Source organism: Microbacterium sp. NPDC064942 (assembly GCF_049545525.1).
In the GTDB taxonomy this organism is placed as follows: domain Bacteria; phylum Actinomycetota; class Actinomycetes; order Actinomycetales; family Microbacteriaceae; genus Microbacterium; species Microbacterium gawkjiense.
Window position 1 is genome coordinate 1 of record NZ_JBMWDR010000009.1, and the last position, 52551, is coordinate 52551.

The following is a 52551-nucleotide window of genomic DNA, read 5'->3' on the forward strand; positions in this document are numbered from 1 at the left end:
AAGGCATCCGCCTCACTGCGAACCTCTTCCGCAACGAACTCCCCACTTCCTGCTGCGCCTGACAACAGACAGCCACCCACATCGACCCGCCGCCAGGACGGGGGCACTTCAAACCGTCACCCCGGGGCCAAATCAGGTTGACAAAGTCACTTGTTGCCGCGATCACGCAGGACTGGCTGCAGGTAGGTGTCGCGGTCTGAACCGAGAGGGGTGCGCCCGGTCGGGGCCGTTTGGATCGCTGCCGCTACGTCAGAGTCCGAAGGCTCCGCCGCTGACGAGGATCACGATGCCGAGGCCGATGAGAACGATGGGGAAGAGGATGTGCTCCCAGCGTTCGAGCACTTCGGCGATCGGGGGGCGGGTGGCGACGAACTTTGCCAGGGCCCCCAGGACCGCGACGAGCGCGAGGAAGACGATGCAGTAGGCGACTACTGCGAGAGGTTCCACGCTGAGGAAGACAGGGGTGTAGACGCCGATGTTGTCGCCGCCGTTGGCAAGGGTGACGCCTGCGACTGTCCACACGCCGACCTTCTTGCCGGCAACCTTGGCCTCGTCGTCATCGTCATCATCGTCTCCGCGCCAGGCCTGCCATGCGGCCCAGAGGCCGAGGCCCAGAGGGATGAGACCGAAGTACGGGATGGCTGCCGAGGGCAGGAATGCTCCGGCACCGATGGTCACCAGGACCGCGGCACCGAGGATGCCGGCGAATCCGAGGTACTGGCCGGCCAGAATGCGGGCGGTAGTGCCGCGCTGGCCTGCCCCTCGCGCGAAGAAGAGGGAGAGCACGATGATGTCGTCGATGTTGGTCGCTGCGAACAGGCCCATCGCCTGCAAGACCGAGGTGAGGATCATGCGCCCTCCCCAGCTGCGTCGCATCCGGGAAGCGAGCAGGCGGGATCGATGCACGGGGCGTCTTCGTCCACTGCCAGGGTGGCATCGACCAGTGCCGTCAGCGCCTGCGCCAGGTGCGAATCGGCGATCTCATATCGTGTCCGACGACCCTCGGGCTCGGAGACGACGATCCCGCAATCGCGCAGGCATGCCAGGTGGTTGGACACGTTCGGGCGTGTCAGGTCCAGATCTCGGGCCAGTTCCGCCGGGTAAGCGGGATGGTCGAGCAGGGTCAAGATGATCCGGGATCGAGTGGGGTCGGCCAGTGCACGACCCAGGCGGTTCATCACGTCGAGACGCGAAGCAATAGTCAGCATGGACTGAACTATACAGCGCGCACTGAACACTCGGTCACAGGCGTCAGCCCAGATCGCATGCCCGTAAGGGGATCCTCATACGGGCGGTGCTCGCTCACGGCTCCGCATCGTGCATGAGCGCTGCGTTGAGGGCGCAGTCCATCGGGAGGAGACGTTGGCGTGTCGACACATCATGGGCGCCATACTCCACGCCGCCGGGGATAAAGGCGAGTTGCGAGTGCACTGCACGTACGAGTGTCACGGTCCTTGGATCCAAAGAGAGCCATGAGTGTGTGCGCGGCCGGCATGGTCGCGCGCCGAGGTCGTGGTCTCCGCCAGGTTGGCTAATGCCGCACCATGGCACTGATCGCGCGCACTGGGGTGCGCTTGACGGGGGATCGCATGCGACGTATCGCTCTGCCTGTTCTCGGGCTGTCTACACTGCTTCTTGTCCCTGGCTGTGCCACGAGTGCTACGCCTGATGTAGCTTCGGATGCCATCCAGGAGCCGGCTGCGGCGCCCGTTGAAGAGGCGCCGGTCGCCGCGACGCCGGTGAACGTCACCGGCACCATGTCGATCCCCGACCGGGTCGGCGACTTCGTGCTCGTCACCACTGCGATGGCCGACGAGCTGGAAACGGCGGGTCTGGACTGCCTGAGCCTCGGTGGCCCCTGGTGGAAGGAAGGTGACTACGCTTACAACCCGCCACGGCGCGCGTTCCTCGAGTCTTCCTACGTCGCGGACTGGGACTCCACACTCTCATCGTCATCATGCACGGATGCCGAAAAGACGACTATCTCGGTATACGTCACGGACTATCAAACGGATGCGGAAGCCGCCGCGGATCTCTCCCGTGCTCAGACGAACTACACGGATGGTGCTGTGCAGTGTACGACCGGTGGGGTGAACCCGCTGTGCGCCATCCAGAACGGCAAGTGGGTCGTCTCAGCCGTGGCACCCAAGAGCGCGGACCTGTTCGGGGACCCAAGCGCCGCAGCCGCCCGGACCGCACAGCTTCTGAAGGAGTTGAACGCCAGCATCACCTTCTGATCTTTGGCAAGGTCTGGTCGGTGATGGAGCCGTTGATGCCAATGTCAACTGCTCGTGGTCTTGAACGGATCACCGGCTCGCTGTGGAGGGATCCCGCTACGGGAGCTGCGCGTATGGCGGGGGTAGAGCGTGCACCGAGGTCACGGCGCAGACGACCGGCACAAGCCCTCCACCGCAGCCGAGTCCGGCTGTTCGCGTGTCTGCTGTAGCTTTTTGCCATGCGTGGGAGGAGCGTGAATGGGCGAGCTTGACGACATCATCAGAGAACGCAAGACCGCAAGCGCCGAGCGGGAACGGCTGGAGATCCACGGACACGCTTGGGCGATAGCCACACCCCATGGCGCCTATGACGGGCTCCTCGCTGAGTTCGTCCCGCGTATCCCTGTGAGTGCCGGGCTACCGGGCTACCAGCTATCCGCCGGGCGCACGACGATCCACACGGAGATAGAACGTCCTCGCGGTCTGGCGCTGCTTGAAAAGAAGGACTCGCCACAGCAGTGGCGCCGACGCGCCTACCAAGCGATGCTTGCCGAGCGCAGCGGGTTCGCTCGCATCCTCGAGATCGGAGGCGACTGGGAGGACCCATACTTCCCGTTCGTCTACATCGGCGGTCGCTGGCATCCGGCAGAGACGGTCGCCGGCTATGGCAAATCTGACGCCTGGCAGAGCGAGCACAGCCGACAGCAGGCCGCGCAGTACTTCGCCGAGTTCGTATCGCACGGAACCCACACCACCACTCAGCGATGACGGTATGACGGAGGGTCGCTCGGTGCGGCTATGGCGCTATCGGCCAGAGTCGCCTCGAGCACCGATCCCGTTGCGGGGCACTGCGCTAGAGGTATAAGGACGGGCTTTTGCGCTCGGTCCGCGTCGCTCTCAATACTGTCTCTCGGATCGGGCGTGTCCACGACTGTCTGAAGAGCGAAAGGGGAACTGCGATGGCGATACTGATCAGGCGGTCGAGTTCGTCGTGCAGGACCTCGACGCCGGCATCGAAATCGACGCGCTTGCGCCAACCCTGGGACGGATCATCACCCGCCGGGGAGTCGCCGGTTCCGGACATACAGCAGGCCGGAGTGTAAAGGTCACGAGCGGCGATCGAGCTCATAAGGCGATCTCGCCCGTGAGCACCATCACGGCACCGCCCTTGGGCACACTGATGGTGGCAATACGGTTGGCGTCGACTGTGAGCGTGTAGCCGTCGACGACGGCGCGGCGGAGGCCGTCCTCGAGCAGCTCGATTGGTGCCGCTCCCGTGCGCACGATCTCGGTGTCGATGTATCGGGTGGGGCGCGCTTGTCCGCGCTTCCATGCCGGCACCGGGCTCGGCTGGCCGATGAGGTGCTCGAACTCGGGCGATTCGATTCCCTCGAACACGACGCGACCCTCGTCGTCGCGCGAGTGACTGGTGACGTTATAAGCCGAGACGACCTTGTCCTGGTAGACCCCGAGAATCACGTCGCCGAAGCGGTCAATCGCCTCTTCAGTCACTCCGGCCCAGGCACTGAGTGTTACGGCATCGAGATCCGCCTGTCCGAGTTGGACGCGCGGGTAGCTGCGCTTGAGATTCACAACGATCATGATGGATCCTACTTTCAAGAATGTATCTGCTTCATAGAAGCATGCGACAGGCCGATCGCTCGCGTCAAGTAGAATCTTCAATCGAATTAGAAGCTGTATTTTCCTGTCACCGAGATGTGACGAGACTCCCCCCTCCGCGCGGCCGCATGCTCAATCGGGACACCCTCTCAACTGCACACGCGGCATCCTCTTGCGGGCAATGCGCGATCCAGGGAGGTCGCGTACGCGCGGAGACGCGCGCGATTAGGGCCCCGTTGCTACCTGCGCCGATCCATTCGGCGAGCTGATGGCTGACGAGGAGACGCGTGCGACAGCGGGGAACTGGAAGCCCGTTCGGAGGGAGCGTTGACGTGCCAGGGCCCGGGACCTTGGTCCCGCATCCCCGCCACAGCGAGACGTAGCTTGGAATTGTAGATACCCGCCGGGGGTATAGGTGGTGATCATGCAGGGGAGGGGCACGGTCCCCGTGAGGAAGAAGTGGTGTGCTGATGATGTGGGATGACGGTGATGGCGGCTACGACATGGGCTTCGGAATGGGCTGGGGTTGGGGTTGGCTGTGGGCTGTTCTCATCCTGATCGGGATCGGGCTGCTGGTGTACGTGGCGGTCCGGCTGAGCACTCGCAGTACGACATCGCCTGCAGCTTCCGCCCCTCCGACGACCGGTGAGGCGTCGCCTGGTCCTGCGGTGTCGTCGGCTCAGCGGATCCTCGAAGAGCGCTACGCGCGCGGCGAGATCGACACGGACGAGTTCAACGAGCGCTCGCGTGTTCTCAGAGGCGGATGAGACGCGCTGCCCGGTCATCACCGGGTCCACGGCGTTCTGAGACCCGCCGGATCATGCGTTGGCCGTGGGCCAGCGGTTGGTCGGCCGAGCGAGGCTATGATGACGACATGCCGAACGGGCAGCAGATGAGCGCGACGTCGAACGCGGCGGGGGCCGGCCAGTCCTGGTCACCCATCGCGTACACGAGCGAGAAGGACTTCCACGCCCTGACCGCCGGACCCGACGGCACCCTGTACGGGCTCTCCACAGATGAGCCTGCTGTGCTGACCAGCACCGACGGCGGTTCGACCTGGACGGCAGCGGGCGCGAACATCTCCGCGTACGCGCTCACTGTCGACGACACCGGCACCGTCTACGCCACCACCCCCGGCGGGGTTCTGTTCAGCGTGGACGGGGCGGCCACCTTCGCGCCCGTGACCGATGCGCCGGCGCTGTATCTGCTGTCGGCATCCCCCGACCACTCGACCCTGGTCGGAGTCGACGCCGAGGGCACCATCTGGACGAGCGCGGACGCCGCCGTATCGTGGACCGAAGTCGGCAGTGCGGACGGCCAGGCGCAGGCGGTCGCTCTCACCTCGTCGGGAGAGATCGCCGTGGCCGACGACAGCGGGCTCCGGCTCCTCGGCGGCGACCAGTGACCCGGGACCTGCGAGTCGGGAGGCGCACGTGAGCGAGCAGTCCGCGAAGATCAGCCTCGTCGGCTCGGTGGCGCTGGGCACCGGGGTGATGATCGGCGCGGGGATCTTCGCACTCGTCGGGCAGGTCGCCGGACTCGCCGGCGACTGGTTCCCGGTCGCGTTCATCGCCGGCGCCGCCGTCGCAGGTGTCAGCTCCTACGCCTACGCACGGTACTCGAGCGTGAACCCGTCGGCGGGCGGCATCGCGATGCTGCTGAAGGACGCGTATGGCCCGGGCGTGGTCGCTGGGTCGTTCTCGCTGTTCATGTACGTGTCGATGGTGGTCGCCGAGAGCCTCCTCGCCCGCACGTTCGGCACCTACCTGCTGCGACCCTTCGGGCTCCAGGACTCCGCCGTGCTGGTGCCGCTGCTGGGCATCATCGCGATCGCGGCCGCGGCTGTAGTGAACCTCGTCGGCAACCAGCTCGTGGAACGCTCCGCGCTGGTCACCGCGGTCCTGAAGATCGTCGGGATCGCGGTCCTCGCAGCGGCCGGTCTCATCGGTGCGGCCGCCACCGGCGCCGGGTTCTTCTCACACAGCTCCGACAGCGGCGACGGCATCCTCGGCGCCATCGCCGCTGTCGCGCTGTGCGTGCTCGCGTACAAGGGCTTCACGACGATCACAAACCAGGGCGATGACCTGGCACACCCCAAGCGGAACATCGCCCGGTCCATCACGATCTCGATCGTGATCTGCGCGGTGCTGTATCTGCTGATCACTCTGTCGGTGGGTGCGAGCATCGGGGCGTCCGGCGCGATCGATGCCCGCGACTACGCCCTCGCTGAAGCAGCAGACCCGGTGTTCGGCGCGTGGGGCGTGGGCATCACTGTCGCGATCGCGGTGATCGCGACCCTCTCCGGACTGCTCGCCAGCCTGTTCTCGGTGTCGCGCCTGTACGGGATGCTGCAGGAGATGAAGCAAGCCCCCTCCCTGCCGGCGCGGGTGCCGCACCAGCCGCTGCTGATCACTGCCGGGGCCGCGATCATCCTCACCGCGGTACTCGACCTGAGCCGCATCGCGGCACTGGGGGTCTTCCTCTATCTCACGATGGACATCGCCGTGCAGTGGGGAGTGCTTCGCCGGCTGCGCGACAAGATCAACGCGCAGCGCTGGCTACCCATCGCCACGATCGTGCTGGACGTCGCGATCCTCGCCGCGTTCACGATCAGCAAGGCGCAATCCGATCTGCCCACCGTTGCCGTCGCAGCAGGTCTCCCAGCAGTGATCTTCGCCGCGCAGGCCTGGGTCGTAGCCCGCCGAACTCGAAGGGAGACCAGCGATCGCTGACCCCGCACCCGATTAGACCGAGCCGATCGGCACGCGAGAAGGCCCGGATCCCGTGGACGAGTCTGGGACCGTGGATTCGAGGTCGGATGGCCGCCGTTGCGCCGCGTATCGAGATCCTCGCCGACACGCGCGGTCGCGCGTACACTGACGGCGCGCGGCACCCGAGCCCCAGCATCCCCCCATCTGGGGGCCATACACCTCGACTGCTGGTGTGATGTCGCGTGGTGGTACCTTCGCCGACCGGATCCCTGACCCGCGAGACGAGGGGACCGCCTCACCCTGCCAACACCCCCGGGATACGCGCGGGGACAGAGTCACGTCCCGATCCTTCAGCGAACGGCTTGACGGGCTGGCGCCGTCCGTGGCGCCCCATTGGGGTCACATCATGGGCCGCCCAATTCTCCGAACCACGGTGATCGCGGTTGTCGTGTTCGGCTTCCTGTTGCTGTGGGCGTCGGTCGCGTTCAACTGGCCGGCGGCGCAGTGGATCGTGCTGATCGGGTATGTGTTGCTCGCGATCCTCATCACTATTGGGTTCATCCGCCGGAGGCGGCGGCCGCGCCATGCTGCTTCCGAGCTTTCGGCATCCGACGCATACTCGGATATCCAACTCGGGCGAAGCCCGATCACGCACTATCCGCGCGATGAAGCCAGCACCTCCCAGATCGGCGATCCTCCAGGAGATCGCTAGTCACCCGAGCGCGCAGTAGCCGGTCGTCATGCGTGCCAGTCCCGCTTCACGCGCCCGCGCCCGTCGCCCGCGGACGCGGTGTTTTCAGATAGCCCGCCCGATGCGATGCACGGGCAAGGTCCGCCGCGCGGGCCAAGCGACTGTCGGCGTGAGCATCACCCAGTCGAGCAGATTCGGTGCGTGGCGCGGCTCGCAGGGACCAAACTCCGACGCTGCCATAGAGGTGGGCCCCGTGGGGCTCGAACCCACGACCCGCGGATTAAAAGTCCGATGCTCTACCGACTGAGCTAGAGGCCCTCAGCGTCCCAGCCTAATGGGGGAGCGGCGCGGCATCCGTCACTCGGTGCTCTTCGAACTGCCGAAGATGATCCCGAGCATGATGCCGAACGACAGGCCGAAGCCGACACCCAGTCCGATGTTGTCGAGGAACAGTAGCCCCACCATCATCCCGCCGAGACTCCCGATCGCGATCCAGAGGCCGAACGACATCCCGTTCATGTTCTTGTTCGCCATACTTCGACGCTACGGACGGCGGCGACCTGCGGCATCCCCCACACGAGGGAAAAAGAGGCGGCGCCGCCGAAGCCCGCAGAGCTTCGACGACGCCGCCGGTCGAGAAGACCGTGATCACATCGGGGGCATCAGCACCGTGTCGATGAGGTAGACGGTCGCGTTCGCGGTCTGGACGCCACCGCAGATGACGTTGGCGTCGTTGACCATCAGCTCGTCGCCCGAGCCGGTGACCTCGAGGTCAGCGCCCTGAACGGTCGCGTGCGTGCCGACGATTTCATCGGGTGCGATCTGGCCGGGGACCACGTGGTAGGTGAGGATCGACGTCAGCGTCTCGGAGTCCGTCTTCAGACCCTCGATGGTCTCGGCGGGGATCTTGGCGAACGCCTCGTCGACCGGGGCGAAGACGGTGAACTCGTCACCGTTCAGCGTGTCGACCAGGTTGACGTCGGGGTTCAGCTGGCCGCTGACGGCAGCGGTCAGCGTCTTGAGCAGCGGGTTGTTGGATGCCGCGGTGGCCACCGGGTCCTGCGCCATGCCGGAGACCGATCCGGCGCCGTCCGGAACGGCCTCGGCGTAGTCCGCGCAGCCCGGGCCGACGAGGTTGGCGGCGGGGTCCATCGTGTCCTCGGTCATCTCGGGCGAGGGCGACTCCATCGGCTCCTGCGACTCCATGCCCTCGCTGCTGGTGCCACCCTCGGGGGCGGTGCTCGACGAGCAGCCGGCGAGAACGAACGCACCGACCAGCGTCAGAGAGAGTGCTGCGGTCATCTTCTTCTTCGTGCTGAACATGTTGTCCTCCATGTGTTGGGACCGCCCTCTGCGGCGGCGATGTCTGGTCTTCGGAACCACGAGGCAAACGGATTGCACATTTCCCGAGATTCTTTTTCGCGGGTTCTCGCTGGCCCGATGCCGACGGTCACGAAACGCTCTCGATCCCACGTGTCGCCGGGGTTTCAAGCCCCGGCATCCGAGTTCCTCGTCTCCGGGGTGGCATGCTGAGAGGCGATGGTTATCGACGGTGTTGACGTTCCCGACGACGGGCAGGCGGCAGATCACGCCGGCGACCTCCTCGTCCGCATCGCCGACGGCGACCAGGCGGCCTTCGCAAAGCTCTACGACATGCTCTCCTCACGGGTGTTCGGACTGATCCGACGCGTCCTCGTCGACCCGTCGCAGAGCGAAGAGGTGCTGCAGGAGGTTTTCCTCGAGGTCTGGCAATCCGCTTCCTCGTTCGCTCCGAACAAAGGGCAAGGAAGAAGCTGGATCCTGACGATGGCCCATCGTCGGGCCGTCGACCGGGTGCGCTCGTCACAATCGAGCGTGGACCGGGATATGCGTGTCGGAGCCCGGGACGCGTACACACAAGAAGAAGGCATCGCCGAACAGGTCGAGATGAAGATCGAAGGACGTCGCGTCGTCCGCGCACTCCGGTCTCTGCCCGACCCGCAACGCGAAGCCCTGACCCTCGCGTACTTCGGGGGATACAGCCAAAGTGAGATTGCGACGCTCCTCGGAGCACCGCTGGGAACGATCAAGACACGGATGCGCGACGGACTGAACCGCCTACGACAGGAGATGGGGGTGACACTGTGAACGAGAAGGATTTCGCCGAACTCTCCGCAGGGCACGCGCTCGACGCGCTGTCGCCGGAGGACGAACGCGCCTACCAGGACGCACTGGCCGCCCACCCCGAGTGGCAGGACCAGGTCGACGCCGACGCACAGGTCGCCGGATTCCTCGCCGAAGGCGCGGGCGAAGAAGCCCCTCCCGCCGATCTGCGGGCCCGGTTGCTCGAGCAGATCAGTGGGATGCCGCAGGCCCCGGCGCGTGCTGCTGCCGCTGAGCCTGTCGCCGCGGAGCCTGCGGCCGAGTCCGCTCCGGCGGACGAGCCCGTCGTCGCCGGACCGCCGACCGAAGCGATCCAGGCCGTGCAGCGACGCAACTGGACCCGCGGACTCTTCGCGCTCGTCGCATCCGCCGCACTTCTCGTCGGCATCGGCTGGGGCGTCGGATCCCTCGTCGAACAGGCCCGCACGCCCCTCGAGGTGCAGGCGCTGGAGCAGATCGAGGCCGCGCCCGACGCGCAGACCGTGACCGGTCAGTTCACCGACGGCGGCGAGGCCGTGCTGCACTGGTCGGACGAGCTCGACAAGGTCGTGCTGACGACGGATGACGCACCCGAGATCCCCTCGGACCGTTCCTTCGAGCTGTGGTTCATCCGCGGCGACCAGCCGATCTCGGCCGGCGTGTTCGACCCGTCCGACGAGGTCACGGCGCTGCTGTCCGGCGAGTTCGAGCCCGGCGACATCGTGGCGGTCACGGTCGAGCAGAAGGGCGGATCGCCCGACGGCTCGCCCACGACCGACCCGATCATCACGATCCCCACGGCCTGAGCCTCTCGGGTCTCGTCCCCGCCCTGCGGGGTAGCCTGGAGCGATGTTTGACGCGTCCCGCGACTTCCACAAGCCGGTCCGCCGTTCCCCCGACTCGTTCGATCGCAACTTCGCCGCCGACGATCCCGCTGAAGCCAGCCGCGTGGCGCACGCCACGGCATCCGCTCTGCTCTCGCGGGTGCGCGAGGCGCCGCACGACGAGGTCATCGACCGGCTCGTGACCTTCACCGACGCGCACGGCATCGCGACCATCGCCGAGCTGTGGGCGCAGTCGCCCGCCCGGTCGCTGCCGGGCGCGCTGTGGCGGCTGTACCTGCTGCAGCTGATGATCCACGACGACTCGGCGACGTCCGCGCTGCTCTACGAGCGGGGACGCACGCGGCTCGCATCGGCCGATGTCGTCATCGCGGGGGCGCCGACACCGGCAAGCCCCGACGAGCTCGTCTCGCTCATCGACCTCATCATGCGTGGGGTGTTCGCAGGCGACTTCGCGCTCGCCCTCGAGCGGGCGGCGGCGTTCTCGCGCGTCGTCTCGGCCGGCGCGACCGACCTCGCCGACGACTACGACGCGAGCGAACCCGGCCGGGCGTCGCAGTTCACGACCCGCGCGCTGCGCCTCGACACCTACGCCGGCGACCTCACGGCGGCCGCGGCCCTGTGGCGCCGCGACGGCCTCACCTGAGTCGGGGGCCGCGTCGCGGTCGCGGGGAGGAAAGTGCCGGGCCGCAGAACGCCTCTCGGCGCGTGGCCGCTCGCAGCGGCTGAAGATGGAGCCCGGGGTTACTGCGGCCCGGCTAGAAAAGTGTAACGGAGGGGCTCCGCGGGTATTCCAGCCCGCGGGGGATTTCGTTCGGGCCGGGCGTGTCGCGGCGCGGGCGTCGTGCGCGTTCACGGGTGCAACGGATGCCGGGTGACACGCGGCATCCCGTCGCTCTTCAGCGGCGTGTCGCGCACGATCCGTGGCATCCGTCGACACCGCCGCGGACGGATGCCGCCGCGTAGGCTCGTCGCATGGCTTGGCGCTTCGCTCTCATGATCGACCCCGCGGCATCCGACGATGCGCGCACCGACTTCGCCGACACGCTCACCGAGGTGGACCCGTCGGCCCCCGCGCTCACCGTGGGCGAGCTGAGCACGCAGCGCGGCGACGGGATCTTCGAGTCGATCGGCGTCGTCGACGGGCACGCGCAGGAGGTCGAGCCGCACCTCGAGCGACTCGCGCACTCCGCTGAGATCTGCGAGCTGCCGGCGCCGCACCTGGGGCAGTGGCGCGAGGCGATCCGGCGGGCGCAGGCCGCGTCGGGGGAGGGCGAGGCGGTCATCAAACTGATCCTGAGCCGCGGTGTCGAGCACGGTCCGACGCCGACCGCGTGGGTCACGGTGGCGCCGGCCGCGGACTTCACGAAGGCGCGCACCGAGGGCATCGCGGTGGCGGTGCTCGACCGCGGGTACAGCATCGATCTGCCGGGGCGCGCGCCGTGGCTGCTGCTGGGCGCGAAGACGCTGTCGTACGCGGTGAACATGGCGGCGATCCGCGAGGCGAAGCGCCGCGGAGCCGACGACGCCGTGTTCGTGAGCTCCGACGGATTCGTGCTCGAGGCGCCGACCGCGTCGCTGATCATCCGCCGCGGCGACGCGTTCGTGACGCCGGCGCCGAACGGCGGCATCCTGCACGGCACGACTCAGCTGAGCCTGTTCGAGCACCTCGCCGCGCAGGGCTTCGAGACCGCGTACGAGACGCTGCCCGTCTCGGCCCTGCACGAAGCGGATGCCGCCTGGCTTGTCTCGAGCGTACGCCTGGCCGCCCCGATCACCGCCGTCGACGGTCGCCCGCTGGCCGTGGACGCCGAGCTCACCGCATCCTTCAACCGCTACCTCCTCAGCCCCCGCGACTGATCCGGTCGCGCACGATGTCGGATCCCGCGCGCGACACGCCGAGCGGATGCCGCGACGCGCCGCAACCGGCCCATTCCCGTCCGACGACGTGTCAGGGCATTTCGGCGACGGCGGCGAGGATGGCCCGCTCCACGAGGTCCCAGTCGTGGATGACCATTGCATAGTCGAAGCGCAGTGTGCGATGACCCCACAGGGCGGCGTTGGCGTCGCGGACGAGGTCTTTGTGCCGCTGGGAGGGCCCGTCGTGGTTCTCGCGCCCGTCGACCTCCACGATCAGGCGGTCGCCGATGAGCAGATCGACCCGGCCGACGGCGACCACCGACACCTGGGTGCGGATCCGAAGTCCACGTCCTCGCAGGCGGAACCGCACGAGCGATTCCAACCCGCTGTCGGCATCGCTCTGGGCGAAGGCGACGACATCGCGTGCCTCCTGGTCGAGGAGGTCGACGAGCTCGGCGCGATCGCGCGCACGCAGCAAACCCTTCCTGAGCGCGGACTCCAGTGCGACGAAGAACGACTCGAGTCCACGACAGCGCCGGATCTGCCACAGCACGATCGCAAGGGGCGGGATGCCGAAGCCCCGGCGGCGGCCGCCGTCCCAGTGCACGACGCATCCACAGTCCGCGCCGTGGTGCGCACGCCCGTCGCGGCCCATCCACACGTGCGTGGTGCGGTCGTCCTCCAGCACCCACAGGCCCAGGTGGCGCGCGGCCGTGATGCAGGCCAGTGCCCCGCCGTGCTGCGCAGCGACGACGGCCCCGGTGTAGGCGTCGCGGGTCGCGTAGACACCGTTGCGCACGCGGTGCAGCACACCGCGCGTCACCGAGCGATCGATCGCCGATCTGGGAACGCCCGCGGTGCGAAGAGCGGCGAAGGTCACGATCGAGGCGTCCCCACACATGACCTCAGGCTGGGCCCGTCTGCCGTCCCCCGAGCACCCTCCTCACCATTCTTCGCATAGTCGGTCAGGTCGGCCGGATGAGGAGGAGGCTGCGATCCGAGCAGGATGTCGGATGCCGGGCCGCAACACGCCATGCGGCGCGGCGACACGCCGCACGGCGCGGTCCGACGTCCGACCTGGTTCCACACACAAAAGAACGCGCCGGCACGGAACCCGAATCCGTGCCGGCGCGTGGCCTCAGGGAGGAGGACTCACCCGAAGCGACCCGAGACGTAGTCCTCGGTGGCCTGGACGGACGGCTTGGTGAAGATCGTGCCGGTCTCGTCGTACTCGATGAGCTTGCCGGGCTTGCCGGTGCCGGCGATGTTGAAGAACGCGGTCTTGTCCGAGACGCGCGAGGCCTGCTGCATGTTGTGCGTCACGATCACGATCGTGTACTCGCTCTTGAGCTCCTGGATGAGCTCCTCGATCGCGAACGTCGAGATCGGGTCGAGGGCCGAGCACGGCTCGTCCATGAGCAGCACGTCGGGCGAGACGGCGATCGCGCGGGCGATGCACAGGCGCTGCTGCTGACCACCCGACAGGCCCGATCCGGGCTTCTCGAGACGGTCCTTGACCTCGTTCCAGAGGTTCGCACCGCGCAGCGACTTCTCGACGAGGGCGTCGGCGTCGGACTTCGAGATGCGCGAGTTGTTGAGCTTCACACCGGCCAGCACGTTGTCGCGGATCGACATCGTGGGGAACGGGTTCGGCCGCTGGAAGACCATGCCGATCTGACGGCGCACCAGCACCGGGTCGACGCCGGGGCCGTAGAGGTCCTCGCCGTCGAGCAGGACCTCGCCCTCGACGCGCGCGCCGGGAATGACCTCGTGCATGCGGTTGAGTGTGCGCAGGAAGGTGGACTTGCCGCATCCGGACGGGCCGATGAAGGCCGTCACGCTGCGGGGCTCGATGCCGAGGGACACGCCCTCCACGGCGAGGAAGTCGCTGTAGTAGACGTTGAGGTCGTTGACTTCAATGCTCTTGGACACTTCGGGTGCTTTCTGTCGGATGCCGCGGGTCAGCGGCCGAACTTGGGGGCGAACTTCTTCGCGACGAAGCGTGCGATGAGGTTCAGCGCCATGACGATGATGATGAGGGTGAGCGCGCCGGCCCAGGCCCGCTCGAGGGCAGCGGGGACATTCGTGCCCGGGTTCTGGAACTGGTCGTAGACGAACACCGGGAGTGTCATCATCGGGTTGTCGAACGCGTCGGTGTTGAGCGACTGGGTGAAGCCGGCCGTCAGCAGCAGCGGCGCGGTCTCGCCGATGACGCGGGAGATCGACAGCATGATGCCCGTCGTGATGCCCGCGACGGATGTCGGGAGCACGACCTTGACGATCGTCAGCCACTTCGGCACACCGAGCGCGTAGCTCGCCTCGCGCAGCTCATTCGGCACGAGCCGCAGCATCTCCTCGCTCGACCGCACGACGACGGGGATCATCAGCACGCTGAGCGCGAGCGAACCCATGAAGCCGGTGTTGAGACCGGGCCCGTAGATGAGCGCGCAGACGGCGACGATGAACAGACCCGCCACGATCGAGGGGATGCCGGTCATGACATCGACGAAGAACGTGATCGCCTTCGCGAGACGGCCGCGTCCGTACTCGACGAGGTAGATCGAGGTCATGAGGCCGATCGGCACGGAGATGAGCGTCGCCCACCCGGTGACGATGAGCGTGCCGTAGATGGCGTGGATCGCTCCACCGCCCTCGCCGACGATGTTCCGCATCGAGTACGAGAAGAACATCGGGTCGAATCGTGCGATGCCGTTGACGACGACCGTGAACAGCAGCGAGATCAGCGGCAGCAGCGCGATCGTGAAGGCGATCGACACGAGCACGGTCGCCAGTCGGTCGGCGGCGCGGCGCCGGGTCTCGACGACGCTCGAGAGGATGACGAGGACGATCGCGAACAGCACCACCCCGACGAAGACCGCCGCGGCGATGTTGAAGTCCGCGACGTCACCGCCGCCGTTCATGATGGCGAACACGATGCTCGAGAGGGCGAGGGCACCGGCCAGCAGCACCCAGGGCATCCACTTCGGCAGCTGACCCGCGGTGAGCGAGTTGCCGACGGGCGTCCGGGCCGTGGAGCGGGTGAGGGTCGTCGTCATCAGTTCGCTCCAGAGAACTCGGCGCGACGGCTCACGATCCACCGCGCGAGCGCGTTGACGGCGAAGGTCACGAGGAAGAGGATGAGGCCGGTCGCGATGAGGACGTTGACGCCGTCCCCGTACGCCTCACCGAAGTTGAGGGCGATGTTCGCCGGGATCGGCGTCGGGTTGTTCGAGTTGAGCACCTGGAAGGTGACCGCACCCGTGGCCGAGAGCACCATCGTGACGGCCATCGTTTCGCCGAGGGCGCGACCCAGCCCGAGCATCGCACCCGAGACCATGCCGCCCCGGGCGAAGGGGAACACGGCCATGCGGATCATCTCCCAGCGCGTCGCGCCGAGGGCCAGTGCCGCCTCCTCGTGGAGGACGGGCGTCTGCAGGAACACCTCGCGCGTGATCGCGGTCATGATCGGCAGGATCATCACCGCGAGGACGAGGGATGCCGTGAGGATCGTGCGTCCGGTCTGCGAGACGGCACCGGCGAAGAAGGGGATCCAGCCGAGGTTCTCGTTCAGCCACACGTAGAAGGGCTGCAGGATCTGCGAGAAGACGAGCGCGCCCCACAGGCCGTAGACGACCGAGGGGATCGCGGCGAGCAGGTCGATGATGTAGCCAAGGGCGGAGGTGAGCCGGCGCGGGGCGTAGTGCGAGATGAAGAGCGCGATGCCGATGGCGAGCGGGGTCGCCACGACCAGGGCGATGATCGACGCCCAGAGTGTGCCGAAGACGAAGGGCCAGACGTACTGCCAGAACGGCTCGCCGCTCAGGAACTGCGTCTCGTCGGGGTTCGCGGTGAAGGCGGGGACGCTCTCGACGATGAGGAACAGCGTCACCGCGGCGAGCACGATGAGGATGATGATGCCCGCGCCGAGCGCGGTGCTGGAGAAGACGAGGTCGCCGCGGCGACGCATCGGTCGTCTCGTGGGCGCCTGGTCGGTGGCCAGGTCGGAGGTGGGGGGCATCGCAGTCCTCGGGTCGGAAGCGGGCGGACGTGGGGCTGCGGGTGACCCTCCGTGGAGGGCCACCCGCAGCAGGGGTGTTACTGCTTGGCGCCGATCAGGTCGATGGCGGCCTGGGCCTCGCTGGCGACCTCGGTCGACAGCGGCGCGGAGCCGGCGGCCTCGTTGGCGACCTTCTGGCCCTCTTCGCTGACGATGTACGAGAAGTACGCCTTCACGATGGCGGCGGTGTCGGCATCCTCGTACTGCTGGCAGCCGATGAGGTAGCTCACGAGGGCGATCGGGTACGAGCCGGCGGGAGCCTTGGCGGGGTCGACGTCGTAGACGAGGTCACCGTCGGCACGGCCCTCCTCGAGCGGCGACGACGCGACGAGCTCCGCGGCGGCCTCGGAGGAGAACGGCACGAACTCGTCGCCGACCTTGACGGCGGCCGAGCCCAGGTCACCGACGCGCGAGGCGTCGATGTAGCCGATGGTGCCGTTGCCGGCCTTGACGGCGGCCTCGACGCCGGAGGTCTGCTGGGCAGCCTCGGAGCGCGTGGTCTTGACGGGCCAGGCGTCGTCGTCCTCGTACGGCCATGCGTCGGGCGCGACGGAGGCGAGGTAGGCGGTGAAGGTGCCGGTCGTGCCGGACTCGTCGCCGCGGAAGACGGGCGTGATCGCCAGGTCGGGCAGCTCGACGCCCTCGTTGATCTCCGCGATCTTCGGGTCGTTCCACTTCTCGATCTTCTCGTTGAAGATCTCGCCGATGACCTCGGGCGTGAGGTTCAGCTCGGTGATGCCCTCGAGGTTGAAGACGACGGCGACGGGCGAGATGTAGGCGGGGACCTCGACGATGTCGGGCGTCGCACAGGCGCCGAACTTCCCGGCGGCGATCTCGTCGGTCTTGTAGGCGCGGTCCGAGCCGATGAAGTTGCTGGAGCCGGCGATGAAGTTGTCGCGGCCGGTGCCCGAGCCGGTCGGCTGGTAGTTGACCGTGACGTCCGGGTTGGCGGTCTGGAAGGCCGCGGTCCACGCCTGCTGGGCGGCGCCCTGCGAGGAGGCGCCGGTCGCCTTGACGGTGCCCGACAGCGAGCTGCCGCCGTCGGAGGGCTGGCCGCTGCCAGCAGGGGTGCCCTCGTTGGCGGCGCAAGCCGACAGGGAGAGGACGGCGACGGCGGCGACAGCGCCCACGCGGGCGATGCGGTTGAGCTTCACGTGTGAATTCCTTCGGGTGATCGGGACACCCCGGTGCGGGGCTGGCTCGACGCTAAGAGTCGCCGGTGACCAGGTTCCGCTCCGCAGATGAACGACAGGTGAACGGGTCGGGTCCGAACGCCTCTCGCTCAGCCGATTCACACCTTCGGGGGATGCGTCTCGATCGCCACGATGCCCGAGCCGGGGTTCGTCGCCGACAGGTGCGCGACGGAGAACCCGCCGACTTCGAGGTCGGCGGCGCTCTCGATGTACGAGCCCTTCAGGCTCCCGGTCGCCAGCGCCAGCTCGCTCATGATCGTGGGGATCACCGGTCGGTGCGAGCACAGCACAGCGGCCTTCCGCGACCTCACGCGTTTGCCGACGACGGCGCGCACATCCGCGCGCCCTTCCTCCCAGGCATCCTGCGAGATCAGCTCGGTCCGACGGATGTCGCGGCCCAGCGCCTTCGCGAGCGGTGCCACGGTGTCGACGCAGCGGACTGCGTCGCTCGAGACGACCCGACGGATGCCGAACGCCCGCAACGGCCCGACGGCCGCCTTCGCCTGGCGCTTGCCGCGGTCGGTGAGGGGGCGGGCGGAATCCTTCCCCTTCCAGTCCTCGCGGGGAGTCGCCTTGCCGTGACGCAGCACGACGACGGGGAAGGTCGCGAGCACGCCGTCGTCGACGAGGCGCAGGAAGTTCTCGAGGATCTCGACGTCGACCGGATAGCTCAGCCGTTCGAGCGCCTTCTTCGGGGTGAGCCATTCGATCGCGGCGATCTCGCGGTTCGGCACGAAAAACGATCCGCGGATCGCCTCCTCGGTCGCCTCGGTGCTCCAGTAGTGGACGATCTTCGTCCGCTTGCTCGGCAGGCGGTACTTCGAGATCCCGACGGGCACCCCGAGGTGGACACGGATGCCGGTCTCCTCGAAGATCTCGCGCACGGCCGTCTCGGCGAGGGACTCACCGGGATCGACCTTGCCCTTGGGCAGGGTGATGTCGCGGTACTTCGTGCGGTGGATCGCCAGCACCAGCAGCTTGCCGTCCACCATCCGCCAGACGACGCCGCCCGCGGCGTAAACCGCGGTCTCCGTCATCGCACCGCCCGCGCCCGCCGGCGGCGGAGCACCTGCGACATCGTCTTCTCCTGCAGATCGACGAGCGGGTTGCCCTCGGCATCCAGATGGTGCCGCGTCCACTCGCCCTCGGCGCCGAGGTGCCACGAGCTCGTGGTGTCGGACATCGCCAGCTCGAACAGCGAGATCAACTCGTTCACGTGCGCGGGCTCGGTCACCCGCACGAGCGCCTCGACGCGGCGGTCGAGGTTGCGGTGCATCATGTCGGCACTGCCGATGAAGACCTGCGGGTCGCCGTTGTTGTGGAACGTGAAGATGCGGGAGTGCTCGAGGTAGCGCCCCAGGATCGAGCGCACCGTGATGTTGTCGCTGACCCCCGGCAGGTCCGAGCGCAGCGAGCAGATGCCACGCACCCACACGTCGACCTTCACCCCGGCCTGGCTGGCGCGGTAGAGGGCGTCGATGATCTGCTCGTCGACCATCGAGTTGACCTTGATGCGCACGTGGGCGGGCTTGCCGGCCAGCGCGTTGCGGCGCTCGCCGTCGATGTGACGGAGGAGGCCCTTGCGCAGGTGGAGCGGGGCCACGAGAAGCCGCTTGAACTTCTTCTCGATCGCGTAGCCGCTCAGCTCGTTGAAGAGGCGGGTCAGGTCGCGACCGACCTGCTCGTTCGCGGTGAACAGGCCGTAGTCCTCGTAGATGCGGCTCGTCTTCGGGTTGTAGTTGCCCGTCCCGATGTGGCTGTAGCTGCGGAGGACGCCGTCCTCCTCGCGGATCACGTGAAGGAGCTTGCAGTGGGTCTTCAGGCCCACGAGCCCGTAGACGACGTGCACGCCGGCCTTCTCGAGCTTGCGCGCCCACACGATGTTGGCCGCCTCGTCGAAGCGGGCCTTCACCTCGACGAGCGCGAGGACCTGCTTGCCGTTCTCGGCCGCGTCGATGAGCGCCTCGACGATGGGGCTGTCGCCCGAGGTGCGGTACAGCGTCTGCTTGATCGCGAGCACGTGCGGGTCGCGCGCGGCCTGCTGCAGGAACGACACGACGCTCGTGGTGAACGATTCGTACGGGTGGTGGACGAGGACGTCCTCCTTGCGGATGGCCGCGAAGATGTCGGCGCGCCCGTTCTGCTCCGCCGGCTGGAACGGCGTCGAGGTCTTCGGCACGTGCGCGGGGTAGCGCAGGTCGGGGCGCTCGATCTGCGACAGCGAGAAGAGCCCGCGCAGGTCGAGGGGAGCCGGCAGCCGGTAGACGTCGTTCTCGGTGATGTCGAGCTCGTCGAGCAGCAGCGAGAGGGTCACCTCGTCCATGTCCTCGGTGATCTCGAGGCGGATCGGCGGGCCGAAGCGGCGGCGCAGGAGCTCGGCCTCCAGCGCTTGGATGAGGTTCTCGGTCTCGTCCTCCTCGATCACGACGTCCTCGTTGCGCGTGAGGCGGAACGTGTGATGCTCGAGGATCTCCATCCCCGGGAACAGGTCGGCGAGGTTTTCGGAGATCAGTTCCTCGATCGGCAGGTACCGCACGGTGGAGCCGTTCTTCGCCACCTCGATGAGGCGGGGGAGCATGGGCGGCACCTTCAGACGGGCGAACTCCTGACGGCCGGTGCGCGCGTTGCGGATGCGCACGGCGAGGTTCAGCGACAGACCCGAGATGTAGGGAAACGGGTGGGCGGGGTCCACGGCGAGCGGCATGAGTACCGGGAAGACCTGCGCCGAGAAGTAGTCGTAGAGCGTGCTCCGCTCGGGGTCCGACAGCTCGGCCCAGGAGACGACCTCGATGCCCGCGTCGGCGAGGGCCGGGCGGACCTGCTCGGACCACACCGCCGCGTGACGCTCCTGCAGTGCGTGCGCCGCTGTTGCGAGGTCGGTCAGCACATCGAGGGGAGCGCGGCCGACGTTGGTCGGCACGGCCAGCCCGGTGAGGATGCGGCGCTTGAGCCCCGCGACGCGCACCATGAAGAACTCGTCGAGGTTGCTCGCGAAGATCGCGAGGAAGTTCGCGCGCTCCAGCGTCGGCAGGTTCGGATCCTCCGCGAGCTCCAGCACGCGCTGATTGAACGCGAGCCAGCTGAGCTCGCGGTCGAGGTAGCGGTTGTCGGGCAGCTGCGAGTCGTACGCTTCGACGACGTCGTCGAAGTCGTCGTCGTCCGCGTCGCCCAGTCCGGAGTCGTGAACCTGGGTGTCGATCATCCCCACATCATTGCAGGGGACGGTGACGTGTGCGTTAACGTGGCGACGGATGCCGCGGCATCCGACTCAGGCGGAGGAGCCCGGCAGCTGCTCGTCCTCGTAGACGTTGAAGCGGTAGCCGACGTTTCGCACGGTGCCGATGAGCTGCTCGAGGTCCCCGAGCTTCGCGCGCAGCCGGCGCACGTGCACGTCGACCGTGCGGGTGCCGCCGAAGTAGTCGTAGCCCCACACCTCGCTCAACAGCTGTTCGCGGGTGAAGACCCGCGAGGGGTGCGTCGCGAAGAAGTGAAGCAGCTGGAACTCCTTGTAGGTGAGGTCGAGCGGGCGACCGTGCACCTTCGCCGAGTAGGAGGATTCGTCGATCGTGATGCCGGAGGTCTGGATGCGGGTGGAGACCTGCTCCTTCGACACGCGTCCGATGGCGAGGCGGATGCGGGCATCGACCTCGGCGGGGCCTGCGCCGACGAGGACGACGTCGTCGATGCCCCAGTCGGGGGAGACCGCGGTGAGTCCGCCCTCGGTGACGACCAGCAGAAGCGGCGCGTCGAGACCCGTCGTCGTCAGGATCTTGCAGAGCGACTTCGCGGCGACGAGGTCCTTACGGGCGTCGACGAACACGATGTCCGCATTGGGGGCGTTCACCAGCTGTGCCGCCTCGGCGGGGATCTGGCGGACCCGGTGGCTGAGCAGTTCGAGGGAGGGCAGGACGGAGTCGCCGCCGGCGGCGGAGCTCAGGACGAGCAACTGTGCCAAGGGGGACCCTCCGGTGCGGACTCGGAACCGGTCTCATCTTAGGGGCTCGCCCCGCGGCCGCCGCGACGCGGGCTCGCCGCCGTGCGGGCCCCGCGCCGGTGCGTCACAATAGGGACCATGACCGCGCCCGAGATCCTCCCTCGTCGACGGGCCGCCGGAGTGATCGCGGTCTGGGTGGCCGCCGCTCTCGTCGCCCTCGCCGTCGGCGTGTTCGTCGAGCCCGACTGGCGCGGTGCGTGGCTGCTGGTCGGTTTCGGATTCTGCTTCTTCCTCGCCTTCGCGGTGCAGCTGGCGTCGGGGCGGTCGCAGGGGTTCATCATGCGCATCTCGGCGAGCGTCCTCGGCGCGATGCTGGTGATGGGACTCATCGGCGCCGGCTTCGCGCTCGCCGAACTCTTCGCGAGCTGATCCACCGGCATCCGCCGACCGGGAGCCCGCTCCCGGCCGCTAAAGTGGACGGCATGGATCTCGTCGCACTCGAACTCTTCTTCGTCGGGCTGCTCGGCCTCGCATCGCTCGCGATCGCGTTCGTGTCCGGCGTCGTCGTCTGGAACCTCTACCGCGGTCAGCGCTGACATCGTGATCGATCTGCCGACCGACCTTCCGGCTGATCTGGTCCCGCTCTCCTGGCTCCTCGGCGTGTGGGAGGGCACCGGCGTCCTCGAGTACGACGCGCAGGGTCGCACGATGTCGGGCGAGTTCTCCCACCGCGTGAGCTTCAGCCATGACGGTGGCGACGCCCTGAACTACGCGGCGACCGCCTGGTTCGAGGATGCCGAAGACCGCCGCCGCGACCTCGTCGCCGAGACCGGGTACTGGCGGCTGTCCCGCCCCGCGACCGAGCAGGATCCCGGGCCCGCGCTGCTGCCGGCCCTCGCACCCCGCGTCGACGCGCGCACGGTGCACGACGTCGAGGCTCTCCGCACGGCGGAGGACGGCTTCGAGATCGAGGTCGCGCTCGTGCACTCCGACGGCATCAGCGAGCTCTACCTCGGCCAGGTGCGCGGTCCGCGCATCGACATCGCCACCGACGCGATCGTCCGCCCCGCGGGCGCCAAGGAGTACGGCGCCGCGACCCGGATGTACGGGCTCGTCGACGGGCACCTGCTGTGGGCGTGGGACATCGCCGCGCTCGGCTCGGACCTGTCGTCCCACGCCTCCGCTCGACTCACGAGGGTCCAATGACCGCCGACGCCTTCGCGGCCGTGCCCGGTGCCGTCCTCGATGACCGCGGGCTCGCCCACCTCGGCAACCCGGTGCGGGAGCAGCGCGACCTCGCGAGCGGGGCCGCGGTCGCGCCCCTTGCGGACCGCGCCGTCCTCACCGTCTCCGGCGAGGACCGGCTCTCGTGGCTCGACTCCATCACCTCGCAGGCGTTGACGACCCTCGCGCCCGGAGTCGGCACCGAGTTGCTCGTCCTCGACCCGCAGGGGCACGTCGAGCACGCGGCATCCGTCGTGGACGACGGGGAGCGCACGTGGCTCATCGTCGACCACGACCGCGCTGACGCGCTGCTGACCTGGCTGACGCGGATGCGATTCCGCCTGCGCGTCGACCCGCAGGACGCCGCCGACCACGCCGTCGTCGGCGGAACCGCCGCCGCTGTCGACGCCCTGGGCGCCGCCGTCGTGTGGCGCGACCCGTGGCCCCGCGTGAGCCCGGGTGGGTGGGGATACTCCCCGGTCGAACCGCACCCCGGTGCCGAGCGCGACTGGGCCGAGGCGATCGTGCCACGGGCCACGCTCGACGAGCTCGCCGCCGCCGCCGTCCGCGGCGACGTCCGCCTGGCCGGTCACCTCGCCGTCGACGCGCTGCGCGTCGCCGCGTGGCGTCCCCGCGCCGCCGCGGAGGCCGACGGCCGGACCCTCCCGCACGAGGTCGACTGGCTGCGCACGGCCGTCCACCTCGACAAGGGCTGCTACCGCGGGCAGGAGACCGTCGCCAAGGTGCACAACCTCGGGCACCCGCCGCGTCGCCTTGTCGCGCTGCAGCTCGACGGTTCGGATGCCGAGCTGCCCGACCCGGGCGCACCGGTCCGCCTCGACGGCGCCGAGGTCGGAGCGATCACCTCCGTCGCCCGCCACCACGAGGAGGGCCCCATCGCCCTCGCGATCGTGAAGCGGTCCGTCCCCGTCGACGCGGCGCTGACCGTGGCCGTCACGGACGGCGAGATCGCCGCGGCGCAGGAGGTCGTCGTTCCGCCGGATGCCGGGCGTGCGGCATCCGTCCCGCGTCTGCCGCGTCTGTCGCAGCGCCGCTGACGATGGCGCCCGAACCGACCACCACGGTTCCGGTGCCCACCGCCCGGAGGTATCCGCGCGAGGGCTGGGCGCGACTGCGCGGGTCCGCCGTCGCGATCGTGCAGCTCGTGGTCGCGGCGAGCGCCGCGTTCTCGATCGCGCACTACGGACTGGGGCACCCGGCTCCGCTGATCGCGGCGACCGTCACCATTTCGAGCCTCGGTCTCGTCCGCGACGCCCGACCGTGGCGGGTGTTCGAGACCGTCATCGGTATGGTGCTGGGCGTCTTCGTCGCCGAGCTGGTCGTCTTCGCGGCCGGCAGCGGGTGGTGGCAGCTCGCCCTCACCCTCGGGGTGAGCCTGTCGATCGCGCGGTTCGTCTCGCCGCAGGCGGGCTTCGCGATCGCCGCGGCGATCCAGTCGATCATCGTGGTCGTCGTCCCCTCGCAGACCCCGTTCCTGCGACTGCTCGACGCCCTCATCGGCGGAGCGATGGCGCTGCTCGTCACCGCCCTCATCCCGCGCAGCCCGCTCCGCACCGCCCTGGCCGACGCGACGCGCCTCTTCGCTGCCTTCGAGGGCGCCGCCGGCACCGTCGCGCAGGGCTTGCGTCGTGGCAGCCGCGTGCGCGCCGAGCGCGGGCTCGAGAAGGCGCGCGAGCTGCATGGCCGCGTCGACGACTGGCGGGTCTCGGTCGAGTCGGGCGCGGCGATCGCCCGCATCTCGCCGTTCCTCCGCCGCCAGCGCTTCGAGCTCGAACGTTTCGAGCGGATGCGGCAGGCCATGGACCTCGCGGTGCGCAACCTGCGCGTCGTCGCCCGGCGCGCCGTCTACCTGAGCGACGACGGTCGCGAGCGCGATGTCGCCGCCGATTTGCTCCTCGAGCTCGTGCGCGGCGCGAACCTCGTGGCCTCGTCGCTGACCGACATCTCGCACGAGCCGGCGGCGCGCGAGGTACTCACTGCGGTGGCGGCCCGCCTCGACCCGATCGCCCTCGTCCCCGACGGATCGCTCGGCGACCAGACCCTCATCACGGCGCTGCGGCCGCTCGCGACCGACCTGCTGTGCGCGACGGGCCTGCGCCCCGACGAAGCCCGCGCGCTGCTCCCGCGGGTGTGACGCGCCCCGCTCATCGGGGCGCGACGGCCTCCCACGGCACCGTGAACTCGCCCAGTCGCCACCGGCTCCGCCCGCCGATCGGCCACCCCGCCGCGACGAGCGCGTCGAGGGCGGCGCGCCACCGCTGGACCGGGCCGAACGACGACGCGGCGACCGCCCGCGTCCACTCCCGATCGAGGGCGTCGAGGACCTCGTGCACCCGCTCGCCCGGGATGTTGCGGTGGATGAGCGCCTTCGGCAGCCGCTCGGCGGCGACGGCGGGGGAGTCGAGCCCCGCGAGCCGCAACGAGATCGTGAGCGTGCGGGGCGCGGCATCCGGTCCGATCTCGATCCAGGTCGAGATCCGGCCGAGCTCATCGCACGTGCCCTCGACGAGCATGCCGTCCGGGCGCAGGCGCGACGCCATCCGTTCCCACGCCGCGGGCACGTCGGCCTCGTCGTACTGACGCAGGACGTTGAACGCGCGGATCACCGCCGGGCGGCGCCCGTCCGGCACCGGCACCTCGAACCCGCCGCGCGCGAACGACACGCGCGCATCCGCGGCGAACACCCCCGCCCCCGCACGGATCAGCGCGAGCTGCGCGCGGGCGCGCTCCACGCGGGCCGGCTCGATCTCCAGCCCCAGCACCTCGACGTCCGGGCGCGCCCGCCGCAGCCGGGCTTCGAGCTCGAACGCGGTCACCCCGCTCGCGCCGTAGCCGAGATCCACCACGAGCGGATCGGCGGTCCGGCGCAGCACCGGATGCCGCGCGATCCAGCGGTCGACGCGGCGCAGGCGGTTGGTGTTCGTCGTCCCCCGGGTCACCTGTCCGACGACAGGATCGGAGCGCGTCATGCCCCCATGATCGCACCCGCCGCGCCGGTAGGATTGCGGGCATGACAGCCCCCTACACCTTGATCCTCCTCCGGCACGGCCAGAGCGAGTGGAACAAGTCGAACCAGTTCACCGGGTGGGTGGACGTCCGTCTCACCGATCAGGGCAAGGCCGAGGCCCAGCGCGGCGGCGAGCTGATCAAGGAGTCGGGTCTGCTGCCCGACATCCTGCACACTTCGCTCCTGTCCCGCGCCATCCAGACCGCGAACATCGCCCTCGACGCGGCCGACCGCCTGTGGGTGCCGGTCAAGCGGTCGTGGCGCCTCAACGAGCGCCACTACGGCGCCCTGCAGGGCAAGGACAAGGCGCAGACCCTCGAGGAGTTCGGCGAGGAGCAGTTCATGCTCTGGCGTCGCTCGTTCGACGTCCCGCCGCCGGACATCTCCGACGACGACCCGTACACGCAGGTCGGCGACGTGCGTTACGAGGGCATCGACGGCGAGGTGCCCCGCACCGAGTCGCTGAAGATCGTCATCGACCGCCTGCTGCCCTACTGGGAGGGCGAGATCGTCCCCGACCTGAAGACGGGCAAGACCGTCATGGTGACCGCGCACGGCAACTCGCTGCGCGCGCTCGTGAAGCACCTCGACGGCATCAGCGACGACGACATCGCCGAGCTCAACATCCCCACCGGCATCCCGCTCGTGTACCGCCTCGACGAGAACCTCGTCCCGATCGGACCGGGCGAGTACCTCGACCCCGACGCCGCCGCTGCCGGCGCCGCCGCGGTCGCCTCGCAGGGCAAGAAGTAACCCGCCTTACGCCGGGAACACGAAGAGCGGATGCCTCCCGGCATCCGCTCTTCGTCGTTGCGGCGGCTCAGACCTCGAGGTCGACGCCCTCGGAGTCGGCGGCCCAGGTTCCGGTCGCGAGGTACGACACCTTCTTGGCGACCGACAGGGCGTGGTCGCCGAAGCGCTCGTGGTAGCGGGAGGCCAGCGTGGCGTCGACGGTGGCGGATGCCTCGCCCTGCCAGTTGTCGCTCAGGACCTTCTCGAACACCGCGAGGTGCAGTGCGTCGAGCTGGTCGTCGAGCTCGTGCAGGCGGCTCACGAGCGACAGGTCCTCGGTGCGCAGCAGGTCGGCCAGGGTGCGGGCGACCTCGGTGTCGATCTCGCCCATCTTCGTGAACGTGTTCTTCAGTCCCTTCGGGACCGCCCGCTCGGGGAAGCGCATCCGCGTCAGTTGGGCGATGTGCTCGGCGATGTCGCCCATGCGCTCGAGCGAGGCGCTCACGCGCAGCGCCGCGACGACGATGCGCAGGTCGCGCGCGACGGGCTGCTGGCGCGCGAGGATCTCGATGGCGAGCTCGTCGAGCTCGATGGCCTTGTCATCGATGACCTGGTCGTTGTCGATGACGTCTTCGGCGAGGGCGACGTCGCTCGTGGCGAAGGCCCGGGTGGCCTTCTCAATGGCGACGGTGACGAGTTCGGAGATCTCGACGAGACGGGTCTGCACGTCCTCGAGGGACTGGTGGAAAACTTCGCGCATGGAGCACCTTCTCTTCGTGCGGGCGGGTGAGGGGCGCGACTGTCGCGCAGAGACCTCGGCGATCCTCCCGCGCTCAGGTTAACGGTCGGTGCCGACACGGTGAACAGTCGGCGGTGACTGACCTACGGGCCGATTTCCGTCCGATGGCGGGGGTGTGCCCACCCTACGCTGGGGTCATGGATTCGACGCAGCTCGAGCTGCTGGCGCTCGTCGTGGGGCTCCTGGTCGGCGGTGGTGCGGCCGCGCTCGTGTTCTATGCGGCGCGATCGCGGGAGCGCACCCGGCTCGTGACCTCGACCGAGCTCCCCGAGGGCACGGCATCCGTTCTGCAGGCCATGGACGACGCGGCCGTCGTCGTCGATCCGTCGATGCTCGTCCTCGCCGTCTCCGCGACGGCGGAGGTCTTCTCGCTGCGGGTGAACGAGAGCCTCGACGCCGAGCGGCTGCGCGTCCTCGTGCGCGGCGCCCGCCAGACGGGGCTCCCCGCGACCGAGAACATGACGCTCAACCGCGGCGTCGAGCCGCGCGTCGTGGCCGCGCGGGCGAGCGTCATCACCCCGCGTCTCACCCTCATCGTCATCCGCGACATCACCGAGCGCGAGCGCGTCGAGCAGATGCGGCGCGACTTCGTCTCGAACACCTCGCACGAGCTCAAGACCCCCGTCGGCGCCGTCACCCTCCTCGCCGAGGCGATCGAGTCCGCCGCCGACGACCCCGAACAGGTGCGTCACTTCGTCAGGCGTCTGAGCGCCGAGGCGACCCGCCTCGGGCAGCTGACCTCCCGCATCATGAACCTCTCCCGCCTGCAGTCCGCCGACGAGATCTCCGAGATGCGCGACGTCTCGGTGGACGAGGTGGTCCGGGCGGCGATCGAGTCGCTCGCGGTGTCGGCGGAGTCCGCCGAGATCAGCGTCGCCCGCGGGGGCGACCGCGGCCTGTTCGTCCGCGGCGACCGCCAGATCCTCACCGAGGCGGTCAGCAACCTGCTCGCCAACGCCATCGCCTACTCGCCGCCCGGAGCGCAGGTGGGGGTCGGTGTGCGGGAGGCCGACGGCGCGGTCGAGATCGCCGTGGCCGACCATGGCATCGGCATCCCCGAAGAGGACCAGCAGCGCATCTTCGAGCGCTTCTACCGCGCCGACCAGGCCCGGTCCCGGCGCACCGGTGGCACGGGACTCGGGCTCGCGATCGTCAAGCACGCCGTCCAGCGCCACGGCGGGTCGGTCGACCTCTGGTCGCGCCCCGGCCGCGGGTCGACCTTCACGATCCGCCTGCCCCTCGCCGCCGTCGACACGTCCACCACCCGCAAGCCCAAGAAGAAGAAGATCGGCGCGAAGGCGCCCAGCAGAAGGAAAGCCTCATGACCCGAGTCCTGATCGTCGAAGACGAGCCCGACCTCGCAGACCCCCTCGCCTACCTCCTGCGACGGGAGGGGTTCGAGGTAGAGATCGCCGAGGACGGCGGCCTGGCCCTCGACGCGTTCACGTCGCGCGGCGCCGACATCGTCCTGCTCGACCTCATGCTGCCCGGGATGCCGGGCACTGAGGTGTGCCGCGTCATCCGGCAGACGTCCAAGGTGCCGATCATCATGCTGACCGCGAAGGACAGCGAGGTCGACATCGTCGTGGGGCTCGAACTCGGCGCCGACGACTACATCACGAAGCCCTACTCCTCGCGTGAGCTGCTCGCCCGCATGCGCGCCGTGCTGCGCCGTGCGGACAGCGACGAGCTCGACGTCGACGACCGCATCATCCAGGGCGGTCGCGTCACCCTCGACATCGACCGGCACACGGTCGCCGTCGACGGTAAGGAGATCTCGATGCCGCTCAAGGAGTTCGAGCTCCTCGAACTGCTCATGCGCAACGCCGGCCGCGTGCTGACGCGCGGGCAGCTCATCGACCGGGTGTGGGGGAGCGACTACTTCGGCGACACGAAGACGCTCGACGTCCACATCAAGCGCATCCGCTCGCGCATCGAGACGAACCCGAGCGACCCCGTCATGCTGCTGACCGTCCGCGGACTCGGCTACCGCTTCGAGGCCTGAGCGCCCCCTCGACGACGAAGGCCCCCACCTCGCGGTGGGGGCCTTCGTCGTCGAGGGGTGTCAGCCGGTGGTCGTCGCCGTCGCGGCGGGCGTCGGGACGAATTCGGTGTAGTAGGGGAGCGTGCCGTCGAGGATCGGGACGGCGACGCGGACGCCCTCGCCCTCGCCCGACTGGAACGAGACCTCGACGTCGGAGCCGGGCTTGCCGGTGTCGTCGAACAGGAGCGGAGCCTGCGTCACGCCGAGGCTGACGGTGCTGTTCGCCGGGACGTCGACGCGCTGCGGCTGGTCGCCGACGGTGACGTTGAGGACCAGGTCCTCATCGGTGTCGTTGACGATGCCGGCGATGAGGTTGCCCAGCGAGCCGTCCTCGTTGGCGATGATCATGGCGTTCCGGACCTTCAGCGGCCCGGACTCGGGGATGTTGACGCCGTCGGACGCCGAGTACTGGATGGTCGTCGCCTGCGGGGCCAGCATGTTGCAGCCCGTGGTTCCCAGAACGACGGCGGCGCCCAGGGCGAGGGACGCGATGAGACGCGATTTCACGGATCCTCCAGATGACACGAACGGCGGCCCTCTCATCCTATGGGGTCACGACGGCGGGACCGGGCGGAGGGGGCGGCGAACTCTAGCGTATGTCGCCTGTGGTATTCTGGAGGTTGCCGAAAGGACACAACTGCATGCTTTTTGAGGTTGGCGAAACCGTCGTCTATCCGCACCATGGCGCTGCGACCATCATCGAGGTCAAGGATCGCGTCATCAAGGGAGAGACGAAGAAATACCTGAAGCTCAACGTCACCCAGGGCGACCTCATCATCGAGGTCCCTGCGGACAACGTCGATCTCGTGGGCGTCCGCGACGTGATCGGCAAGGACGGGCTCGAGAAGGTCTTCGACGTCCTGCGCGCACCCTTCACCGAGGAGCCGACCAACTGGTCGCGTCGCTACAAGGCGAACCTCGAGAAGCTCGCGTCGGGTGACGTCATCAAGGTGAGCGAGGTCGTGCGCGACCTGTGGCGCCGCGACCAGGACCGCGGGCTCTCCGCGGGTGAGAAGCGGATGCTGGCGAAGGCGCGGCAGATCCTCATCTCCGAGATCGCGCTGGCACTGAAGGCCGACGAGGAGAAGGCGTCCAGCGTCCTCGACGAGGTCCTCGCCTCCTGAGACCACGAAAGAACGGCCGGCTGCTCAGCCGGCCGTTCTTCGTTTGCCGCGGGACGGCATGCGTGCGTCCCGGCGATGCGCGGCATGATGAGGCCGTGACCGCCCGCGCCGCACCCGCCGCCGTCGACCTGTCGCGGCGGGACCTCACCCTCGATCTCGCCCGGGTCGTCTGCGTCCTGTTCGTCATCGTCGTGCACCTCGTGCAGGTGGGCATCGGACCCGGACCCGACGGCGGTCTCGTCGCATCCCGCCCCGCCGAACAGCAGCCGTGGTTCGATGCGGCGACGTGGATCGGGCAGATCATGCCGCCGGCTTCATCCGCACGCGCACGCTCCGTCTCGCGCAGCCCGCCCTGCCCCTCTTCGTCTTCTTCGCGGTCGTCCTCGGCGTCGCCACGGCGGCCGGTCTGCCGGCGCAGCTCGTGTCGGATGCCGCCGTGGGCGCCGGGTCGCCGCTGTGGTTCCTCGCGGCGTATCTGCTCTGTCAGGCGGCGGTCCCGTTCCTCGCGGCCTGCCACGCCCGCCGCCCGGCGGCGACGCTCGTCGTCCTCGCCCTGGGGGTCATCGCGGTCGACGTGGTGCGATTCTCGTCGGGTGTCGAAGAGGTCGGCCTGCTGAACCTGCTGTTCGTCTGGCCCCTCGTGCAGCAGTTCGGGTTCTGGTACGCCGACGGATGGTTCGACCGGCGGCATCCGCTCACCCTCGCCGGCATCGCGGCCGCCTGCTATCTGCTCCTGTGGCCGTTGACGGCGGTCGGACCGTACTCGACCAGCATGCTCGGTAACCTCAATCCGCCGACGGTGCCGCTCGTGGTCCTCGGGATCGCCCAGGCGTGCCTGCTGCGACTGCTCAAGCCGGCTCTCGCGCGCCTCATGTCGCTCCGCGCGATGCAGGGGGCCGTCTTCGTCCTCGGGTCCCGGCTCATGACGATCTACCTCTGGCACCTGCCGGTGATGCTGGCCCTCACCGGCGTCAGCCTGCTCATCCCCGGGGCGGCCCCGGCACCGGCGTCCGAGGCCTGGTGGTGGTCGCGGCCGATCCTCTTCGTCGTCGTGCTGGCCGTCCTGCTCCTGCTCTCCCTCGCCATCGCACGGTGGGAGGCCCTCGGCACGCTCGGGCCGACACCGCCCCGCGCGGTCGTGGCCCTCGCCTGGGTGTGCGCGTTCGTCCCGCCGTTCGCGGTGATGGAGTGGTTCCTCGACCTGCCCATCGCCGTCGGGGGTGCGGTGCTGCTGGCGGTCGCCGTGTTCCTCCTGCGGCGCCGCCCGCTGGCACACGCGTCGGTACGCTCGGAGGCATGAGCATCATCCCCGTTCCCCGTGTGACCGTCATCGTCGTCGCCGCGGGGTCGGGCACCCGGCTCGGGGCCGACGCGCCCAAGGCGTTCGTGGGGATCGATGCGCACACGATCCTGCGTCACGCGCTGCGCGGCGTGTTCGCGGCTCGGCAGGCCCAGGTGGTCGTCGTCACACCGGCCGACCGCGTCGGCGACGCCACGACCGAGGCCCACGAGGCCGCCGGTGATCGGGGTGACCTGGTCTCGGTCGTCGCCGGCGGCGCGACCCGGCAGGCGTCGGTCGCGGCGGGACTGGCCGCGGTCTGGCCCGACGTCGAGATCGTCCTCGTCCACGACGCCGCCCGCGCGCTCACCCCGCCCGAGGTCTTCGCCCGCGTGATCGACGCGGTCGCCGCGGGGGCGGACGCCGTCATCCCCGTGCTGCCCGTCGTCGACACCCTGAAGCGGATCGACGCCGACACGGTCGTCGAGCCGGTGGACCGGTCGGTCCTCGCCGCGGCGCAGACCCCGCAGGGCTTCCGTCGCGCCGTCCTCGACGACGCGTATCGGGATGCCACGGCCGACCACACCGACGACGCCGCCCTGCTGCAGGCCGCCGGCACGGTCGTGCGCACCGTCCCCGGCGACGAGCGGGCGTTCAAGATCACGACGTCGGCCGACCTCGACCGGGCACGCGGGCTCGTCTCGCCGATCCCGCCGGTCGTCCCCGCGGCGCCGGTCGCGATCCCGCGGGTCGGGATCGGTACCGATGTCCACGCCTTCGGCGGCGACGGCACGCTGTGGCTCGCCGGCCTGGAGTGGCCGGGGGAGCCGGGACTCCACGGGCACTCCGACGGGGATGCCGTCGCGCACGCGATCGTCGACGCGGTGCTGGCCGCTGCGGGGCTCGGCGACATCGGCACGCACTTCGGCACGGACCAGCCCGAGTACGCCGGTGCGCACGCCGCGGCGTTCCTCGCCCGCACCCGCGCGCTCGCCGGAGAGGCGGGATGGCGCATCGGCAACGTCAGCGTGCAGGTGCAGGCGAACCGGCCGCGGTTCGCCGCGCGGCGCGCGGAGGCGGAGCGGGTGCTGTCCGAGGCGCTCGGCGCCCCCGTCGCGGTCTCGGCGACGACGACGGACGGGCTCGGATTCACCGGTACCGGAGAGGGCGTCGCGGCGTTCGCGGTCGCCGTCGTCGTCCCGGCGTGACCCGGCGGCTCAGAGCTCTCGCGTCATGAACGTCGAGGCGGTATCCGGGCGGTAGTCGCCGAACGGCTCGCACTCGACGAACCCCTCACTCGCGTACAGCGTGCGCGCGGCGAGGAACGCGGCATCCGACCCCGTCTCCAACCAGACCCGGGTGAGGCGGTCGGCGCGGGCCGCGGCGAGGATGTGACGCAGGATCGCGCGGCCGACGCCGGTGCCGAGATGGGCGTCGGCGACCCGCATCGACTTCAGCTCGCCATCCGTCGCGCTGAGACGGGCGAGGGCTCCGATCCCGGCGATCTCGCCCTCCCGCCACGCCGACCAGACGGTGACGGACGGATGCCGCAGCGCGCCGACGTCGAGGGCGTGCACGCTCTCGGCGGGGGACTGCGCGTGCATGCCGGCGAGGTGCTGCCGCACGAGGGCGGTGCTGGCCGGCCCGGTGAGGTCGTCGAGGCGGATGTCGAGGGGAGCGGGCACGTCAGGCCTCCACGGCGAACGGGGCGGGGTCGCGGGGTCGCCGCGACCCCCAGGCGAGCGTCACGAGACCGGCAGCCAGGACGACGAGGCTCGTCACCGCGAGAGGGGAGAGCCCCTCGCCGAGCACCGTCACGCCGAGCACCGTCGCCGTGAGGGGTTCGCCGAGGGTCAGCGTCGCCGCCGTCGCCGCCGTCAGCCCCTGGAGGCCCCACGTGAAGAGCACATAGGCGAGGGAGATCGTCGCGAGACCGAGCCAGAGCGCCATCGCGAGCCCGGACGGCGTCGCCGCCCAGCTCAGGTCGACGAAGGGGATCGCCGCGGCGCACAGGACGGCCGACCCGACACCCATCGATCCCACGACGGTGAAGGCGTCCCATCCCGCGTCGAGCAGGCGCCGCTGCGCGTTGGCGATCACGGCGAAGCAGGCGCCGGCGCCGACGGCGGCGGCGAGACCCGCGCCGTCGACACCACCCGTGCCCGACCCGCCGCCGATCCCCAGCAGCACGACACCCACCGCGGCGAGGGCGGTGGCCGCCATCCACAATCCGGAGGGCACCCGGCGCGAGATCGCCCATTCGAGGATGCCGGCGAGCACGGGAGCGGACCCGAGCGCGATCACGGTGCTGACGGCGACGCCGTTGGTCTCGGTGCCGAGGAAGAAGAGCGGCTGGTAGAGGCTGATCGCGACCCCCGTGGCCGCCATGAGCGCGAGCGGGCGCCAGGTGAGCGCGGGGCGCGGCCGGTCGGGCGTCCGCCGGCGGAACCGGGCGGCGAGGAGGAACGCGAGCGCGGCGAGCCCGATGCCGCCGACCACCATCCGCGCGACGCCGACCGAGAGCGTCGAGGCGTCGTCCGGACCGAGGGCGTTGGCGGTTCCCGTCGTCCCGAACAGCAGCGCGGCGGCGAGGACGGCGAGCAGATGCAGCACCCTCCTTTTCTATCGTCTCGACGCGGGTGCCTCCGCCACCCGCCGGTAGCATGGACCGGTGACGGTTCGGCTCTACGACTCCCAGGCTCAGGCGCTGCGCGACTTCGCGCCCGCCGACCCCGGGAACGTCACGATGTACGTCTGCGGGCCGACCGTCCAGTCGGGGCCGCACATCGGCCACGTCCGCGCGGCGCTGAGCTTCGACATCCTCCGTCGGTGGCTCGCCCACCGGTTCGGTCGCGTCACGTTCGTCCGCAACGTCACCGACATCGACGACAAGGTCCTCGCGAACGCGACCGACGACGAGCCCTGGTGGGCGCTGGCGTATCGGATGGAACTCGAGTTCTCGCGCGCGTATGCCGCGGTCGGCATCCTGCCCCCGACGTACGAGCCCCGGGCGACGGCATCCATCCCGCAGATGCAGGAACTCATCGAACGCCTCATCGAGGCCGGCCACGCGTACGCCGCGGCAGGTGACGTGTACTTCGACGTGCGGTCCTGGCCGCCGTACGGGTCGCTCACCCGCCAGTCCGTCGACGCGATGGAGTCCGCCGCTGACGCCGATCCGCGCGGCAAGCGCGATCCGCGCGACTTCGCCCTGTGGAAGGGCGCGAAGGAGGGCGAACCGGCGGATGCCGCATGGGCATCACCCTGGGGATCGGGCCGTCCCGGCTGGCACATCGAGTGCTCGGCGATGAGCCGGCGCTACCTCGGGCCCGAGTTCGACATCCACGGCGGGGGTCTCGACCTGCGCTTCCCGCACCACGAGAACGAACTCGCGCAGTCGACCGCCGCCGGTGATCCGTTCGCGCGGTACTGGGTGCACAACGGCCTCGTCACCGTCGGCGACCAGAAGATGTCGAAGTCGCTCGGCAACTTCCTGCTCGCCGAGGACGTCCTGGAGGAGAACGACCCCGTCGTGGTGCGGTACGCGCTGCTCGCGGCCCACTACCGCTCGAATCTGGACCTCTCCGCCTCGACGTTCGCCGAGGCCGAGGCGGCGCTCGGTCGGATCGACTCGTTCCTGCAGCGCGTCCTCCGGGCGGCGGGTTCCGAGCCGTCGGTCCTGCAGCCAGGGAGCATCCCGGAGGCCTTCGCGGTCGCCATGGACGACGACCTCGGCGTGCCGCAGGCTCTCGCGGTCCTGCACGACACGGTCCGCCGCGGCAACACGGCGGTCGATGCGGGGGACCTGGCGACCGCCATCACGCACCGGGGGAGCGTCGTCGCCATGTTGCAGGTCCTCGGACTTCCCGCAGACGATTCCGCGACAGCGGTCGGTTACGGCGCCGCTGCGGACGCCGCCCTCGACGCCCTCATCACCACCATGATCGACCAGCGTGCGGAGGCCCGCGCGGCGAAAGACTGGGCGGCAGCCGACCGCATCCGCGACGCGATCGCGGCGGCCGGCGTCGTCCTCGAAGACGGTCCCGAAGGGACCCATTGGAGTTTGAACAATGGCTAAGCCAGGCAACCCGTCCGCCGGACGCGGCAAGAAGGGTCCCACGAAGGGATCCGGCGGCAAGAACAAGCGCTCGCTCGAAGGGCGCGGCCCGACCCCCAAGGCCGAGGACCGCGCCTGGCACCCCGCCGGGAAGCGCAAGGCCGCCAAGGAGCGGTTCATCGCCGCCGGCGGCAAGCCGCAGATCCGCCAGACCACGGGCGGTCGCGCGCCCAAGGCGAAGTCCGGTGACGACACCGAGACTGTGACCGGGCGCAACAGCGTGCTCGAGGCCCTCCGCGCCAAGATCCCCGCGAGCGCGTTCTACATCGCGCAGCGCGTCGAGATGGACGACCGCGTCAAGGAGATGCTCTCGATCGCGACCAACCGCGACATCCCCGTCCTCGAGGTCACCCGTCAGGAGCTGGACCGGATGGCCGGGTTCGACGGTGTGCACCAGGGTGTCGCGCTCAAGGTGCCGCCGTACGAGTACGCCCACCCGCAGGACCTCCTCGAGCAGGTCATCGACCGCGGCCAGCTGCCCCTGTTCGTCGCCCTCGACGGCGTCACCGATCCCCGCAACCTGGGTGCCATCATCCGCTCCACCGCCGCGTTCGGCGGGCAGGCGATCATCCTGCCGCAGCGCCGCTCGGCGGGCGTGAACTCCGCCGCGTGGAAGACGAGCGCGGGGGCGGCCGCCCGCATCCCCGTCTCCATCGCGCCGAACCTCACGACCACGCTCAAGGAGTTCAAGAAGCAGGGCGTCTTCATCCTGGGTCTGGACGGCGGCGGGGACGTCTCCCTGCCCGCGCTCGAGCTCGCCGACCGCCCCGCCGTGATCGTCGTGGGCTCCGAGGGCAAGGGTCTCTCGCGCCTGGTCACCGAGACGTGCGATCAGATCGTGTCGATCCCGATCAACGCGGCGACGGAGTCCCTGAACGCCGGCATTGCCGCATCCGTCGCGCTCTATCAGGTCGCCACGCTGCGCGCGGCGTCCGAGTGAGAGCCCAGGCACAGGAACGCGCGCCAGACTGACGTCACCGACTGCGAAAGGACGCATCCCATGACCCGTATCGCTGTGATCGGTGGCACCGGCTACGCCGGCGGCCACATCGTCGCCGAGGCCGCGGAGCGCGGCCACACGGTCGTCTCCGTGGCCCGCAAGCTCCCCGCCGAACGCGTCGACAGTGCGACCTACGTCGAGGGCACGCTCCTCGACGCGCCCGCTCTGGTCGCCGAGCTGGAGGGCGTCGAGGTCGTCGTGTTCGCGACGTCACCGCGCGGTGACATGGCCGGCAAGATGCGGGATGCCGTCACCGAGCTGATCCGCGAGCTTCCGCTGTCCGTGCGGGTCGGTGTCGTCGGCGGCGCCGGGGGCAGCCTCGTCGCCCCGGGTGGGCCCCGCGTGATCGACAGCGGCTTCCCCGACGAGATCAAGCCCGAAGCGATGGAAGCCATCGGTATCCTCGAGGACCTGCAGGCCGACACGACCGGCCGCGAGTGGTTCTACATCCACCCGGCCGGCGGATTCGGCGCCTGGGCGCCGGGGGAGCGCACCGGCTCGTACCGCGACGGCGGCGACGTCATCGTCACCGACGACAAGGGCGAGTCCTTCATCTCCGGTGCCGACTTCGCGATCGCCGTCCTCGACGAGATCGAGTCGCCGAAGCACCGCAACGAGCGGTTCACCGTCGGGTACTGAGCCCGCTCAGACGAGGTCGCGCCAGTCGACCTGCTCCTCGTCGTCCTCGTCGGGGAGGGGCAGATCGGCGGTGACGACCGGAACCGCCATCGTCTCGGTCGGCGGCCCCATCACGGTCGCCTCGTCGCGGCGGTGACGGAGGACGTCGTCGATGTACGACGACAGGACCTCCGCGATCGGGATCGACTTGCCGCGCGCCTGCGACATGTACCAGCGGTGCTCCAGCACCTGGTGGAACACCTCGGCGGGCTCGAGCTTGCTCCGCAGCTCCCACGGGACGGCTTTCACGACCGGCTCGAACACCCGCGTGAGCCACTCGTGCGCGACCATCTCCTCGTCGCTGCCGAGGCGCGAGACTCGGGCGGCGAACTCGTCCATGTCGTTGAGCAGGCGCCGCGCCTGATTCTCCTCGACGTCGAGCCCCGTCAGGCGGAGCAGACGTCGCTGGTGGTGGCCGGCATCCACCACCTTCGGCTGGATGAGGACCTTCGTGCCGTCGGCGGTCTCGTCGATCGACATCTCGCCGATGTCGAAGCCGAGACCGTTGAGCCGCTGCACACGCTCGGTGATGCGCCAGGTCTCGTTCGCGGCGAAGCTCTCGGTCTCGGTCAGCGCGCTCCACAGGGAGCGGTACGAGGACATGATGCCGTCGGCGATGGCGACGGCATCGACACCGCCCTCGAGGCGGCCACCGGCTTCCAGGTCCATGATCTCGCCGGCGATGTTCGTGCGGGCGACGTCGAGGTCGTGCTCGCGCTGACCCCGCGTGAGGCCGCCCTCGTGCAGTTCGCCCGTCTCGGCATCCACCAGGTACGCGGCGAAGGCCCCGGCATCCCGTCGGAACAGCGTGTTCGACAGCGACACGTCGCCCCAGAAGAAGCCGACGTTGTGCAGGCGCACGAGCAGGGCTGCCAGTGCGTCGACCAGCCGCGTCGCCGTGTCGGGACGCAGCACCTGGGTGAACAGGGCGCGGTAGGGGAGGGAGAAGCGCAGGTGCGCGGTGACGAGCGCGGCCGGGAGCGGCTCGCCCTTGGGCGTCCGCCGCCCGTCGATGACCGCCACCCGACTCACGCAGGGTACGTCGAGCCGGCCGAGCGAGCCGAGCATCTCGTACTCCCGGCGCGCCATCTCGGCGGTCGTCTCCTTCACCGCGATCACCCGCCCCGACAGGCTCGCGAATCGCACGAGGTGGCGGGAGAGGCCTTTGGGGAGCGAGACGATCGCGTCGCTCGGCCACTCGCCGAGCGGGGTCGACCAGGGCAGGGCGAGGAGCCCTGCGTCGACGCTGCTGGCGGTGATGCTCAGGGAATGGACCACGCGGTGACCTCCGGCTGACGCGCCGCGGCGCGGGAGGTCCGGAGACCTTCCCGCGCCGCGGTCCTGCTGATGATGACGATCAGGCCGAGACGACCGGCTTGTCGTTGAGGCGCTCGCCCGACTCGATGTCGAACGCGTGGACGTGGCCCGGCTTGGCGGCCAGCGTGACCGTCTCGCCCGCGTTCGGGTGGTTGCGGCCGTCGACACGGGCGACGACGTCGGTGCGCTTGCCGTCGATGTCGACGTGACCGTACAGGTAGCCGTCGGCGCCGAGCTCCTCGACGAGGTCGACCTGAACGGCGAGGCCGCGACCGTCGGCGGGGCCGACCTCGAGGTCCTCGGGGCGCACACCCACGGTGACCTGGCTGCCGGTGGCGCGGCCGACGGTGTCGCGGTCGAGGGGGACGACCTCGGTGCCGAACTGGATGCCGCCGTCGGCGAGGCTCGCCGGGAACAGGTTCATGGCAGGCGAGCCGATGAAGCCGGCGACGAAGACGTTGTTCGGCTTCTCGTAGAGGTCGCGCGGGGTGCCGACCTGCTGGAGCAGACCGTCCTTGAGGACCGCGATGCGGTCACCCATCGTGAGGGCCTCGGTCTGGTCGTGCGTGACGTAGACCGTGGTGACGCCGAGGCGACGCTGCAGCGACGCGATCTGCGTGCGCGTCTGGACGCGGAGCTTGGCGTCGAGGTTCGACAGCGGCTCGTCCATGAGGAAGACCTGGGGCTGGCGGACGATGGCGCGACCCATGGCGACACGCTGACGCTGACCACCCGAGAGGGCCTTCGGCTTGCGGGTCAGGTACTGCTCGAGGTCGAGGAGCTTGGCGGCCTCGAGGACGCGGGCGGCGCGCTCCTCCTTGCCGACGCCGGCGATCTTGAGCGCGAAGCCCATGTTCTCGGCGACGGTCATGTGCGGGTACAGCGCGTAGTTCTGGAAGACCATCGCGATGTCGCGGTCCTTCGGCGGGACGTCGGTGACGTCGCGGTCGCCGATGCGGATCGAGCCGGAGTTGACCTCCTCGAGACCCGCGAGCATGCGCAGGGAGGTGGACTTACCGCAGCCGGACGGGCCGACGAGGACGAGGAATTCGCCGTCGGCGACCTCGAGGTTGAGCTTGTCGACCGCGGGGCGGGTTCCACCGGGGTACAGACGGGTTGCGTTGTCGAACGTGACGGACGCCATTGTTTCTTCTCCTTCACCGGCAGGTACGTGCCGGACGATCCGTAGTGAAGCGAGCGGGGACGACCCCGCACACCCGCCATCGGGTGCGTCTTCAGTATGGCACGGGAGGGCCGCGAGAGGGGATGCGGTCTCGTCAGCCTTTTTCCAGCGCGTCTGACTAACATCGACCGTGCGCCACCCCCGAGCGCCGGGCCCTACGGCCACCACAGATCTTCCCGAGGTTTCATGTCCACCGATTCCGGCGACACTCCGTCATCCGCGACCGACCGCCGCGAGGCCGTGCGAGAGAAGGCGCAGCGCGTCCACATCCGCCAGTCGCGCGCGCGGATCGCTCGTCGCATCTCGCTCGGCGTCCTGGCGACCGCGGCCGTCGCCGCCGTCGCGACCGTCGTCGTGTGGTCGGTCACGTCGACAATGGGCGGACGCGACCTGACCCCGAGCACCGCATCATCGGACGGCTTCGCGGTCAGCGAGGTCACGGGCGTCGCGGCGGACCAGGGCGCGATCGACGAGAGCGCCGTCGAGGCGACCCCGGGGTCGGACAAGGCGGCGACGCCGGCACCGACGGCATCCCCGACTGCTGCTCCCGTCGACATCCGCGTCTACGTCGACTACCTCTCGCCGGGTGCGCGCGAATGGCAGCTCGCCAATGTCGACCAGCTCACCACGTGGGTCGACCAGGGAGCCGCGACCCTCAGCTACCATCCGGTGTCGATGCTCACGGCCAAGTCCAACGGCACGAAGTACTCGCTGCGCGCCGCCGCGGCGGCGGCCTGCGTCGCGACCCACGACGAAAGCGTCTTCTTCGCGTACAACACCGAGCTGCTCACGCGTCAGCCGGCGATGGACACGGACGGATTCTCCGACGTCGAGCTCGCCGACCTGGCGCAGGCCGTCGGCGCGAGCGACCCCGAGAAGCTGCGGTCGTGCATCGAGGACGGCGACTTCATCGAGTGGGCGAAGGATGCCACGGAGCGCGCGATCGCCGGCATCCCCGACACCGACGGCCTGGAGCTCACCGGCACGCCGATGATCCTCGTCAACGGCCAGCCCTACATGGGTGCGCTGTCGGACGCCGCGGAGTTCTCCCAGTTCGTGCTGACGAGCGCGAGCGACGCGTTCTACACCGAGCAGACCCCGACCCCCACGCCGACGGCACCGGCGGAGACGCCGACGCCCACCGCGCCTGCGGAGTGACCGGCGCGGCCCGGATAGACTGGGCCACCTGCCGGCTTGGCGCAATTGGTAGCGCACCGTACTTGTAATACGGGGGTTGCAGGTTCAAGTCCTGTAGCCGGCACCAATTAACCCACATCAGACACAGAAAACGCCCCCGCTCCTTCTGAGGATGCGGGGGCGTTTCGCCGTTTACTCGCCGTTTTGCGGCGCGGGTGTGGGGACTTGGTTGGCCGCGAGCTCCGCGAGATGCCGGCGAATCCGGTACTGGTGCGGCGGCCAGTTCTGCATGCGCTCCCGCCACCATGCGAGGAGCACGACCTGGTCGACGACGCGCACCCGCTGACCCTGCCGGACCTCCCAGCTCATCGGCATGCCGCGCTGCCGCCAGTAGCGGATCGTGCGCGGCGACCGGCGCACCATCTTCGCCGCCTCGCGGTATGTCAGGTTCGGCATCCGTCAGGAGTTCGCGATCCGCAGGAGAACATTGGCGTGGCAAGGCTGGTCGAGGGGACACCAGCATGCGAGGTCGCGGCCGGCGAGCTCGGCGCGGATGCTGTCGATCGAGGGGCGCGCGGATGCCTGGGCGCCGAAGTAGTCGGTGCGCCCGTCGCAGTAGGTCCCATCGGGACGGACCGTGTTGCTGAGCCAGTTCGCGAAGAGCCGGACGGCGTCCTCCCGGTCGGCGATGAAATAGTCGCCGTGCCCCGTGTCGATGGTGGTCCCAGCGCGAAACGGGTTGCCCCACTTCGATGGGCGCGCGACGATCACCGCGTCCGGGTGTGCTGCCCGCCATGGTCGCTGGCGAGACATCTGGATCCGCTTCGGATAAGTCATCGAGATCGGAGCTTCCTGCCGTGAAGGGCGTCGTCGAGGTCGGCGAGCGAGCCGGGAACATCGTGGTGGCGAAAGTGGAGAAGCGCTGCTCGACCGGCCGCGAGCATGTCGGCATCCGTGGGTGCGCTTCGGGGTCGTGTGGCCGGCTCGAACGGCGGGTCCGCGCGGGTCACCCTCCGACCTCTTCCGCGCGCCGATCGAGCGCGCCCGCGAGCACGCGCAATGCCGCGGCGACGCGGCGGCGTTCGGCGGGAACGCCGTTCAGACGGTCCTGCCACCGCGCCGAGACGCTGCCGTCGTCCTCCGTCCAGATGACGGCGAGGCCGACGAGCGTGTCGGGCACGCTGAACGTGGCCCGGGCCTCGATCACGACCTTGCTCCCTGTTCGCTGATGGTGTGCCCGCAGACCGCGCAGGCTTTCGTGAGAACCGGGATGCCGCCGGCGCCGTCGAGCCAGTCGACCCGGACTGCCCGTTCACCGCAGACGAGGCACAGCTCGAGCGCGGCGACGGTCGCGACGCGGTCGCCCTGTCGGCGGCGTGCTCGGCGGATGAGGCGGAACAGCCCGTCCTCGTACTGGTCAAGGTCCGGCCAGGCGCCGATGAACTCGGCGGCGTCGACGAGCCACCCGCTGACCGCGTACGCCCACTCACGCGCGAGGCCGAGCTCGGCGGGGATCGCCGGCGGGAGGACGGGCGCTTCCATGCCGAGGTGGCCGGCGGCGCAGGTGAGGTAGGTGCGGAGGGCGTTCCAGATCGCGGCGTTGTCACGGCTGCCGGGACCGTCAGCGACGGGAAGGTTGTCGATGTACCCGCCGCCGGAGACACGCACCTGGTCGAAGCGGGACGACTTGAGCCGGCCGATGGAGACGATAACGCTGCCACCCTCGTAGTCGATGACGTGGGGGATCTGCTGCGCGTGCCACAGGTAGCGCTCCTTCCACCGCTCGTACGCGGCATCCGGGTCGATCGCATCCAGGGGAACGAGATGAGTCATGCTGCGGTGACCTCCAGGATGCGGCGTGCCTTGTCGGCTTCGATCTGTGCGGGCATCTCGCCCTTACGCTCGCCGGAGCGCCCGTAGAGCAGGACCTTGAGTCCGGTCTTCGAGACGCCGGCGACGTCGGCGATCGTGAGGACCGGCATGCCCGCGGCCATCAGCGCGCGGACGTGCTGGCGGACGGGCTCGGCGTCGACCCGCGGTGGCGCTTCGGGGGCCCCTGCCTCTCGCCGCCGGCGCCGCTCCTCGGCGAGCGACGCGTCCGTGCAGGAGATCTCGGCGGGGCACGTGTGTCGGCCGCGGCATCCGAGCTGATACCCGTACGGGGTGCCGTGCGTCTCCGCGGGGATGGTGTCGGCGGCGTGACGACGGTTCTCCATCCACTGCCGATGGTACTCACGGGATGCTGCCCTGCACTCGTCGCAGCGGCATCCGCGGGCATAGGACGCGTTCGTGCCGTGGCCGAGGACCTCACGCGGCTTCGGCTCACGGAGTGCTCGCGGGACCGTGGTGCGACGTGCGCGCGGTGCCCGGTGCACCTCGAGGCCCTGCTCCTTGCGGAGCGTGCAGACGTAGTTGCGGGTGATGCCGAGCTCCGCGGCGATCGCCGCATCCGTCATCTGCTGCGCGTGAAGCCGAGCGACCGCGGCCCGGGTGTCGGACCGCGAGACGCGCGTCTTCGTCGACGACGGGGTCGGCTTCACCGGCGCGAGCTCGAGGTGCGCGGCGAGCTGCTCGCGAGCCGTGGCGAGACGCTGCTGCGCCGCGGCGATCGAGCGCTCCGCATCGCGCACCGTGGCGCGCAGCTCGCGACGGCGTGCGCGCCACTCGTCGCGCTCGCGTTCGAACTCAGCGACCGGGTCGCTCACGGGGGCGGGTTTCGGGGTCTCCCGCTGCGGCCGCGGCGCAGCGTCTCGCTTCGGGCGCGCGCTCGCGGCGGTCTTCTGCTTCGGTGCGGCGAGGGGCGGCTTGCCGGCGGCCGCGCGCGCGGCATCCCGGTCGCGCTTCTCGATCCCGTCGCGCTCCGCGGCGTCGCGGCGCAGGATCTCGTCGATGGGTATCCCGGCGTCGACGAGCCGCTTGAACCCGTAGTCGCCGTCGTAGCGGCGCTTCACGTCGCGGCAGGCGAGCGGGGCCGGGCAGACCGCACCCCGGCATCCGCGCCGGTGACCCTCGACGGTGCCGTGAGGGAAGGTGTCGTCGAGGAGGTCGAAGGCGCTCATCGGTTCGTCCGTTCAGCGAGATAGGCGGTGGCCTCGTTCGCGGCGAGGACGAGCTCGTGCGCGAACTCGCGCGCCTCGTTCGGTGTGATCGTGATGCGTGTGCGCTCGGTGCGGCCGGCGCTCACGGTGAGCTCGACCTGGCCGTCGTCGTCGACGTCGACGGACGCGATGGTGGTGATGCTGGTTCGGGTGATGGACATGGTCGGTCCTCTCAGAAGGGGCAGGTGTCGGGGACGTGGGTGACGTCGGGGGCGAGCTGCAGGCGCGGCGCCGCCCAGGCGCGGTCGCAGTCATGAGCGGGAGCGATCGGCCCGTTGACGGGGCGGCGTGGCCAGTAGCGGGAGCGGAGGCTGGTGACCCACCGGCCGGCGACCTGATGCAGCTGCCACACCTGGATGCCGGCGATCACGCAGGCGAGCACCTGGTCGGCGCTGAGGCTGACAGGATCGATGCGCGGGTCGGCAAGGAGCATGCCCTGGTGCCAGTCGTCGCGTGCCTCGAGCACGTCCCTGCCGCAGCGGCCGCAGCGGGCGGCGAGCGGAGCCTTGGCGTTCATCGGTCCCACCAGCTCGTCTGCTCGCCCTGGCCCTCGTCGTCGGGCACCTCGGGCGCGTAGAGCACCACGTTCGTGTAGAAGCGGCGCCCGTTGGACTTCGCCGTGTCGACGTCGAACCGCTGCCGCAGCTGCCGGCCGAACGCTTGCGACGACAGCGCGTCCTCGTGCTGCTCCCGGCACCATGCGTCGTACGCCTTCCGGAACTCGCTCATCTCGACCCGGGCGTTCTCGCCACCGCCGACGCGGGCACGGTCATCGATGAACCGGCCGAGGTGGTCTTCCTCTGCCCGGTATGCATCGGTCGCGGCGAGGACCTCGGCGGGAGTTCGGAGCCCGTCGACGGCGTAGTCGACGGCGCCCTGGATGATCCACGCGAGGATCCCGGGGCCCTCCTCGTCGACGAGGCGTCGCTGCAGGTCCTCGATGCGTTCCTCGTCGGTGACGCTGTGCGTGAAGGGGATGAGTCGCATGCGTCGGAACACGGAGTCACCACCGGTCTCGACCTGCGGCTGATCGTTCGCGAGCATCAGGAACGTGTGCGACGGGGTGAAGTCGAAGAAGTCCTTGTTCATGAAGCGGGCGGTGATGGTGTCCCCGCCGGTGAGGAACTTGAGCTTCGCCTCGTCGAACGTGGTCTTCGCGTTGATCTCCGACAGGGTGACCAGGCGGCGCCCCTGCAGCAGTGCGAGCTCGGTGGGGTGCTTGTCGCGACCCATGAGCAGGAACCCCTGCGGCGCGGCGGTCGCGTAGTCCCCGGCGATCGCGGAGAGCACCTCGGCGAAGACGCCCTTACCGTTGCCGCCCTTGCCGTGCGCGAAGGGGAAGATGTGCTCGATGACCTCGCCGATGAACATCAGCCCGGCGAGGCGCTGCATGTACCGTTCCATGTCCGGGTTCGACTGAAACGTGGTCTTCAGGAACCTGTCCCACAGCGGCGTCCGCATCTCCGGGTCGGGGCTGACGCTGGTCTGCTTCGAGTGGAACAGCGCGGGTGTCGCCGCGGCGATCGCGCCGGTGCGGAGGTCGACGACACCGTTCGGGGTGTTCAGCTGCCACGCGTGCTGATCGAACTGCGCGGCCCGGATCCGCATCGCCGGCGTCGCGCGCGCCAGCCGGACTGCATCACCGATCGCCCGCGCCCGCATCGACTTCAGCCGCCACGCGGCGAGCTGCTGGTTGTCGGTCGGGATGCGGCGGATGACGTCGCGGGCGGCTTCGATGGCGGGCCCGTCGTCGGGGTGCCAGACCCACCGGTTCCCGTCCCAGGTGACCCACTTCTGCGCGTCCTCGACGTACCGCAGCGTCCCCGAGTACTCGGCGACCAGGAGCCTCGCGTTGCCGTCGTCGGTGAGGTCGGCGCTGTCCGAGCCGATCTGCGCCCTGGGCGCCGTCGCGGCGGCCGTGTTGCCGACAGCGCTGATCTGCGTGCCCGTCGACGTCGTGCGCGAGGGAGCGGCCGGTGCGAGCTCGCGCGGCGCCCGATACCCGAACCCGGCGTCGACGAGAGCCTTCGCCGCGGCCGCGTGATCGCCCCGGTGGTTCAGCAGGGTCCACGCGCCGAACTTCGTGTACGGCACCTCCGGTTCGAACTCGGTCGAAGAGGTGAACACGAACAGCCGGTCGCGATCGCCGGCGTGCCCGGTCGTCGCGGACACCCCGTCGTCCTTCCCGGGACGCCGCCAGTACTTCGTCGCGCCGCGGCTGAACACGTGTGTCCACCCGGTGAGGATCTGCGACCAGTCGGTCTTCGCTTCGAAGTCGTCACCCGGGGTGATGTCGCCCGCGATCGACTGGTAGGTGGTCGACCATTTCGCGTCGACGGGGCTAGCCGGGGCGGGCGCCGCATCCTCGGGGAGCGTGTCGAGCGCGGCGTGCACGACGGCGTGCAGCTGCACGCGCTCGTCCGCGGTGATGGTCGGGATGCTTGCGGGCCCGCCGGAGAGGCGGATCCAGGGCCGCCCGGACGGGTGCACGTCGCCGGTCGACGGCGCGAGGACCACGAAGCCGCCGGTGCCGCGGGTCTCCGCGAGAGTCTCGCGGTACGGGGCCTCCGCCTTCGGGCGCTGCGCGACCTTCTGGTTGCCGGGGACCGCGCCGCCCTCCACCCGGTAGAGGAGGTGCAGCCCGCCCGAGGGTGACTGCTCCGACCAGCCGACGACGAGGCGGTCGTACAGCGGCCGCAGCCCGGTCCCATCGAGCAGCTCGAGCACGGCCGGCATGAGCTGCATCGCGACGCCCTCGACCTCGAGCAGCTCGACGTCGGCGTACCCAGTGACGAGGCCGATGCCTTGCGCCTGGTCGGTCTCGAACCAGGCGCGCAACTGCGCCTCGTCGGCCGCGACGGTCGTGTGCTCCTTCCACGCGATGCGCGGGCGCTTTGAACCGTCGGCCGCGACGGGCACGACGGACAGCCCGGCGGCGTGAAGGTTGAGGGCGGTGGCGAGGAGAGTGCTCATGGGCAGGCGCAGGCTCCGGTGGTGGTGCGGACGGTGAAGCAGTCGGGGCAGACGTCGGCTGGGTCGTAGTCGAACTTCGTCCGCGGGCACGCGACGTGGCGCCAGGAGGCGAACGGGCTGTCGCGGATGACGGGCTGGCCGAGCCGGATGCCGGCGCCGCAGTCGGGGCAGATCGCGCCGACCGCGGCATCCTTGACGGTCACGCTCCGGCTCCCGCGGGGTGCAGCTCACGCCACGACGCGATGATCCGGTCGACCTCGGACGGCATGAACCCGGGCACCGCCGAGCCGCCGTACTCGGTGATCGGCGCGGATGAGTAGCCGAGGCCCTGGAAGTAGGCGAGGTCGCGCGCGTGCTCCGGGGCGGTGATGTCGAGCTCGTCGTACTCGACGCCGGCGGCCTCGAGCCGGTACTTCACCATCCGGCACTGTTGGCAGGACGGCTTGGTCCAGACGATGACGCGGGTGTCCGCGGTCACGGTGGGGTTGTCTCTCTCAGTCATGTGCCCCCGGTCCTTCTCGATGGGACCGCGCGCTGTCGCGGCGAGGGCGGGTGAGCCGAAGCTCAGAACGGGATCGCGGCGAGCTGCTCCGCGTTCACGCCGACAGCGGTCGCGATCACGCCGTCGTCGATGCCGGCGCTGCGCAGCTGCAGGACCTTGGACACCTGGTCCTCGGTCATGCCGCCGGGCTGCACCTGCTGAGCGGGCGCCTGATGCACCGGCTGCGGCGTCGCGGGCAGCGGAGCCTGCACGGGCTGGAAGGTCGGCCCAGCAGTGGTCGGCGCCTGCGGGGCGACCGCCTGCTGCACCTGCGGAGCCGCCGCTGCGGGCTGCGCGAAGCCGGATGCCGGCGGGGTGTACTGCGCCTGGTAGAGCTTCGCCGGGTTCGCGGGGTTCTTCGACGCGGGGTCGTTGCCGATGAACGTGACGGTCAGGGTGCCGCCGGGGAGGATGTCGGACGCGTTCGCCGCGCGGATCGCTTCACCGATCGCCTTCCGCATCTTCGGCGACGCGACGTAGAGGGTGCGCTCGCCGTCGTCGTTCGGGTCCTCGCGGCGGTCGGTCTGCAGGTCGACGAGGATCTGCATCTTCGGGTCGCCGTTGGGCCAGAAGTCGGGCTCCTGGGTGCCGTACTTCGTCTGCTGCCGTTCGCGGGGCGCGGCCTTCACGGTGCCGGTGATGCTGGCGCCGACGGTGTCGAACTTGACGCCCTTGCTGGACGATTCGAAAAGGGACATGAGGGGTTCTCCTGGTTGGTTTTGTCAGCGGTCGAACAGGTTGGTGATGGGTGCGAGCGCCGCTGGCTGCGGTGTCGCGGGGACCGGCGTCGGGCCGGACATCTGGGTGGTGTCGCACGTCGGGTGCGTCGAGTAGCCGCCGGCGGCGACCGAGGGGTGCAGCGGCATCCCGCACACGTTGCAGGTCACCGCGGCCGGGCGGATCGGCACGGGTGCGGGCAGCGCAGCCTGCTCGGGTGCCGGCGCGGCAGGCTTCGGGACTGCGGAGCCGATGGTGAGCGGTGCGAGCTGCGGTGCCGGCGTGGGCACGACGTGGAGCTCGCCGAGGTTGAATAGGGACCCGCCGGCGGCGCGCTGCGCGGCCCGCTTCTCCTTCCGGCACCAGGTGCACCATTCGTCGTCGCACAGCGGTGACGCGGCGAGCGCAGCGTCGATCCCGACGACCTGGAGCATGGTGTTGAGCCGTTCGGCGCGGAGCATCGCGGATGCCGCGAGGTGCGGGTCGTACGGCTCCGACCAGAACACGGTGTTCGACAGCTCGCCGTCGCGGGGGAGGAACGCGATCGCTACGGTCCGCGCCGGCCCCCACCCGCCGTCGTTTGTGAACCCGGCGCCGTACAGGTGCGCCTGGACCCGGTACTGCTGGCTGGGGCCGTGGAGGCGGTACTTCGACAGCTGCTTCGGGCCGACGATCTTGTGGTCGATGACCGTGCCCGTCGGGACGTGGAACAGGTCGGAGTGACCGGTGATCCACTGGCCACCGATCGCGCCGACGGTCACCTCCCACTCCGTGACCCACTCCATGTTGCGGACGTCGCCACCACCGGGACGGTTCGCGGCGTCGAACCACCGCTCGAGCTGGTCGTGCACCGCAGTGCCGACCGCCGGCTTCCACGCGGGACCGCGGTCCGGCTCGCCGTCGCCGTTGAGCTTGTGGAGGATCCACCGGTCGCACGGCTTACCGATCTCCGACGGGCCGATGCGCTTCTGCAGCGACCGCGGATGCCGGGTGATGCCGTCCTTGATAACCCCGAGGTAGAGGTCCTCCACCGCGGTCATGCGTCGTGCTCGTTCGCGTCTTCGGCCTCGACGGTCACTGGGTGCGGCGCCGTGAGGGACTCCGGGATGACGACGATCGCCTCAGGTCGAAGCGGCAGGAACGCACCCTTGGGGATCTCGATAGTCACCTTGACCTCGACCGTCCCAGGCTTCGGCTTCTGCGACTTGCCCTGCGTGGACCCCACGACCTTCGCGCCCTGGATCGCGCCCGGTGTGTCGAACTGGCGGTACTGCTTCGCCTGCCACGAGTACTCCGGCTGCACCTGCAGGTAGACCGTCGCTCGCACCGCGTCCTGACCGGTCATCGCTTCGCCCCCCGTCGCTTCTTCGGATAGGCGATCGCGCGCTCGACGTCGCTGAGCGTGTAGCCCCACTCCTCGAGCTGCAGGTAGTAGGCGACGGTGATCGCGGAGTCGCGAGACTGGACCCAGCCGGCCGGGTCGCCGATTACGCTCTCGGTCCGAGCGATCGCGACGCCGAGCGCCAGGCGCATCGGATCCGCGCCCGCTCGCAGCGCCTCCACGACGGCGGTGCGGGAGCGATTGTCGTAGGTGCCCTTCGCGGGCTCGGAGTACTCGATACCGAGCAGCTCGGCCGCGATCGGGTAGACGCGGCCATCCGACGCCGAGGTGTCAGCGCCTACGAGCGCAGCCGCGATCAGCTTCGCTGCTTCGGATCCGCGGCGGCCCGCCGGGCGCTGCAGCAGATCGGTGCGGATCCACTCACGCCGGACCTTCGTCGCGGAGCGGAGATCTGCGGCCTGCTGACGCTCCGCCTTCTTCTGCTCCTTCTCCTTCGCGACGTCGGCTTCGGATTTCGGCGTGGAGTGACTGAACGTTTCGAGGCCCTGCGACGCCCAGTCGCGCACGTAGTAGGTAACACCGACGACGTCGCCGTTCTCGCGCGCGTAGTAACCCGCCTGGTGGACGCGCGCAACCAGCCCGCGGATGACCTGCGGGTCTGCTTCGGGGGTCGTGCGCGTGGCATCCCCTGTGCGCCAGAGCGCGCTCAGGCTGAGGATTGAGGAGTCGTTGTAGGCGGGCGCCTCGAAGATGACCTCGATGCCAGTCGCCGCGAGCTCGCGCTCCTTCTCAGCCTTCGCTGCGCGGTACTCGCGATCGTCCCTCAGTCGCTGCGCCTCGTGGGCGAGGTTGGTCGGGTAGCTCGAGGCCACCTGCATGAGGCGGTCGATCGCCTCTGCGTCATCCTCGAACTCGGCGATGATGGCCGCCTGCTCGAGGGTGATCGGGAGCGAGTCGAGGGCTTCGACCGCGATCGCCGATTCTGCGACGCCGAGGGCGACGACGACCTGTGCCTTCGGCTTGTTCGTCCGACGCGCGATCTGTTCGGGGGAGACCCCGAACATCGCGAGCTGCTTGTAGCCGTGAACCCGCTCGGAGGTGGTGAGCTCCTGGCGCTGGTCGTTCTCAGCGAGCTGCGTAACGATGCGGGCCGCTTCGGCGATTGCCTGCGGCTTGAGGATGACGTCGATCGAGCCGAGCTCGAGCTGGATGGCGGCGAGGGTGCGGCGCTGGCCGGCGGTGATGCGGACCTTGCCGTCCTCGCCGCGCCATCCGATCGGCGGCTGCAGGATGCCGTGGGCCTTGATCGACGCGATGAAGTCTTTATCGAGCTTCACGTCGGTGCGGACGTTGATGTCGATCAGGAGTTCGTCGAGCTGCACGCGCTCGAGCACCTGGTCGACGGTGTCGGTCTTCGACATGGTGTGTCCTTTCGTGCCTGGGTGGTGTGGAACGTGCGTGCCGCCCCGGGACTCGAACCCGGCGTGTATGCCGTCGCGGCGGAGCGTCAGCGGATGACGATCGACTTCGCGCCGCGGACCTTGTGCTCCTCGAGCACGGCCGGCGCGAACTGCTTCCTCACCGCGGCCGCGTCGACCGCCGGCGCAGTGACCTTGTAGAGCTGCGGGTACTGCGAGACCGGGTAGTTCTCCTCGATCCACTTCGTGTCGAGACGCGAGTACTCGCGGACCTCGACCTTCGTGTCACCGATCTCGGTGACGCCGACGGGCAGCCGCTCGATCAGCTGTGCGTCGATCTGCGCGATGCGCTCCTTGATGAACTCGACGTCAGCCTGCAACGAGGCGCGCTCGTCGACGAGCTCCATCTCGGTCGCCGGCGTGGCCGGCACGATGTCGCGGATGGGGGTGACGGGGGCGTGCTCAGCGGACATGGTCAGTCCTCCTCCTCGGTGGTGGTGGTCTCGTCGTCGACGAGCTCGGCGTCGATGACGTCGCCGGTGACGAATCCGGACTCGTAGTCCTGGATGAGGGCCTGCGCGAGCGTGAGGATCTCGCCGGTGATGGCGCTCAGCGGGTACTCGCCCGGCTCCAGCTCGCCGTACTCCGCGCGGGGGAGCGCGTGCCGCTGCGTGACCTCCGCACCCGACGGGGCGACCAGCACGACGGTGAACTTGCCCTTCGGCTCGTCCACGATCCGGATGCTGTAGATCCCGCTGCTCGCCTCGAGCTCGAGCGGCGCCGGTGCAGCCTGCTCGGTGTCTGGAAGGTCGAGGGGCTGCTTCATGTGCCCCACGCGCTCGTCGTGCAGCCGCTGCACCAGACCGCGCAGCGCCTCCTGATCGTCGGGCTCGATCGCGATCTCGATGCGGACGAACTCGATGCGGGGCACCCGTTCGAAGTCCTCGGTGTTCTGGTAGTCCTTCGTGCGGACGATGCCGACGACGGGCAGGTACTCCTGCTTCGGGTAGGCGGCGAGCAGGTGTCGAGTGTTCGACTCGAGACCGTTGTCGTCGTACTCCTTCGGGAGCTTCGCGGACAGCTTGGTCATGGCGGTTCAGGTCCTCTCAGTGGGTGGTCGTGGAACGGGAGGGCCAGTCGAGGCGTGCGTGCGCCTGCTCCTGGCCCGGGAGGTAATCGGGCTGCTGAGCACCGGCCCAGCGGAGGCCGGCCCAGGCGAGGGCGAGGGCGTCGGCGACGTTGTCGTCGAGCACCGCGACGTCGGGAAACATCGCCCGGACGTGCGCCAAGACCTGCGCCTTGTCGGCGCGGCCGTTGCCGGTCGCGAGCTTCGCGCGCTGCGACGGCGTCACCTCGACAACCGGGCCGCGAGCGAGCAGCTGGTCGACGAGGAACCAGTACAGAGCGACTCGCTCGTTCTGCGCCCCGTACTGCTGCCGGGAGTTCGGGACCTCGATGACCGTGACGTCGACGCGCGGCGGGATGGGGGCGAGGATGCCGCTCACGACCTGCCGGATCCGGTTCCGCTTCGCGAGCAGCGTCGTGCCGGCGGCTG

The 52551-nt window shown here is 69.6% G+C and carries 61 protein-coding genes and 2 tRNA genes (1 of these 63 only partly in view); 25 read left to right on the plus strand and 38 right to left on the minus strand.

Features of this window, described 5'->3' with window-relative positions:
• Positions 1 to 249: 249 nt before the first annotated feature.
• Positions 250 to 852, minus strand: coding sequence for a cadmium resistance transporter (locus tag ACPEH2_RS13425; protein ID WP_363492501.1), 603 nt, complete (start codon positions 850 to 852; stop codon positions 250 to 252).
• Positions 849 to 1208, minus strand: coding sequence for a Cd(II)/Pb(II)-sensing metalloregulatory transcriptional regulator CmtR (cmtR, locus tag ACPEH2_RS13430; RefSeq protein WP_006590980.1), 360 nt, complete (start codon positions 1206 to 1208; stop codon positions 849 to 851). Before cmtR ends, ACPEH2_RS13425 begins: the two co-directional genes overlap by 4 nt.
• Before the next feature lie 381 nt (positions 1209 to 1589).
• Between cmtR and ACPEH2_RS13435 the strand changes: the two genes are divergently transcribed.
• Complete coding sequence (locus tag ACPEH2_RS13435) at positions 1590 to 2237, plus strand: hypothetical protein (RefSeq protein WP_359921164.1); 648 nt, start codon at positions 1590 to 1592, stop codon at positions 2235 to 2237.
• Positions 2238 to 2474: 237 nt separating this feature from the next.
• Complete coding sequence (locus tag ACPEH2_RS13440; protein WP_359921161.1) at positions 2475 to 2984, plus strand: hypothetical protein; 510 nt, start codon at positions 2475 to 2477, stop codon at positions 2982 to 2984.
• Between the two features lie 357 nt (positions 2985 to 3341).
• On the opposite strand, the gene ACPEH2_RS13445 is transcribed toward ACPEH2_RS13440, so the two are convergent.
• Positions 3342 to 3818: a hypothetical protein gene (locus tag ACPEH2_RS13445; RefSeq protein ID WP_359921158.1), complete on the minus strand. Its 477-nt coding sequence runs from the start codon at positions 3816 to 3818 to the stop codon at positions 3342 to 3344.
• Positions 3819 to 4306: 488 nt separating this feature from the next.
• On the opposite strand from ACPEH2_RS13445, the gene ACPEH2_RS13450 reads away from it, so the two are divergent.
• From ACPEH2_RS13450 to ACPEH2_RS13465, 4 genes are all read left to right on the plus strand, one after another.
• The gene (locus ACPEH2_RS13450; RefSeq protein ID WP_217532636.1) at positions 4307 to 4603 is read left to right on the plus strand and encodes an SHOCT domain-containing protein; all 297 of its coding nucleotides are present in this window, start codon (positions 4307 to 4309) and stop codon (positions 4601 to 4603) included.
• 107 nt (positions 4604 to 4710) lie between these two features.
• Positions 4711 to 5241, plus strand: coding sequence for a WD40/YVTN/BNR-like repeat-containing protein (locus ACPEH2_RS13455; protein ID WP_217532632.1), 531 nt, complete (start codon positions 4711 to 4713; stop codon positions 5239 to 5241).
• Positions 5242 to 5269: 28 nt separating this feature from the next.
• On the plus strand, positions 5270 to 6568 hold the full coding sequence (locus tag ACPEH2_RS13460) for an APC family permease (protein WP_217532630.1): 1299 nt from the start codon (positions 5270 to 5272) through the stop codon (positions 6566 to 6568).
• Positions 6569 to 6953: 385 nt separating this feature from the next.
• Complete coding sequence (locus tag ACPEH2_RS13465; protein ID WP_215487871.1) at positions 6954 to 7259, plus strand: hypothetical protein; 306 nt, start codon at positions 6954 to 6956, stop codon at positions 7257 to 7259.
• 224 nt (positions 7260 to 7483) lie between these two features.
• Here the strand turns inward: ACPEH2_RS13465 and ACPEH2_RS13470 are convergent.
• The 3 genes from ACPEH2_RS13470 to ACPEH2_RS13480 form a co-directional block, all read right to left on the minus strand.
• Positions 7484 to 7556, minus strand: a tRNA-Lys gene (locus tag ACPEH2_RS13470).
• Positions 7557 to 7595: 39 nt separating this feature from the next.
• On the minus strand, positions 7596 to 7772 hold the full coding sequence (locus ACPEH2_RS13475; protein WP_359921154.1) for a hypothetical protein: 177 nt from the start codon (positions 7770 to 7772) through the stop codon (positions 7596 to 7598).
• A gap of 114 nt (positions 7773 to 7886) precedes the next feature.
• Positions 7887 to 8561, minus strand: coding sequence for a fasciclin domain-containing protein (locus ACPEH2_RS13480; RefSeq protein ID WP_359921151.1), 675 nt, complete (start codon positions 8559 to 8561; stop codon positions 7887 to 7889).
• A gap of 216 nt (positions 8562 to 8777) precedes the next feature.
• On the opposite strand from ACPEH2_RS13480, the gene sigK reads away from it, so the two are divergent.
• The 4 genes from sigK (at position 8778) to ACPEH2_RS13500 (ending at position 12061) form a co-directional block, all read left to right on the plus strand.
• The gene (gene sigK / locus ACPEH2_RS13485; protein WP_359921149.1) at positions 8778 to 9365 is read left to right on the plus strand and encodes an ECF RNA polymerase sigma factor SigK; all 588 of its coding nucleotides are present in this window, start codon (positions 8778 to 8780) and stop codon (positions 9363 to 9365) included.
• The gene (locus ACPEH2_RS13490) at positions 9362 to 10165 is read left to right on the plus strand and encodes an anti-sigma factor (RefSeq protein ID WP_359921146.1); all 804 of its coding nucleotides are present in this window, start codon (positions 9362 to 9364) and stop codon (positions 10163 to 10165) included. Before sigK ends, ACPEH2_RS13490 begins: the two co-directional genes overlap by 4 nt.
• Before the next feature lie 43 nt (positions 10166 to 10208).
• The gene (locus ACPEH2_RS13495) at positions 10209 to 10847 is read left to right on the plus strand and encodes a DNA-directed RNA polymerase subunit beta (RefSeq protein WP_359921144.1); all 639 of its coding nucleotides are present in this window, start codon (positions 10209 to 10211) and stop codon (positions 10845 to 10847) included.
• 329 nt (positions 10848 to 11176) lie between these two features.
• Positions 11177 to 12061 carry an aminodeoxychorismate lyase gene (locus ACPEH2_RS13500; RefSeq protein ID WP_359921141.1) on the plus strand — a complete coding sequence of 295 codons (885 nt, stop codon included), beginning with the start codon at positions 11177 to 11179 and terminating at the stop codon, positions 12059 to 12061.
• A 91-nt stretch (positions 12062 to 12152) separates the two neighbouring features.
• Here the strand turns inward: ACPEH2_RS13500 and ACPEH2_RS13505 are convergent, their stop codons facing one another.
• The 8 genes from ACPEH2_RS13505 to ACPEH2_RS13540 all read right to left on the minus strand — a co-directional run bounded on the left by ACPEH2_RS13505 (position 12153) and on the right by ACPEH2_RS13540 (position 21266).
• On the minus strand, positions 12153 to 12962 hold the full coding sequence (locus ACPEH2_RS13505) for a DUF559 domain-containing protein (RefSeq protein WP_423718887.1): 810 nt from the start codon (positions 12960 to 12962) through the stop codon (positions 12153 to 12155).
• A gap of 251 nt (positions 12963 to 13213) precedes the next feature.
• Positions 13214 to 13993 carry a phosphate ABC transporter ATP-binding protein PstB gene (gene pstB / locus ACPEH2_RS13510; RefSeq protein WP_359921135.1) on the minus strand — a complete coding sequence of 260 codons (780 nt, stop codon included), beginning with the start codon at positions 13991 to 13993 and terminating at the stop codon, positions 13214 to 13216.
• Positions 13994 to 14022: 29 nt separating this feature from the next.
• Complete coding sequence (gene pstA, locus ACPEH2_RS13515; protein WP_359921132.1) at positions 14023 to 15117, minus strand: phosphate ABC transporter permease PstA; 1095 nt, start codon at positions 15115 to 15117, stop codon at positions 14023 to 14025.
• Positions 15117 to 16079: a phosphate ABC transporter permease subunit PstC gene (pstC, locus tag ACPEH2_RS13520; protein WP_423718888.1), complete on the minus strand. Its 963-nt coding sequence runs from the start codon at positions 16077 to 16079 to the stop codon at positions 15117 to 15119. The genes pstA and pstC overlap by 1 nt, the downstream gene beginning before the upstream one ends.
• A gap of 77 nt (positions 16080 to 16156) precedes the next feature.
• Positions 16157 to 17272 carry a phosphate ABC transporter substrate-binding protein PstS gene (locus ACPEH2_RS13525; protein ID WP_359921127.1) on the minus strand — a complete coding sequence of 372 codons (1116 nt, stop codon included), beginning with the start codon at positions 17270 to 17272 and terminating at the stop codon, positions 16157 to 16159.
• Between the two features lie 137 nt (positions 17273 to 17409).
• Positions 17410 to 18348, minus strand: coding sequence for an NUDIX hydrolase (locus tag ACPEH2_RS13530; RefSeq protein WP_359921124.1), 939 nt, complete (start codon positions 18346 to 18348; stop codon positions 17410 to 17412).
• Positions 18345 to 20513 carry an RNA degradosome polyphosphate kinase gene (locus tag ACPEH2_RS13535; protein ID WP_217531430.1) on the minus strand — a complete coding sequence of 723 codons (2169 nt, stop codon included), beginning with the start codon at positions 20511 to 20513 and terminating at the stop codon, positions 18345 to 18347. The genes ACPEH2_RS13530 and ACPEH2_RS13535 overlap by 4 nt, the downstream gene beginning before the upstream one ends.
• Before the next feature lie 66 nt (positions 20514 to 20579).
• Positions 20580 to 21266, minus strand: a complete 687-nt coding sequence (locus ACPEH2_RS13540; RefSeq protein ID WP_064003124.1) for a response regulator transcription factor — start codon at positions 21264 to 21266, stop codon at positions 20580 to 20582.
• Positions 21267 to 21383: 117 nt separating this feature from the next.
• Between ACPEH2_RS13540 and ACPEH2_RS13545 the strand changes: the two genes are divergently transcribed.
• The 4 genes from ACPEH2_RS13545 (at position 21384) to ACPEH2_RS13560 (ending at position 24624) form a co-directional block, all read left to right on the plus strand.
• Positions 21384 to 21674, plus strand: coding sequence for a hypothetical protein (locus ACPEH2_RS13545; protein WP_217531429.1), 291 nt, complete (start codon positions 21384 to 21386; stop codon positions 21672 to 21674).
• A 171-nt stretch (positions 21675 to 21845) separates the two neighbouring features.
• Positions 21846 to 22451, plus strand: coding sequence for an FABP family protein (locus ACPEH2_RS13550; protein WP_217531428.1), 606 nt, complete (start codon positions 21846 to 21848; stop codon positions 22449 to 22451).
• Positions 22448 to 23527 carry a YgfZ/GcvT domain-containing protein gene (locus ACPEH2_RS13555; protein WP_359921121.1) on the plus strand — a complete coding sequence of 360 codons (1080 nt, stop codon included), beginning with the start codon at positions 22448 to 22450 and terminating at the stop codon, positions 23525 to 23527. The genes ACPEH2_RS13550 and ACPEH2_RS13555 overlap by 4 nt, the downstream gene beginning before the upstream one ends.
• Before the next feature lie 32 nt (positions 23528 to 23559).
• Complete coding sequence (locus tag ACPEH2_RS13560) at positions 23560 to 24624, plus strand: FUSC family protein (RefSeq protein ID WP_359921118.1); 1065 nt, start codon at positions 23560 to 23562, stop codon at positions 24622 to 24624.
• A gap of 10 nt (positions 24625 to 24634) precedes the next feature.
• Here the strand turns inward: ACPEH2_RS13560 and ACPEH2_RS13565 are convergent, their stop codons facing one another.
• Positions 24635 to 25459, minus strand: coding sequence for a class I SAM-dependent methyltransferase (locus tag ACPEH2_RS13565; RefSeq protein ID WP_359921115.1), 825 nt, complete (start codon positions 25457 to 25459; stop codon positions 24635 to 24637).
• 41 nt (positions 25460 to 25500) lie between these two features.
• Here ACPEH2_RS13565 and ACPEH2_RS13570 point away from each other — a divergent pair, with 41 nt between their 5' ends.
• Positions 25501 to 26250, plus strand: a complete 750-nt coding sequence (locus ACPEH2_RS13570) for a phosphoglyceromutase (RefSeq protein WP_359921112.1) — start codon at positions 25501 to 25503, stop codon at positions 26248 to 26250.
• Positions 26251 to 26317: 67 nt separating this feature from the next.
• Here the strand turns inward: ACPEH2_RS13570 and phoU are convergent, their stop codons facing one another.
• On the minus strand, positions 26318 to 26989 hold the full coding sequence (gene phoU / locus ACPEH2_RS13575) for a phosphate signaling complex protein PhoU (RefSeq protein ID WP_359921109.1): 672 nt from the start codon (positions 26987 to 26989) through the stop codon (positions 26318 to 26320).
• A gap of 176 nt (positions 26990 to 27165) precedes the next feature.
• Here phoU and ACPEH2_RS13580 point away from each other — a divergent pair, with 176 nt between their 5' ends.
• Positions 27166 to 28353, plus strand: coding sequence for a sensor histidine kinase (locus tag ACPEH2_RS13580; protein ID WP_359921106.1), 1188 nt, complete (start codon positions 27166 to 27168; stop codon positions 28351 to 28353).
• Complete coding sequence (locus tag ACPEH2_RS13585) at positions 28350 to 29033, plus strand: response regulator transcription factor (RefSeq protein WP_064003132.1); 684 nt, start codon at positions 28350 to 28352, stop codon at positions 29031 to 29033. The genes ACPEH2_RS13580 and ACPEH2_RS13585 overlap by 4 nt, the downstream gene beginning before the upstream one ends.
• Before the next feature lie 60 nt (positions 29034 to 29093).
• Here ACPEH2_RS13585 and ACPEH2_RS13590 read toward each other — a convergent pair whose 3' ends face one another.
• Complete coding sequence (locus ACPEH2_RS13590; RefSeq protein WP_217531422.1) at positions 29094 to 29579, minus strand: DNA modification methylase; 486 nt, start codon at positions 29577 to 29579, stop codon at positions 29094 to 29096.
• 134 nt (positions 29580 to 29713) lie between these two features.
• Between ACPEH2_RS13590 and ACPEH2_RS13595 the strand changes: the two genes are divergently transcribed.
• The 3 genes from ACPEH2_RS13595 (at position 29714) to ispD (ending at position 32683) form a co-directional block, all read left to right on the plus strand.
• Positions 29714 to 30196 (plus strand): CarD family transcriptional regulator, encoded by a 483-nt coding sequence (locus ACPEH2_RS13595; RefSeq protein WP_036313590.1) that lies wholly within the window; start codon positions 29714 to 29716, stop codon positions 30194 to 30196.
• A gap of 286 nt (positions 30197 to 30482) precedes the next feature.
• Complete coding sequence (locus ACPEH2_RS13600) at positions 30483 to 31496, plus strand: acyltransferase family protein (RefSeq protein WP_359921205.1); 1014 nt, start codon at positions 30483 to 30485, stop codon at positions 31494 to 31496.
• Positions 31493 to 32683 carry a 2-C-methyl-D-erythritol 4-phosphate cytidylyltransferase gene (gene ispD, locus ACPEH2_RS13605; RefSeq protein WP_359921202.1) on the plus strand — a complete coding sequence of 397 codons (1191 nt, stop codon included), beginning with the start codon at positions 31493 to 31495 and terminating at the stop codon, positions 32681 to 32683. Before ACPEH2_RS13600 ends, ispD begins: the two co-directional genes overlap by 4 nt.
• A gap of 9 nt (positions 32684 to 32692) precedes the next feature.
• Here the strand turns inward: ispD and ACPEH2_RS13610 are convergent, their stop codons facing one another.
• Both ACPEH2_RS13610 and ACPEH2_RS13615 read right to left on the minus strand, forming a co-directional pair.
• Positions 32693 to 33160 carry a GNAT family N-acetyltransferase gene (locus tag ACPEH2_RS13610; protein ID WP_359921200.1) on the minus strand — a complete coding sequence of 156 codons (468 nt, stop codon included), beginning with the start codon at positions 33158 to 33160 and terminating at the stop codon, positions 32693 to 32695.
• Position 33161: 1 nt separating this feature from the next.
• Positions 33162 to 34088, minus strand: a complete 927-nt coding sequence (locus ACPEH2_RS13615; protein WP_359921198.1) for an EamA family transporter — start codon at positions 34086 to 34088, stop codon at positions 33162 to 33164.
• A gap of 58 nt (positions 34089 to 34146) precedes the next feature.
• Between ACPEH2_RS13615 and cysS the strand changes: the two genes are divergently transcribed.
• Genes cysS through ACPEH2_RS13630 form a run of 3 tightly spaced genes read left to right on the plus strand, consistent with a single transcriptional unit; the run spans position 34147 to position 37231 of the window.
• Positions 34147 to 35553 (plus strand): cysteine--tRNA ligase, encoded by a 1407-nt coding sequence (gene cysS / locus ACPEH2_RS13620; RefSeq protein WP_359921195.1) that lies wholly within the window; start codon positions 34147 to 34149, stop codon positions 35551 to 35553.
• The gene (rlmB, locus tag ACPEH2_RS13625) at positions 35546 to 36532 is read left to right on the plus strand and encodes a 23S rRNA (guanosine(2251)-2'-O)-methyltransferase RlmB (protein WP_359921192.1); all 987 of its coding nucleotides are present in this window, start codon (positions 35546 to 35548) and stop codon (positions 36530 to 36532) included. Before cysS ends, rlmB begins: the two co-directional genes overlap by 8 nt.
• Positions 36533 to 36592: 60 nt before the next feature.
• The gene (locus tag ACPEH2_RS13630) at positions 36593 to 37231 is read left to right on the plus strand and encodes an NAD(P)-dependent oxidoreductase (RefSeq protein WP_359921189.1); all 639 of its coding nucleotides are present in this window, start codon (positions 36593 to 36595) and stop codon (positions 37229 to 37231) included.
• 6 nt (positions 37232 to 37237) lie between these two features.
• Here ACPEH2_RS13630 and ACPEH2_RS13635 read toward each other — a convergent pair whose 3' ends face one another.
• Together ACPEH2_RS13635 and ACPEH2_RS13640 are read right to left on the minus strand one after the other, a co-directional pair.
• On the minus strand, positions 37238 to 38548 hold the full coding sequence (locus ACPEH2_RS13635) for a DUF4032 domain-containing protein (protein WP_311285553.1): 1311 nt from the start codon (positions 38546 to 38548) through the stop codon (positions 37238 to 37240).
• 79 nt (positions 38549 to 38627) lie between these two features.
• On the minus strand, positions 38628 to 39731 hold the full coding sequence (locus ACPEH2_RS13640; protein ID WP_359921187.1) for an ABC transporter ATP-binding protein: 1104 nt from the start codon (positions 39729 to 39731) through the stop codon (positions 38628 to 38630).
• 225 nt (positions 39732 to 39956) lie between these two features.
• On the opposite strand from ACPEH2_RS13640, the gene ACPEH2_RS13645 reads away from it, so the two are divergent.
• The gene (locus tag ACPEH2_RS13645) at positions 39957 to 40928 is read left to right on the plus strand and encodes a DsbA family protein (RefSeq protein ID WP_253034277.1); all 972 of its coding nucleotides are present in this window, start codon (positions 39957 to 39959) and stop codon (positions 40926 to 40928) included.
• Between the two features lie 30 nt (positions 40929 to 40958).
• Positions 40959 to 41034, plus strand: a tRNA-Thr gene (locus ACPEH2_RS13650).
• A gap of 65 nt (positions 41035 to 41099) precedes the next feature.
• On the opposite strand, the gene ACPEH2_RS13655 is transcribed toward ACPEH2_RS13650, so the two are convergent.
• From ACPEH2_RS13655 to ACPEH2_RS13735, 17 genes are all read right to left on the minus strand, one after another.
• On the minus strand, positions 41100 to 41363 hold the full coding sequence (locus tag ACPEH2_RS13655) for a hypothetical protein (protein WP_423718889.1): 264 nt from the start codon (positions 41361 to 41363) through the stop codon (positions 41100 to 41102).
• 3 nt (positions 41364 to 41366) lie between these two features.
• Positions 41367 to 41744: a DUF4326 domain-containing protein gene (locus ACPEH2_RS13660; RefSeq protein WP_423718890.1), complete on the minus strand. Its 378-nt coding sequence runs from the start codon at positions 41742 to 41744 to the stop codon at positions 41367 to 41369.
• A gap of 169 nt (positions 41745 to 41913) precedes the next feature.
• Complete coding sequence (locus ACPEH2_RS13665; protein ID WP_423718891.1) at positions 41914 to 42114, minus strand: hypothetical protein; 201 nt, start codon at positions 42112 to 42114, stop codon at positions 41914 to 41916.
• Positions 42111 to 42740, minus strand: coding sequence for a hypothetical protein (locus ACPEH2_RS13670; RefSeq protein WP_423718892.1), 630 nt, complete (start codon positions 42738 to 42740; stop codon positions 42111 to 42113). The genes ACPEH2_RS13665 and ACPEH2_RS13670 overlap by 4 nt, the downstream gene beginning before the upstream one ends.
• Entirely contained in the window at positions 42737 to 43966 is a 1230-nt protein-coding gene (locus tag ACPEH2_RS13675; RefSeq protein WP_423718893.1) for a helix-turn-helix domain-containing protein, read from the minus strand. Before ACPEH2_RS13675 ends, ACPEH2_RS13670 begins: the two co-directional genes overlap by 4 nt.
• Entirely contained in the window at positions 43963 to 44166 is a 204-nt protein-coding gene (locus tag ACPEH2_RS13680) for a hypothetical protein (RefSeq protein ID WP_423718894.1), read from the minus strand. The genes ACPEH2_RS13675 and ACPEH2_RS13680 overlap by 4 nt, the downstream gene beginning before the upstream one ends.
• A gap of 11 nt (positions 44167 to 44177) precedes the next feature.
• Positions 44178 to 44522 carry a hypothetical protein gene (locus ACPEH2_RS13685; protein WP_423718895.1) on the minus strand — a complete coding sequence of 115 codons (345 nt, stop codon included), beginning with the start codon at positions 44520 to 44522 and terminating at the stop codon, positions 44178 to 44180.
• Positions 44519 to 46978: a phage/plasmid primase, P4 family gene (locus ACPEH2_RS13690; protein WP_423718896.1), complete on the minus strand. Its 2460-nt coding sequence runs from the start codon at positions 46976 to 46978 to the stop codon at positions 44519 to 44521. Before ACPEH2_RS13690 ends, ACPEH2_RS13685 begins: the two co-directional genes overlap by 4 nt.
• Positions 46975 to 47181, minus strand: coding sequence for a hypothetical protein (locus tag ACPEH2_RS13695; protein WP_423718897.1), 207 nt, complete (start codon positions 47179 to 47181; stop codon positions 46975 to 46977). The genes ACPEH2_RS13690 and ACPEH2_RS13695 overlap by 4 nt, the downstream gene beginning before the upstream one ends.
• Complete coding sequence (locus tag ACPEH2_RS13700) at positions 47178 to 47480, minus strand: glutaredoxin family protein (RefSeq protein WP_423718898.1); 303 nt, start codon at positions 47478 to 47480, stop codon at positions 47178 to 47180. Before ACPEH2_RS13700 ends, ACPEH2_RS13695 begins: the two co-directional genes overlap by 4 nt.
• A gap of 62 nt (positions 47481 to 47542) precedes the next feature.
• Positions 47543 to 48217: a hypothetical protein gene (locus ACPEH2_RS13705; RefSeq protein ID WP_423718899.1), complete on the minus strand. Its 675-nt coding sequence runs from the start codon at positions 48215 to 48217 to the stop codon at positions 47543 to 47545.
• 24 nt (positions 48218 to 48241) lie between these two features.
• Positions 48242 to 49276 (minus strand): hypothetical protein, encoded by a 1035-nt coding sequence (locus ACPEH2_RS13710; protein ID WP_423718900.1) that lies wholly within the window; start codon positions 49274 to 49276, stop codon positions 48242 to 48244.
• On the minus strand, positions 49273 to 49581 hold the full coding sequence (locus ACPEH2_RS13715; RefSeq protein ID WP_423718901.1) for a hypothetical protein: 309 nt from the start codon (positions 49579 to 49581) through the stop codon (positions 49273 to 49275). The genes ACPEH2_RS13710 and ACPEH2_RS13715 overlap by 4 nt, the downstream gene beginning before the upstream one ends.
• Positions 49578 to 50999, minus strand: coding sequence for a ParB/RepB/Spo0J family partition protein (locus ACPEH2_RS13720; RefSeq protein WP_423718902.1), 1422 nt, complete (start codon positions 50997 to 50999; stop codon positions 49578 to 49580). The genes ACPEH2_RS13715 and ACPEH2_RS13720 overlap by 4 nt, the downstream gene beginning before the upstream one ends.
• A gap of 86 nt (positions 51000 to 51085) precedes the next feature.
• The gene (locus ACPEH2_RS13725) at positions 51086 to 51469 is read right to left on the minus strand and encodes a hypothetical protein (protein WP_423718903.1); all 384 of its coding nucleotides are present in this window, start codon (positions 51467 to 51469) and stop codon (positions 51086 to 51088) included.
• Between the two features lie 2 nt (positions 51470 to 51471).
• On the minus strand, positions 51472 to 52086 hold the full coding sequence (locus ACPEH2_RS13730) for a hypothetical protein (protein WP_423718904.1): 615 nt from the start codon (positions 52084 to 52086) through the stop codon (positions 51472 to 51474).
• A gap of 16 nt (positions 52087 to 52102) precedes the next feature.
• On the minus strand, positions 52103 to 52551 hold the 3' portion of the coding sequence (locus ACPEH2_RS13735; protein ID WP_423718905.1) for a crossover junction endodeoxyribonuclease RuvC. Its footprint extends 91 nt past the window's final position; only the last 449 of its 540 coding nucleotides appear in the window; its start codon lies off the right edge, out of view; the stop codon is at positions 52103 to 52105.

Bases quoted from the DNA above. Each gene is read 5' to 3' on its own strand.
- ACPEH2_RS13425 (WP_363492501.1), bottom strand. From the start codon at position 852: ATGATCCTCACCTCGGTCTTGCAGGCGATGGGCCTGTTCGCAGCGACC.
- cmtR (WP_006590980.1), bottom strand. From the start codon at position 1,208: ATGCTGACTATTGCTTCGCGTCTCGACGTGATGAACCGCCTGGGTCGT.
- ACPEH2_RS13435 (WP_359921164.1), top strand. From the start codon at position 1,590: ATGCGACGTATCGCTCTGCCTGTTCTCGGGCTGTCTACACTGCTTCTT.
- ACPEH2_RS13440 (WP_359921161.1), top strand. From the start codon at position 2,475: ATGGGCGAGCTTGACGACATCATCAGAGAACGCAAGACCGCAAGCGCC.
- ACPEH2_RS13445 (WP_359921158.1), bottom strand. From the start codon at position 3,818: ATGATCGTTGTGAATCTCAAGCGCAGCTACCCGCGCGTCCAACTCGGA.
- ACPEH2_RS13450 (WP_217532636.1), top strand. From the start codon at position 4,307: ATGATGTGGGATGACGGTGATGGCGGCTACGACATGGGCTTCGGAATG.
- ACPEH2_RS13455 (WP_217532632.1), top strand. From the start codon at position 4,711: ATGCCGAACGGGCAGCAGATGAGCGCGACGTCGAACGCGGCGGGGGCC.
- ACPEH2_RS13465 (WP_215487871.1), top strand. From the start codon at position 6,954: ATGGGCCGCCCAATTCTCCGAACCACGGTGATCGCGGTTGTCGTGTTC.
- ACPEH2_RS13475 (WP_359921154.1), bottom strand. From the start codon at position 7,772: ATGGCGAACAAGAACATGAACGGGATGTCGTTCGGCCTCTGGATCGCG.
- ACPEH2_RS13480 (WP_359921151.1), bottom strand. From the start codon at position 8,561: ATGTTCAGCACGAAGAAGAAGATGACCGCAGCACTCTCTCTGACGCTG.
- sigK (WP_359921149.1), top strand. From the start codon at position 8,778: ATGGTTATCGACGGTGTTGACGTTCCCGACGACGGGCAGGCGGCAGAT.
- ACPEH2_RS13495 (WP_359921144.1), top strand. From the start codon at position 10,209: ATGTTTGACGCGTCCCGCGACTTCCACAAGCCGGTCCGCCGTTCCCCC.
- ACPEH2_RS13500 (WP_359921141.1), top strand. From the start codon at position 11,177: ATGGCTTGGCGCTTCGCTCTCATGATCGACCCCGCGGCATCCGACGAT.
- ACPEH2_RS13505 (WP_423718887.1), bottom strand. From the start codon at position 12,962: ATGTGTGGGGACGCCTCGATCGTGACCTTCGCCGCTCTTCGCACCGCG.
- pstA (WP_359921132.1), bottom strand. From the start codon at position 15,117: ATGACGACGACCCTCACCCGCTCCACGGCCCGGACGCCCGTCGGCAAC.
- pstC (WP_423718888.1), bottom strand. From the start codon at position 16,079: ATGCCCCCCACCTCCGACCTGGCCACCGACCAGGCGCCCACGAGACGA.
- ACPEH2_RS13530 (WP_359921124.1), bottom strand. From the start codon at position 18,348: ATGACGGAGACCGCGGTTTACGCCGCGGGCGGCGTCGTCTGGCGGATG.
- ACPEH2_RS13535 (WP_217531430.1), bottom strand. From the start codon at position 20,513: ATGATCGACACCCAGGTTCACGACTCCGGACTGGGCGACGCGGACGAC.
- ACPEH2_RS13545 (WP_217531429.1), top strand. From the start codon at position 21,384: ATGACCGCGCCCGAGATCCTCCCTCGTCGACGGGCCGCCGGAGTGATC.
- ACPEH2_RS13555 (WP_359921121.1), top strand. From the start codon at position 22,448: ATGACCGCCGACGCCTTCGCGGCCGTGCCCGGTGCCGTCCTCGATGAC.
- ACPEH2_RS13565 (WP_359921115.1), bottom strand. From the start codon at position 25,459: ATGACGCGCTCCGATCCTGTCGTCGGACAGGTGACCCGGGGGACGACG.
- ACPEH2_RS13570 (WP_359921112.1), top strand. From the start codon at position 25,501: ATGACAGCCCCCTACACCTTGATCCTCCTCCGGCACGGCCAGAGCGAG.
- phoU (WP_359921109.1), bottom strand. From the start codon at position 26,989: ATGCGCGAAGTTTTCCACCAGTCCCTCGAGGACGTGCAGACCCGTCTC.
- ACPEH2_RS13580 (WP_359921106.1), top strand. From the start codon at position 27,166: ATGGATTCGACGCAGCTCGAGCTGCTGGCGCTCGTCGTGGGGCTCCTG.
- ACPEH2_RS13585 (WP_064003132.1), top strand. From the start codon at position 28,350: ATGACCCGAGTCCTGATCGTCGAAGACGAGCCCGACCTCGCAGACCCC.
- ACPEH2_RS13595 (WP_036313590.1), top strand. From the start codon at position 29,714: ATGCTTTTTGAGGTTGGCGAAACCGTCGTCTATCCGCACCATGGCGCT.
- ispD (WP_359921202.1), top strand. From the start codon at position 31,493: ATGAGCATCATCCCCGTTCCCCGTGTGACCGTCATCGTCGTCGCCGCG.
- rlmB (WP_359921192.1), top strand. From the start codon at position 35,546: ATGGCTAAGCCAGGCAACCCGTCCGCCGGACGCGGCAAGAAGGGTCCC.
- ACPEH2_RS13630 (WP_359921189.1), top strand. From the start codon at position 36,593: ATGACCCGTATCGCTGTGATCGGTGGCACCGGCTACGCCGGCGGCCAC.
- ACPEH2_RS13640 (WP_359921187.1), bottom strand. From the start codon at position 39,731: ATGGCGTCCGTCACGTTCGACAACGCAACCCGTCTGTACCCCGGTGGA.
- ACPEH2_RS13645 (WP_253034277.1), top strand. From the start codon at position 39,957: ATGTCCACCGATTCCGGCGACACTCCGTCATCCGCGACCGACCGCCGC.
- ACPEH2_RS13655 (WP_423718889.1), bottom strand. From the start codon at position 41,363: ATGCCGAACCTGACATACCGCGAGGCGGCGAAGATGGTGCGCCGGTCG.
- ACPEH2_RS13660 (WP_423718890.1), bottom strand. From the start codon at position 41,744: ATGACTTATCCGAAGCGGATCCAGATGTCTCGCCAGCGACCATGGCGG.
- ACPEH2_RS13670 (WP_423718892.1), bottom strand. From the start codon at position 42,740: ATGACTCATCTCGTTCCCCTGGATGCGATCGACCCGGATGCCGCGTAC.
- ACPEH2_RS13675 (WP_423718893.1), bottom strand. From the start codon at position 43,966: ATGAGCGCCTTCGACCTCCTCGACGACACCTTCCCTCACGGCACCGTC.
- ACPEH2_RS13680 (WP_423718894.1), bottom strand. From the start codon at position 44,166: ATGTCCATCACCCGAACCAGCATCACCACCATCGCGTCCGTCGACGTC.
- ACPEH2_RS13685 (WP_423718895.1), bottom strand. From the start codon at position 44,522: ATGAACGCCAAGGCTCCGCTCGCCGCCCGCTGCGGCCGCTGCGGCAGG.
- ACPEH2_RS13690 (WP_423718896.1), bottom strand. From the start codon at position 46,978: ATGAGCACTCTCCTCGCCACCGCCCTCAACCTTCACGCCGCCGGGCTG.
- ACPEH2_RS13700 (WP_423718898.1), bottom strand. From the start codon at position 47,480: ATGACTGAGAGAGACAACCCCACCGTGACCGCGGACACCCGCGTCATC.
- ACPEH2_RS13705 (WP_423718899.1), bottom strand. From the start codon at position 48,217: ATGTCCCTTTTCGAATCGTCCAGCAAGGGCGTCAAGTTCGACACCGTC.
- ACPEH2_RS13710 (WP_423718900.1), bottom strand. From the start codon at position 49,276: ATGACCGCGGTGGAGGACCTCTACCTCGGGGTTATCAAGGACGGCATC.
- ACPEH2_RS13715 (WP_423718901.1), bottom strand. From the start codon at position 49,581: ATGACCGGTCAGGACGCGGTGCGAGCGACGGTCTACCTGCAGGTGCAG.
- ACPEH2_RS13720 (WP_423718902.1), bottom strand. From the start codon at position 50,999: ATGTCGAAGACCGACACCGTCGACCAGGTGCTCGAGCGCGTGCAGCTC.
- ACPEH2_RS13725 (WP_423718903.1), bottom strand. From the start codon at position 51,469: ATGTCCGCTGAGCACGCCCCCGTCACCCCCATCCGCGACATCGTGCCG.
- ACPEH2_RS13730 (WP_423718904.1), bottom strand. From the start codon at position 52,086: ATGACCAAGCTGTCCGCGAAGCTCCCGAAGGAGTACGACGACAACGGT.